This is a genomic window from Streptomyces erythrochromogenes, assembly GCF_036170895.1.
GTDB classification, from domain to species: domain Bacteria; phylum Actinomycetota; class Actinomycetes; order Streptomycetales; family Streptomycetaceae; genus Streptomyces; species Streptomyces erythrochromogenes.
The window spans coordinates 3749762-3807432 of sequence record NZ_CP108036.1 but is presented as its reverse complement, the minus strand read 5'-3'; the positions used below and the strand labels follow the sequence as shown (position 1 = coordinate 3807432).

Below are 57671 nucleotides of genomic sequence, written 5' to 3'. Positions count from 1 at the left end.
TACCTCCGTGCACGCCTCCGCCCTGTTCGCGGGGGCCGTGGCCCGGCTGCTGCGGTGGGTGGACGCGGAGCTCGGGCGGCCGCGCGAGCTCGACCTCGTCGACGTGGGGGCCGGCCGGGCGGAGCTGCTGTCGGGGGTGCTCGCCGCGCTGGACCCGGGAACGGCCGCGCGCGTGCGCCCGTACGCCGTGGAACGGGCCGGGCGGCCCGAGGGGCTCGACCCGCGGATCCGCTGGACCGGGGAGGTGCCCGAGGGGGTGACCGGGCTGCTCTTCGCCAACGAATGGCTGGACAACGTCCCCCTCGACGTCGCCGAGGACGGACACTACGTCCTGGTCGCGCCGGACGGTACGGAGAGCCGCGGCGGCCCGCTGGAGGACGCGGACCGGGCCTGGCTGGAGCGGTGGTGGCCGGGCGGCGGCCGCGCGGAGATCGGCCGCCCGCGCGACGAGGCCTGGGCGGCGGCCGCCGGGAGCCTGGAGCGGGGCCTGGCGGTGGCGGTGGACTACGCCCACACCCGGCAGGCCCGGCCCCCGTTCGGCACCCTGACGGGCTTCCGGGGCGGCCGGGAGGTTCCGGCCGTCCCGGACGGCAGCTGCGACGTCACCGCCCACGTGGCGCTGGACGCCTGCGCCGGGCCGGGATCGGTGCTGCTGACCCAGCGCGAGGCCCTGACCGCTCTCGGGGTCTCGGGTGAGCGGCCCCCGCTCGCCCTGGCCTCCTCGGATCCGGCGGCCTACGTACGGGCCCTGGCCTCGGCCGGCGAGGCGGCGGAGCTGACCTCCCGCTCCGGCCTGGGCGCCTTCGGCTGGCTGGTCCAGCCGGTGGGCGTGCCCCCCTGGCCGGGGCCGGGGCCGGGGCGGGGGCCGGGGCCGGAGTCCGAGCCGACGCGGGCCTGAGCTGCGCGGCCCGCGTCCGCAGGAGCAGCCGGCCGGTGGCGGACACGGGGGAGGGGCCGGACCCCGATCGGGATCCGGCCCCTCCTCATGACACCGCGCTGGCGCCGAAGGCTACTGCTTGACCTCGTCGTGGCCCGGGTGCAGACCGCCGCCACCGCCGCTGCCGCCGGGGGTCGGCGTCGAGACGACCGGCTTCGACAGCGGGGCGAGGTCGTAGGCGTAGTGGCCGACCGCGTCCGCGATGACGTCGACGTTGATGTCGAGCGCCTTCTGGTCGATGTTGGTGATGTCGTCACCCTTGCCGTGGTAGTTCACGTCGTAGGCGACACCGGCCTGGCCGCCGAACTTCGCGGCCTCTTCGGGCGTCTTGATGCCCTCGGCGCCGGTGAAGGTGCCGCCGGAGGGGATGCCGACCTCGATGAACGGGCCGTAGTCCGAGCGGCCGGAGAAGTCCGTGCCGGCGTGCGGGATCTTCTTGGAGTCGAGGAAGTCGGTGATCCCCTTCTCCAGCTGGGCGGAGCCCTCCGGGCCCGGGCCAGCGCCGACGCCGTCCGAGTCGTCGCCGTCGTACACGAAGTACGCGGCGTTCGGCGAGCCGATCATGTCGAAGTTGAGGTAGAGCTTGATCTGCTTCTTCTGGGCGTCGGTCAGACCGGCGACGTAGGCCTCGGAGCCGAGCAGGCCGAACTCCTCCGCCGACCACCAGGCGAACTTGACCTTGTTCTTGATCTTCTTCTGCTCGCTCGCGAGCCGCTGGGCGACCTGGAGGATGCCGGCGGAGCCGGATCCGTTGTCGTTGATGCCCGGCCCGGCCGCGACCGAGTCGAGGTGGGCGCCGAGGAAGACCGTGTTGTTCTCGTCGCCGCCCTTGGTCTCGGCGACGACGTTGAAGGTCTTGCGGTTCTCCCGCAGCTCGCGGATGTCGAGGGTGAGCTCGACCGGGCCGGCGGCGGCCTCGGCGGCCAGCTTCTCGCCGTCCTCCTGGGTGATGCCGCCCGTGGGGACCTTGCCCGCGGCCGGGTCGCCGATGGTGCCGTTCAGGGCGCCCGCGGTGTTGTTGTAGATGACCGCGCCGACCGCACCGGCGGCCGCCGCGTTCTGCTGCTTCACCGCGAAGGTGCAGCCGCCGCGCTTGACCAGGGCGATCTTGCCGGTGAAGGCGCCGGCGGCGAAGTCGCCGGGCTCGCAGCCGTTGGTCCCGTCCGCGTCGACCGGGGCGACGGCGACCGGGGCCGTCACACCGCCCTCGGGGGAGTTCGCCGTGTACGTCATCAGGTGGATCGGGACGTCGCGCCCGTTCGCACCGTTGACGGTGAGCTTCTCCTCGATGGTCTCGACGAAGACGAAGTCGAACTCGTTGCGGGTGACCTTGTAGCCGGCCGCCTTCATCACGGCCTCGACGTACTTGGCCGACTGCTCGTGGCCCTTGGAACCGGCCGCCCGGTTGCCGTTGTTGTAGTCGGCGATCGACTGCAGGACCTTGAGGTGGTTGAAGGCTCCCTTGCCGGTCGCGTCCTTGACCAGCTTCCGGGCCAGCGCGTCCGCCTTGGCGGCATCGCTCTGCGGGCTTCCGGTGGCACCGGCCGGTCCGGCGAGCAGCAGGGGAGAGACGAGGGCCGCGGCTGCCAGGGCGGCGGTTGCTGCGGCTATACGGCGTGAGGGCATGAAGGTCCTTCCACGACAGGCGAGCAGGGCAGGCGTAGCGGGGCACGACAGGGCGGAGCAGGCACAGCGCAGCGGAACGCGGCGGGCCGGTCCTGCGGACGCGGTGCGCGTTACGTGGGGGAACAGTGAGCGCACGTTAGACAGCAAGCGGCCATCATGGCCAGAGTTTTCGCTGATTTCGGTTTATGAATTCCGTATATCGGTGAGTCTGGGCCGGTCAAATCCGGCCATCCACCTGCCGGTTGGTCCCGTCGGAGGACCTACCGGAGGATGCCCTCGATGAAGTCGGACCCGATGCGGGCGACAGCACCCAGATCCAACTGGTGTTGGGCATAGCGGCCTTGCCTCCGCGTATGCATCAGACCGGCCCTTTTCAGGACGGCCAGGTGCCGCGACACCTCCGGCGCGGTGATCCCGTACACGTTCGCCAGTTCGCTCGTCGTGTACGGCGCCCGGGCCAGACTCCGGCACAGCATCATCCGCATCGGGTGCGCCAGTGCCTCCATCCGCCGCTGGAGCAGCTCCACCGAGCCCGGCCCGGAGGCCGGCCCGGGGGTGTCGAGCGGATAGTGGACCACCGGCCGCCACCGCGGTGCGTGCAGCACCAGCAGGTGCGGCCAGCCGAAGTCGGTCGGCACGAAGACGAGGCCGCTGCCTATTCGGGGATCGGTGGCCGTGGTGGTCCCGTGGACCATCTTGTCGGCGGTGACGGTCGTGAGGCCCTCGTCGACGCTCAGCGCCGTCGAGACGTCCTTCAGCGCGGCCGGCAGGCCCTTGCGGCGCAGCAGCTCGGCCTTGTGCCGGGCGTCGGCGCTCTGCCCGGGCTCAAGGCGCTTCCACGTCTCGGCGAAGAACGCCTCGTCGCAGTCCTCCAGGAGCCGCCTGAGCCACACCCGCACGGCCGCGGTGTCGTCCAGCAGCCGCACGGAGAAGGCCAGGGGGCCGGGGCCGCGGGCGGCGGCCGCCTCCAGCGCCCTGGCCCGGGCCGCCGCGTCCTTCAGCGGCGAGGGCCCGCCGCCCTCGTTGTAGAGCCCCAGCCAGCAGTGCTCCAGGGCGGCCCCCACGAACCGCTCGTCGTCCAGCCGGTCGACCACGTCGAGCTCCTCGGCGAGCGTCGCCGCCGGCCGTCCGGACCCACCGGGGACCCCGGCGAAGGCCATGAAGATGTCGGAGAAGGAACTGCGCCACATGAACTCGGCCTCCAGCAGGCGGTCCGCGAGACACGGATCGAGCGAGGCGGAGGTGGCGGTCGTCCAGGAGGCGAGCCGCGGGTGGTGCGACGGCTGCGAGAGAGCGTGCAGGGCCATGCAGAGCTCCGCGAGCGGGGAGGGCGCGAAGGTGATCCGCTCCTGGGGGAGCCCGGCGATGTCGATGGTGACGCTCATCGGGCCATTCTGTCCGTTCCCGCACGTCGGGGGCGTCCGGTCCGGGCACCCGGCGCCTGCCGTACGGGTGGCCGCGCGGGCCCCGGCGCGGCCGCCGGTCGAGTGATCACGACCGGCGTACGACCGCCCCCGCGGCCGCGCTGCCGACGGCCCCGCGGGCGCTTTCCGGCCGGACGGTTGACGGGGAACGTCAACCGTCGTGCGCGGCGGGGCCGACGGGGTGAGGGTGGAGTCATGACAGCGATCGAGCAGTACCTCATCGACACCTACCGCGCGTCCCAGCACGGGGACCCCATGCCCCCGCCGCCCGGGCGCGACGACGTGGCCGTCGTCCGCGCCGCCCGCTCCTACCAGCAGTTCCAGGCCGTCCTGGACGGCGGCGAGGCCCGCCGCCCCTGGCGTGCCGCCCTGCGCCGGATGCTGACCCGCCCGCACCCGTGCTGACGCACGGCCGGCCGCCCGCGGCGGGGTCCCGGTCCCGCCCCCGAAGGCAGGGACCGGGCCACCCGACTACTCGAAGTTCGGCACGTTGCGCTGGTACACCAGCCGCAGCCCGATCAGCGTCAGCCACGGCTCGTGGTCGTCGATCACCGACGACTCGCCGAGCACCATCGGGGCCAGACCGCCGGTCGCGATGACCCGGACGTCGTCCGGATCGCCGTTCGGCCCGGCCAGCTCCTTGGCCATCCGGGCCACGACCCCGTCGACCTGACCCGCGAAACCGTAGATCACGCCCGACTGCATCGCCTCGACCGTGGACTTGCCGATCACGTGGCGCGGCCGGGCCAGCTCGATCTTGCGCAGCTGGGCGCCCCGTACGCCGAGCGCGTCCATCGAGATCTCGATGCCCGGGGAGATCACCCCGCCCACGTACTCGCCCTTCGCGGACACCGCGTCGAAGGTGGTCGCCGTACCGAGGTCCACCACGATCGCCGGGCCCCCGTAGAGCTCGACCACCGCGACCGCGTTCACGATGCGGTCCGCGCCGACCTCCTTCGGGTTGTCCATCAGGATCGGCACGCCCGTCTTCGTGCCCGGCTCCACGATCACAGCGGGCACGTCGCCGTAGTAGCGGCGGGTCACCTCGCGGAGCTCGTGCAGGACCGACGGCACCGCCGAGCAGATCGCGATGCCGTGGATCCCGTCGCCCAGCTCGCTGCCGAGCATCGGGTGCATGCCCATCAGCCCCTGCATCAGCACGGCCATCTCGTCGGCCGTGCGCTGCGGGTCGGTCGAGATGCGCCAGTGCTCGACGATCTCGTCACCGTCGAACAGGCCCAGGACCGTGTGGGTGTTGCCTACGTCGATGGTGAGCAGCACGGGTTACACCGCCTCGCGCAGATCGAGACCGATGTCCAGGATCGGCGAGGAGTGGGTCAGCCCGCCGACCGCCAGGTAGTCCACCCCGGTGTCCGCGTACGCGCGGGCGGTGTCCAGCGTCAGCCGGCCCGAGGACTCCAGCACCGCGCGGCCGGCCACCAGCGTGACGGCCTCCTCGGTCTCCGGAACCGTGAAGTTGTCCAGCAGGATCAGGTCGGCGCCCGCGTCCAGGACCTCACGGACCTGGTGCATCGTGTCGACCTCGACCTCGATCGGGACGTCCGGGAACGCCTCGCGCACCGCGTTGAAGGCCTGCGCGACGCCGCCGGCGGCCACCACGTGGTTGTCCTTCACCAGCGCCGCGTCCGACAGGGACATGCGGTGGTTGACGCCGCCGCCGCAGCGGACCGCGTACTTCTCCAGCGAACGCAGGCCCGGCGTGGTCTTGCGGGTGTCGCGGACCCTGGCCTTCGTGCCCTCCAGGACGTCGGCCCAGCGGCGGGTGGCCGTCGCGATGCCGGAGAGCCGGCACAGGATGTTCAGCGCGCTGCGCTCGGCCGTCAGCAGGTCGCGGGTGCGGGCGCGGACCGACAGCAGCACCTCGCCGGCCTTGACGGTGTCGCCGTCCTCCGCGTGCCGCTCCACCTCGAAGGCCTCCGTGCACACCACGGAGAACACCGCCTCGGCGATGCGCAGGCCCGCCACGACACCGTCCTCGCGGGCGACGAAGTCGGCGACGGCCTCGGCGTCCTCGGGGACCGTGGCCACGGTGGTGACGTCCACGCCGCCGTCGAGGTCCTCGGAGAGCGCCATGTGGGCGATGTCCTCGACCTCGACGGGGTCCAGGCCCGCGTCCGCCAGCAGCTCGGCGAGCGCCGGGTCGAGGCCGCTCTCCTCGCCGTCGCCGCAGGCGCAGTCGTCGCCGCAGCCGCCGTCGTTCTGGTCGATGAGGGGAAGTTCGGGGGTGCTCACGGTCACTGCTCCAGGCTCGGGTTGCTCAGGGGGTGCACGGACGGGAAGTCCGCGGAGTCGGTGGGTACGACGACCAGGGCCCGCCTCTCGGTGGCCGAGAGCCGGACCACGAGGTGGCGGCGCCACCGGGCATCGTCCCGGTCCGGGTGGTCCTCGCGCCAGTGGCAGCCGCGGGTCTCCTCGCGCCGCCGCGCGGCGGCGACCAGGACCCGTGCCACGCACAGCAGGTTGGTGGCCTCCCAGGTGTCCACACCGGGTTCGGCGGTCTTGCCGTGTGCTTCGAGATCGTTCAGGGCGGTGGCGTACAGCCCTTCGAGGGCCTCGGCCGCCGCTTCCAGCGAACGGGCGGAACGGAGCACGCCCGCGCCGTCCGTCATGATCCGCTGGATCTCGTACCGGGCACCGGCGGGCTGCAGCGGGCCGGTCGAGGGGACCGGGACGCCGGGGCCGTTGCCGCCGTACTCCTGCGTGGTGATGTCCTCCGCGATCCGCTCGGCGAAGACCAGCCCCTCCAGCAGCGAGTTGGAGGCGAGCCGGTTCGCGCCGTGCACGCCCGTGCACGCGACCTCGCCGCAGGCGTACAGGCCGGGGACGGTCGTGCGCCCCTGCAGGTCGGTCCGTACGCCGCCGGAGGCGTAGTGCGCGGCGGGCGCCACCGGGATGGGCTCCGTCACCGGGTCGATGCCGTGCGCGCGGCAGGCGGCGAGGATGGTCGGGAAGCGCTGCTCCCACATCCGCGCGCCGAAGTGCCGGGCGTCCAGGTACATGTGCTGCGCGCCCTGCTCCTGCATGCGGCGCATGATGCCCTTGGCGACGATGTCGCGCGGGGCCAGCTCGGCGAGCTCGTGCTGGCCGACCATGAAGCGCACGCCGTCCCCGTCGACGAGGTGTGCGCCCTCGCCCCGCACCGCCTCCGACACCAGCGGCTGCTGCCCCTCGGCGTCCGGCCCGAGGAACAGCACCGTCGGGTGGAACTGCACGAACTCCAGGTCGGAGACCTCGGCCCCGGCGCGCAGCGCGAGCGCCACGCCGTCGCCGGTGGACACCGACGGGTTGGTCGTGGCGGAGAAGACCTGGCCCATGCCGCCGGTCGCGAGGATCACGGCCGGGGCGTGGACGGCGCCGACGCCGTCGTGCTGGCCCTCGCCCATGACGTGCAGGGTGACACCGGCCGTACGGCCCTGCGCGTCCTGCAGGAGGTCGAGGACGAGAGCGTTCTCCACGGTCTCGATGCCCGCGGCGTGCACGGCCTCGACCAGTGCCCGCGAGATCTCGGCGCCGGTGGCGTCGCCGCCCGCGTGCGCGATCCGCCGGCGGTGGTGCCCGCCCTCCCGGGTCAGCTCTATCTCCCCGGTCTCGGTGGAGGTGTCGAAGACCGCGCCGGTGTCGATCAGCCGCCGCACCGCGTCCGGGCCCTCGGTGACGAGCAGCCGTACGGCCTCCTCGTCGCACAGGCCGGCGCCCGCCACCAGGGTGTCGTCGAGGTGCTGCTCGGGGCTGTCGCCCTCGCCGAGCGCCGCGGCGATGCCGCCCTGCGCCCAGCGGGTGGAGCCGTCGTCGAGCCGGGCCTTGGTGACCACGACGGTACGGCGGCCCGCGGCCGCGCAGCGCAGAGCGGCGGTCAGACCCGCCACACCGGAGCCGACGACCACGACGTCGGCGTCGAGGGACCAGCCGGGCGCCGGCGCGTGCAGCCGTATGCCGGTGCTGCCGGCCGGGCCTCTGCCAGGGGTGCTCACGAGTGTGCTCCGAATTCCAATGGGATGTTGTCGATCAGCCGGGTCGTGCCCACCTTCGCGGCGACGGCCAGCACGGCCTGCCCGGTGAAGTCGGGACCGGCCTCGGTGAAGTCCTTCGGGTCCACCAGCGCCAGGTAGTCCAGCACGAGCGGCGGCTCCGAGCGGGCCGCGTCGTCCAGCACGTGGGCCGCCGCGGCCCGGACCGCGTCCGGCAGGCCCGCGCAGGCCGCCGAGACGGCGTGCGCGTCGGCCGAGGCGCGGATCTCGCCCAGCCTGGCCAGCGCGGTGGCCCGCTCGTCGGTGGCCGGGGCGGCCTCGGCGCGGGCCCGCAGCGCCGCCTGCGCGGCGAGCCGGTCGCGTCCGGCGAACAGGGCGCGGGACAGCGCCAGGGCGGTCTGCCGGTCCGCGGGGGAGAGGTAGCGGTTGCGGGACGACAGGGCCAGGCCGTCCTCCTCGCGGACGGTCGGCACGCCGACCACCTCCACGGGGAAGTTCAGGTCGGTCACCATCCTCCGGATCAGGGCCAGTTGCTGCGCGTCCTTCTGGCCGAAGAGGGCCAGGTCGGGGCGGGTCAGGTGGAGCAGCTTGGCGACGACGGTCAGCATCCCGTCGAAGTGGCCGGGACGGGTGGCCCCTTCGAGGCGCTCGCCCATCGGGCCGGCGCTGACGCGCACCTGCGGGTCCCCGCCCGGGTAGACCTCGTCGACGGCGGGGGCGAACACCGCGTCGGCGCCCGCCTCTTCGGCGATCGAGAGGTCCGCGTCGAGGGTGCGGGGGTAGCGGTCGAGGTCCTCACCCGCCCCGAACTGCAGCGGGTTGACGAAGACGGTGACGACGACCTGGCCCTCGGGCCCGGCCTGTTCGCGGGCGGTACGGATCAAGGTGGCGTGGCCCTCGTGGAGGGCGCCCATGGTCATCACCACGGCCCGCCGTCCGGTGCGCGGCAGCTTGTGCAGCTCATCGGCGGTGTGCAGCAGCAGCTCGGTCACTGATCGCCCCCGTCAGGGTCCGTGTCGGCGAGTACGCCGAGCAGGTCCTCGGCGAGTTCGGGCTTGAGCAGACCGTGCGCGAGGGCCCGGTCGGCGGTGGTGCGGGCCATGGCCAGGTACCCGGCGACAGCGCCCGGCGCGTGCCGGCGCAGCTCCGCGACGTGCGCGGCGACCGTCCCCGCGTCGCCGCGGGCCACCGGCCCGGTCAGGGCGGCGTCCCCGGAGCGCAGGGCGTTGTCGAGGGCCGCGCCGAGCAGCGGGCCGAGCATCCGGTCGGGGTGCGCGACCCCGGCCTTGCGCAGCAGCTCCAGCGACTGGGCGACCAGCGTGACCAGGTGGTTCGCACCCAGGGCGAGTGCCGCGTGGTAGAGCGCGCGGTTCTCCTCGGCGATCCACTCGGGCTCCCCGCCCATCTCGATGACCAGGGCCTCGGCGGCCAGCCGCAGCTCGTCGGGGGCGGTGACGCCGAAGGAGCAGCCGGCCAGCCGCTGCACGTCGACCTCGGTGCCGGTGAAGGTCATCGCGGGGTGCAGGGCCAGCGGCAGGGCGCCCGCCCGGCGCGCCGGGTCGAGCACGGCCGTCCCGTACCGGCCCGAGGTGTGCACGAGGAGCTGGCCGGGCCGGACCGCCCCGGTCTCCGCGAGCCCCTCCACGAGCGCCGGCAGGGCGTCGTCGGGGACGGTCAGCAGGACCAGGTCGGACAGTTCCAGCACCTGCGCGGGCGGCACCAGCGGCACGTTGGGCAGCATCCGCGCGGCGCGGCGCACGGAGGTGTCGGAGACGCCCGACACGGCGACGGGACGGTGGCCCGCCTGCTGGAGCGCACGGGCCAGCGCCGGGCCGACCCGGCCCGCCCCGACGACGCCGACGGCGAGCCGGGCAGGGCGTGGCTGCTGTGATGGATTCACGCGGGGAATGCCTTCCGTTCCAGTCCGCGGGGGTACCGGACGATACGCCGCCATGCTAGCCCGTGGGGCTCTTGGCCGGTCGGTGACGAGGGGCGAGGATCAGGGGTCATGAGCGACAGCGACGACGAAATGCAGCACACGGCCCGGCTCGTGGCGGCCTGGCGGGCGGCGGACAGGACCCTGACCCGCAGTCCGCGCGAAGCCACGGTGGGTGAAGCCCTGGCGGGGCTCGCCGAGGCCCCGTACGACTACGACATGGACGCGCCGGGCGACATCTACGGCGACGGGGTCGTCGCGGAGCTGGAGCGGCGGGTGGCGCAGCTGCTCGGGACGCAGGACGCCGCGTTCTTCCCGAGCGGCACGATGGCGCAGCAGGTCGCCCTGCGCTGCTGGGCCGGCCGGACCGGGAACCCGGTCGTGGCGCTGCACCCGATGAGCCACCCGGAGATGTGGGAGGGCGAGGCACTGTCGACGGTCTCCGGGCTGCGGGTCGTCCACCCGACGACCGGGGCGCACCAGATGACCGCGGAGGAGGTCGAGGCCGTCCGTGAGCCCTTCGGCACGCTGATGCTGGAGCTGCCGCTGCGCGAGGCCGGGTTCCTGCTGCCCACCTGGGAGGAGCTTCAGGCGCTGGTCGAGGCGGGCCGGGAGCGGGAGGCTGCGATCCACTTCGACGGCGCCCGGCTGTGGGAGTGCACCGTCCACTTCGGCCGCCCGCTGCCGGAGATCGCCGGGCTCGCCGACTCCGTTTACGTCTCGTTCTACAAGTCGCTCGGCGGCCTGAGCGGGGCGGCCCTGGCCGGGTCGCGGGAGTTCGTCGAGGAGACCAGGGTCTGGCGCCACCGCTACGGGGGCCAGATCTTCCGCCAGTTCCCGCAGGCCCTGGCCGCGCTGGCCGGGCTGGAGCGGGAGCTGCCGCGGCTGCCGTCGTACGTCGCCCAGGCGCGGAGGGTGGCCGGGGCGCTGCGCGAGGCCCTCGCGAAGTCCGGCGTCCCGTGGTCGCGCGTCCACCCCGAGGAGCCGCACACGCACCAGTTCCAGGTGTGGCTGCCGTACGACCCGGACCGGCTGACGGACGCGGGCCTGCGGCAGGCGGAGGAGACGGGCACGGTCCTCTTCCGCCGCTGGTCGGCCGGGGGGCCGCCGGGCCTCGCGGTGACCGAGGTGGACGTCACGCAGCCGGGCCTGTCCTGGACGGAGTCAGACGTCCACGAGGCGGTCTCGGCCTTCGTGGCCCGTATCTGACGCCGCCGGGCGGGGCCGGAATCGGCCCCGCCGCGGCCCGCCGGCCCGGCCGCGCCCGGACCCCGCCGAACAGCCGCCCGCCTGCACCGGCCCGGTCCGGTCCGGCCCGTACCACCCGCACCCCCGGAGGGAAGCGGCGAAACGCCGAATTGCGCGAAAGTCGCCGGTGGGGACCGGCCACGGAGTTACCGTCCTTTGACCGCAATTACCGGCCACCGTGCCCGGAGGAGACACCATGACCGCTCAGCCCGCGTGGCGGAAGTCCTCGTTCTGCGGCGACGGCGACGCCTGCGTCTACGTCGCCGTCACCCCCGGAGCCCTCGTGAAGGTCGCCGACCGCGTCGACCCCGCCCATCTGGTCCTCGCCACGACCCAGGCCGCCTGGGCGGACTTCCTGCGCGCGGTCAAGGAGACCGGCTGAGGCCGGAGCCGACGTCCGGCCGCGCCGCGCCGCAGCTGCCCCTCCTCAGGGGATTTTGTCCGATTAGCGCGTATCTTCGGCCCATGCCCACGCCCTACGGATCCCGCGGCGGCATGGCGTTCAGCGCTGCTGAGCTGCACGTGCTCAGGCGTTCGCTCGCCCACGCCCTTCAGTCCTCCTCGGCCCCCCTGGCGGCCGAGGAGGTCCAGGACTGCCTGCGCCTCGCGCAGTCGGTGGACGAAGCGGTCCGGGAGGCGGGCCGGCTCAGAGCCTTCGTCCTGGACGATCTGGCCCGCTACCGGGGCGCCCTGCCCGGCAGCCTCTCCGGCTATCTGGAACTGCTCCGGCAGGCCCTCGCCGCCGGCTACGAGCCGACCCCCGACGACCTTGCCGCCCTGCGCGCGCTGCGGGGCAATCCGGCTGCCGCCGCGCTGCTGGAGCGGGCCCGGGCCGTCGCGGAGCGCTCCGTACGGCGGCGCCTGAGCACCACCCCCGCGCCCCGCACCCGCCTGCTGACCCTGGCGGGCGGCCGGGAGGAGCCGCCGCGGCCGGCGCCCGCGCCCAAGGAGCGCCCGCGCCCCGAACGGCCGGTCCCGACCCCCGGCGAGGTCTTCCCGCCGCGCCGCAAGCCCACCCCGCCCCCGGCGTCCGGGCTCGCCGTCATGTGAGCGCGCCCGGCAGGTCCGGGTGACGGGGCGGGACGCACCCCTCACCCACCCGGACCGGCCCGGGCGCGTGTGGCTACGCTGGGGGCATGGACTACGTCTCCGCGCTCGTGCCCCCCTTCGTGATGGCCGCGTTCTTCATCGCCCTCGTCGTGACGATCGTGAAGAGCCAGGGCGGCTCCAACAAGTCCAAGGAGGACGCGGCGGTCGACGCCGTGATCGCCCGGGCCGAAGCCACCCGCCAGCAGCAGAACTAGAGCGCGGACCCCTCCGCGCGGGCGCCCGGCCGTACCGGCCGTGCGCCCGATTTTTGTTGCGCGTTGCCGAGTGAATAGTCGGGCAATTCCGCACAACCCGCACTATCGTGCTGTTGTGCCTCGCCCCTTGGGAGAACTCGAAGACGCCGTCATGACGCGGGTGTGGCAGTGGAACCGCCCGGTCACCGTTCGGGAAGTCCTGGAAGACCTCCAGCAGGAACGGTCCATCGCGTACACCACGGTCATGACCGTTATGGACAATCTCCATCAGAAGGGCTGGGTCCGCCGGGAAGCCGAAGGCCGCGCCTATCGATATACGGCGGTCTCCACCCGCGCCGCCTACTCGGCCGCACTGATGAACGAAGCCTGGTCGACGAGCGACAACCCCGCCGCCGCTCTCGTCGCCTTCTTCGGCATGATGTCCGCGGAACAGCGCGAAGCGCTCCGGGACGCCGTCCGCGTCGTCCAGTACGACGACGAGTCCGTCCCCGAGGCCCCGGCGGAACCCCGTGCGGAAGCCCCCGCCGAACCCTCCCCGGAACCCCCCGCGCCGCCGGAAGCCGAAGACGAGTCCGCCGAGCCCCCGAGGCCGCCGGGGCGATAGCGTCCGCAGCCATGGGAGAGTTTTCCTCTGCACATGCAGAAACAGTGACGATCCGCCGCGCCCGCACACGCGATGTTCCCGCGCTGCGCCGCCTCCTCGACCAGTACGTGCAGCAGCGGATCCTGCTCGACAAAGCACCGGTCGTCCTTTACGAGGACATCCAGGAGTTCTGGGTCGCGGAACGCGACTCCGATGCACAGGTGGTGGGCTGCGGTGCACTCCACGTGATGTGGGAAGACCTGGCCGAAGTGCGCACTCTCGCCGTGGACCGCGACTTGAAGGGTGCCGGCGTCGGCCATCAGGTGCTCCAGCAGTTGTTGAGCACCGCCCGCGCGCTCGGGGTGAGCCGCGTTTTCTGCCTGACCTTCGAAGTCGAGTTCTTCGCGAAGCACGGCTTCGTCGAGATCGGCGAGACCCCGGTCGAGACCGATGTCTACATGGAGCTCTTGCGTTCCTATGACGAGGGCGTCGCCGAGTTCCTCGGTCTCGAACGAGTGAAGCCGAACACCTTGGGCAACAGTCGGATGCTTCTGCACCTCTGATCGATGGCCTCAGCTTTTCCGGCGCTCGGCGCACCTGTGGCCTATGTCCGAATCGCGCACGTTTCCCGCCCCGTTGCGGTCCTGAACCTCTCCCGGGGGGTTTGTGTTTTCCAGGCAAAAGCGGTTTCCTTTCCGCGTACTGCTTTTCGATGAAAGGAAATCCCGGTGGCACAGAAGGTTCAGGTCCTTCTTGTCGACGACCTCGACGGTGGCGAGGCGGACGAGACGGTGACGTTCGCTCTGGATGGCAAGACCTACGAGATCGACCTCACCACCGCCAACGCTGAAAAGCTCCGCGGTCTGCTCGACCCGTACACCAAGGGCGGCCGCCGCACCGGTGGCCGTGCCTCCGCGGCCCGCGCCAAGGGCCGTGCCTCCGCGGCGACCGGCAACCCGGACACCGCCGAGATCCGCGCGTGGGCCAAGGAGAACGGCTACAACGTGAACGACCGCGGCCGCGTCCCGGCCGAGATCCGCGAGGCCTACGAGAAGGCCAAGGGCTGACGGACCCCGTTCGTACGCCGTCCCAGGCGCGCCCGGTGGCATTCCGTCGCCGCCGCCGCGACCAGGCGTACGAGATCGGGCCCGTGAGCGGGCCCTGGGGCCCGCCCGGGACCGGGCAGGGCCGGCAGCAGTGCCTCACACCCCTGCTCGGGGGGTCGCAGCCACACGGCGGCCCCCCGAGGGCTTTCTCCCGGGGGCGGCCCCGGAGGAGCCGGGGCGGTGATCCGCCCGCCCGCACCCAGGGCGGTCAGATCCAGGGCGACCCCGCCCCACTCCAGCCAGTCGAGCAGCCCGTCGAGCTCCTCTGCGCTCCCGGGGGCCACCAGGAACCGCATCCGGCGCCCCATCACGGCCACCGGACCCGTGGCGACCGGCCGGCGCAACAGCGCCGTCCCCGCGTCCGACGGCAGCTCCAGGACGTCGAAGCCGATGCCCGTCACGAGCTGCACCGGCGGCCCGCCCGTGACGGTCCAGCCGAGCACCCTCCCGTACCAGGCGGCGTACGCGTCCTCCTCGGGCGCGACGCGGGGCGGCGGGACGGTCGGCAGGACGGTTGCGGCCATGCCCGGAGCAACTGCAGAAACGCTTCGGGGTTACGGTAGAGGTGACGTTCCGCACTCGCAGATGTGCGGAACGTAAACGTCCGGGGTGGTGGAGTCCCACATTCGAGACGGAACTCTGTTCGCCCTCAGCGGAGGGAACCGGCGTCACCGGCATGGAGTGTCAGCCCTTACGGGTAAGACATTCCTAGTGGATCGGGGCGACACGCTGTTTTGACCGGCTTCCGTTCGCCGTCGGCGTACACGCATGACGGGTATCTGCCTGGCCTGCGGGAACATCGTCTCGCACCATCGAGTTGGAGCAGTTGTCGGCTCTTCAAGCCGGTTTTCCCGCTGATGCAGGGGTGAGCCGTGGACGGATGTCGGCAGTTGGAATGAGCTGTCCCGCCCCACGGGACTAGCATGCGGAAGGACAGGGCGGGGACCGACCCCGAACTGCCCGACCGCTCTGAGGAGCGATAAACGATGTTCGAGAGGTTCACCGACCGCGCGCGGCGGGTTGTCGTCCTGGCTCAGGAAGAAGCCCGGATGCTCAACCACAACTACATCGGCACCGAGCACATCCTCCTGGGCTTGATCCACGAGGGTGAGGGTGTCGCCGCTAAGGCCCTGGAGAGCCTCGGGATTTCGCTCGAGGCTGTTCGCCAGCAGGTTGAGGAGATCATCGGTCAGGGGCAGCAGGCCCCGTCCGGCCACATCCCCTTCACCCCGCGGGCGAAGAAGGTCCTGGAGCTTTCGCTCCGAGAGGCCCTCCAGCTCGGCCACAACTACATCGGCACCGAGCACATCCTGCTCGGCCTGATCCGCGAGGGCGAGGGCGTCGCAGCCCAGGTCCTCGTGAAGCTGGGCGCCGATCTCAACCGAGTCCGGCAGCAGGTCATCCAGCTGCTCTCCGGCTACACCGGCGGGGGCAAGGAGTCGGCCACGGCCGGCGGCCCGGCCGAGGGCACGCCCTCGACCTCGCTGGTCCTGGACCAGTTCGGCCGCAACCTCACCCAGGCTGCCCGCGAATCCAAGCTCGACCCGGTCATCGGGCGCGAGAAGGAGATCGAGCGGGTCATGCAGGTGCTGTCCCGCCGTACCAAGAACAACCCGGTCCTCATCGGCGAGCCCGGCGTCGGCAAGACCGCCGTCGTCGAGGGCCTGGCGCAGGCGATCGTCAAGGGCGAGGTCCCCGAGACCCTCAAGGACAAGCACCTCTACACGCTTGACCTCGGCGCCCTGGTCGCCGGTTCCCGCTACCGCGGTGACTTCGAGGAGCGCCTGAAGAAGGTGCTCAAGGAGATCCGCACCCGCGGCGACATCATCCTGTTCATCGACGAGCTCCACACCCTCGTGGGTGCGGGCGCCGCCGAGGGCGCGATCGACGCCGCCAGCATCCTCAAGCCCATGCTGGCCCGTGGTGAGCTCCAGACCATCGGTGCCACGACGCTCGACGAGTACCGCAAGCACCTCGAGAAGGACGCGGCCCTCGAGCGCCGCTTCCAGCCGATCCAGGTGGCGGAGCCTTCCCTCCCCCACACGATCGAGATCCTCAAGGGCCTGCGCGACCGCTACGAGGCCCACCACCGCGTCTCCATCACGGACGAGGCCCTCGTCCAGGCGGCGACGCTGGCGGACCGCTACATCTCGGACCGCTTCCTCCCGGACAAGGCGATCGACCTGATCGACGAGGCCGGCTCCCGGATGCGCATCCGCCGGATGACGGCGCCGCCGGACCTCCGCGAGTTCGACGAGAAGATCGCGGGCGTGCGCCGCGACAAGGAGTCGGCCATCGACTCCCAGGACTTCGAGAAGGCAGCCTCTCTCCGTGACAAGGAGAAGCAGCTGCTGGCGGCGAAGACCAAGCGCGAGAAGGAATGGAAGTCCGGCGACATGGACGTCGTCGCCGAGGTCGACGGCGAGCTCATCGCCGAGGTCCTCGCGACCGCGACCGGCATTCCCGTCTTCAAGCTCACCGAGGAGGAGTCCTCGCGACTGCTCCGCATGGAGGACGAGCTCCACCGTCGGGTCATCGGCCAGAAGGACGCCATCAAGGCGCTCTCGCAGGCGATCCGCCGTACCCGTGCGGGTCTGAAGGACCCGAAGCGCCCGGGTGGCTCGTTCATCTTCGCCGGCCCGTCCGGTGTCGGTAAGACCGAGCTCTCCAAGACGCTCGCCGAATTCCTCTTCGGCGACGAGGACGCGCTGATCTCCCTCGACATGTCGGAGTTCAGCGAGAAGCACACGGTTTCCCGCCTCTTCGGTTCGCCCCCCGGTTACGTGGGCTACGAAGAGGGTGGCCAGCTCACCGAGAAGGTGCGCCGGAAGCCGTTCTCCGTCGTCCTCTTCGACGAGGTCGAGAAGGCCCACCCGGATATCTTCAATTCCCTTCTCCAGATCCTGGAGGACGGTCGCCTGACCGACTCCCAGGGCCGGGTCGTGGACTTCAAGAACACGGTCATCATCATGACGACCAACCTGGGTACCCGGGACATCTCGAAGGGCTTCAACCTGGGCTTCGCGGCGCAGGGCGACACGAAGACCGGCTACGACCGGATGAAGGCGAAGGTCAACGAAGAGCTCAAGCAGCACTTCCGGCCCGAGTTCCTGAACCGTGTCGACGACACGGTCGTCTTCCACCAGCTCACCGAGGAAGACATCATCCAGATCGTCGACCTGATGATCGCGAAGGTCGACGAGCGCCTCAAGGACCGCGACATGGGCATCGAGCTGAGCGGCGACGCCAAGCTCCTGCTCGCCAAGCGCGGCTACGACCCGATCCTGGGTGCCCGGCCGCTGCGCCGGACCATCCAGCGCGAGATCGAGGACATCCTGTCGGAGAAGATCCTCTTCGGCGAGCTGCGTCCCGGTCACATCGTGGTCGTCGGCAAGGAGGGTGAGGGCGAGGAAGCCAAGTTCACCTTCCGCGGCGAGGAGAAGTCGGCCCTGCCCGACCTCCCCCCGATCGAGGCCACGGGCTCCGGCCCGGACCTGTCGAAGGGCGCGTAACGCGTAGGTGCGACTGAGCGCCACAAGGGGCGGCCCCGGAACCTCACGGTTCCGGGGCCGCCCCTTTTCCCGTGGGGGCTACTGCTCGTACACCGTGTAGAGGGAATCGATCTCGGCCTCGGGGAACCGTTCTGCCAGCCGCTCCTCCAGCCGGGGCGGCAGCTCCTCGTCCCCGTACAGCCGCAGGGTCCGCAGCGACGGCAGCCGGACGTGCTCGACGAGACCCTCCACTACGTCGTCCGGTACGGCGAGCTCCTCCAGCTGTTCGAGCCGCGACAGCTCCACCCAGTCCGTCGGCCCGGACGGCCGCCAGTGTTGTCCGAGGTTCAGGATGCGCAGCCCCGTGTGCCGGCCCAGACCGGTCACGTCGACCGTCGGAGCGTCCAGGAGCAGGCTCTCCAAGCCCGCCTCGGAAGACAGACCACTGGCCGACCAGGGGAACTTCGTGTACAACTCCAGCGAGCGCAGGCAGGTCCAGCTCGATATGACGTCGTGCAGGCTCGGGGCGGACACGTGGAGACAGGCCTCCTCCAGGGGCAATCCGCGCAAACCCGTCACATCGGTGAGCCCTGTGCACCTGACGATCTCCAGCTTCGCCAGTGAGGTCTGCCCGCGCAGGAAATCGAGGTCGCGGATGTCCGAGACGTTGAGGCTCAGGTACGACATCTGGACGCGGGAGCACAGCTCGGACAGGGCCCGGTAGGACACCCCCGGCGTGAAGTAGAGCCCGGGCCGCCGCTCGAACGCGTGCAGGGCGTCGGCTTCTTCGTCGCGGCCGATCCGCAGCGCCGCCGGAGCGGGGTCGAGGCGTTCGATGACCTCCCGGGCGTACTCCCGGGCGTCGAAGCGGATCCACAGCGACACGAGGGCCGCGCGGACCCGGTCCGATGCCGAGGCGCGAAAACCGGCCAGGTAGGGGATCGCCCGCTCCGAGAGCGTCTGGCCGGCCGCCGCGAGGGCCATCAGGGCCTCGTGCTCGTCCGCCGTCGCCGGGTCGGCCAGCAGTTCCAGTACCAGCGGTCCGGTCCGGCCCAGTTCCTCGGCCTCCTGCTCGCTGCGGGGCGGCAGCAGGTGCCGTACGGCCGCTTCGGCCTCGGCGCGCAGTGCGGGGTCGAGCTCCGCCGCGTACTGGAGGGAGGCGTAGGCGAGGAGCACGGCCCGGTTGGTGCCCCGGTCGAGCAGTGCCCGGATGATCTCGGTGCGTTCGCGCGGGCGGCCCTGGGCGACCGCCATGCGGATGACGTCCTCCCACTGGTCGTCGTCCGCGTGCAGGGCCAGCTCGTCGACCCCGCCCTCGTCCAGGGCGGCCCGCGCGCCCAGGAAGTCCTGGAAGGTGCGGTGCACGAACTCGACGGTGTCCACCGTCGGGGCTCGCAGCAGGCCGGTGCGCTCCAGGAAGTACGCGAACACGGCCCGCGCGTCACCGAGGACGCCGGCGGCCGGCACAGCGGGCAGTCCGTCCGCGATCAACGCCTCGGCACGGGACCGGTCCATCTCGGTACGGCCGTTGCGGACCAGCCAGTGGGCGAGCCGCTGGAGCAGCTGGAGCTGGGGTTCCTCCGCCAGGCAGGGCCGCCGCAGGCCCCGCTCGCGGTCGCGGCGGTGCAGCAGCATCGACAGGGCGGCCGCGTACAGCTCCTTGCGGCCGGTCGGCAGGAATCCCCGGCGCTCGCGGTGCAGGGCGCAGATCAGACCGCACAGCAGCGGATTGGTGGCGAGCCGGGCCAGGTCGGGTTTGGCGCGTACGGAGTCCTGCAGCAGGCCCGCGTACCCCTCGGGGACGGCTGCGGCGGTGTGCCAGCGCTCGATGAAGGCCCGTACGTTCGCAGGGCTCATCGGGTCCAGGGTGACCTCGGTGAAGGCCTCGCCCGAGAGCCAGTCCCGCCGGACCGCAGAGGGGCGGGAGGTCACCAGCCAGCGGTTGCCGGGGTAGGCGGTGATCAGGTCGGCGAGCCAGTCCCGGGCGCCTTCCCGTTCGTCCTCGGGGATTTCGTCGATGCCGTCGACCAGCAGCAGGGCCCGCCCGTCGCGCAGGACGCGGCTCTCCCATCCCTCGGGGGCCTCCCCGGCCAGCGGGGTCCCGGCGAGGAAGTCGCGGGGCGCGGGCAGCCGCTCGCCGTGCCGGGTCAGGGTGCGCAGGGGGAGAACGTACGGGATGAGCCTGCGGCCGGGACCCCCGGCCGTGGAGACGGCCAGCCACTGGATGAGCGTCGTCTTGCCCGATCCGGCATCACCGCGCAGCAGGACCCGGTCGTGTCCGGCGAAGAGCCGCTCGGCGGGCAGGAAGCGCGGCGCGGGGTTCTGCGTGCCCTCGTCCTCGTCCCTGGCGGCGGACCGGGCCGTGAGGCTCACGTACGCCGCGTCCAGCGGCCAGCGGGAGGATCCCGGTTCCAGGTCCAGGCCGAAGATGGTGAGCGAGGAGTGGCGGCGGGCCACATAGGCGAGGTAGCGCTCCTCGAAGGCCGTGTCCCGGCCGTCCTGCCGGGGCAGGCGCCTCAGCAGCTCGTCCACCTTCGCGATGGTCTCGGCGTGCAGCTTGCTCTGCTCGACCAGGGTCGCCGCCACGAAGGTGGAGCGCTGGGTGAAGAAGTCCAGGATGTGCAGGCAGGCCAGTTCGACGAGGCGGTCGTGGAACAGTTCCGCGTCCCGGGAGAGCCCGGGGTGCGGGGCGGCGGCCCGGAGCCGGCGGGCGAAGGCCCCGGGGCCGAGGCGGACGGCCTCCACGTCGGAGAGGGTGAGGTCGCCCAGGGCGTGGAGGGTCGCCGCGAGGGCCGCCGCCACCCCGGCCTCCTCGCCGGGCGGGAGCGGTCGCTCGCCGGGGGCCCGCAGGGCTTCGCGCACCAGGTGGTCGGCCAGCCTGCGCAGGTCCGCTGTGTCGAGGTCGCGTTTCTCGCGCCAGGAGACGTAGGAGGAGATGCGCCGGGGGCGGTCGACCAGGCCCGCGCCCGCGCCTTCGGTCCGTAAGAGCTTCTTGATCAGGGGCGCCACGACCGCCGAAGCCAGCCGGATCCCCGCTGCTGTTGCGTCCACGAGCCCGGAGCGTAGTGCCGGTCACATTCGCGGGGATCCGGACCGGGGAACCCGTGCCCCGGCCGGTGACAAGCCGCACAGGGCAAATCGGACATACTAGGGGGTTTCGTAGATCAAAGAGGGTCTGATCGAGGGGTTTAGTCCCTGGAAAATCCCGTCAACGGGACAAATCACCCTGACGCACCTACGAGCCCCGGTAGTAAAGGGGGACGTTTGGGGAACTCCGGACATCCGGGTTACCAAAGATGAGCCAACCCGGCACATGGCTGAGCGTGCCGGGTCACTTCATGCCCGAGACGGGCGTGATCGCCCATGTCCCCGGCCCCGGAGGTCTGCTCTATGTCCGCGAAGCGCGTCATCACCCGTTCTACCCGTATCACCGTCGGCGCAACCCTCGGTGCTGTGCTGGCTCTCGGGGCCGGGACGACCGCCGCCTTCGCCGACGCCCCGCAGACGGCTCCCGCCGCCGCCACCGCCGACGTCGCCGCAGCGGCGAAGAAGAAGGCCGGCCTGTGGGACAAGCCGCTGGAGAAGTACACGCTGTCCGCGACCTTCGGCAAGGGCGGCAGCATGTGGGCCCGCAAGCACTCCGGCCAGGACTTCGCCGTCCCGGTCGGCACCCCGGTCAACGCCGCCGCCGGCGGTGTGGTCGTCAAGGCCGGCCCGAACGGCGGCGGCGACGGCCCCGCCTACGGCAACGCCATCGTGATCAAGCACGCCAACAACACGTACTCGCAGTACGCGCACCTGTCGAAGATCCAGGTCAAGGTCGGCCAGAAGGTCTCCGTCAAGCAGCGCATCGCCCTGTCCGGCAACACCGGAAACTCCAGCGGCCCGCACCTGCACTTCGAGATCCGCACCACCCCGAACTACGGTTCGGCTCTCAACCCGGTGGCCTTCCTGCGCACCAACGGCGTCAGCATCTGACCCACGCAAGATCCTTTTCGTGACCACGCCGACCGGCCCTCGTGGCCGGTCGGCGTCGTCGTGTCCGATCAGGTCAGGTCAGTCAGGCAGGTCGGGTCAGGTGAGCAGCCAGGCGTGGGTCGGCTTCGGCGCCGGCGAGAGCTTGCCCTCCTTGTAGCCGGCGGCCTGCTCCTGCGTGAACGCCGAGTTGTAGACCTTGATGTTGTGCAGGGCGCCCTGCCACGGCCCGGTCCAGATGTTGTGGTGCTTGGACCGGCCGAGCTGCAGCGGCCCGGGGGCCTGCCAGATCGGCGGGACCGGCGTCTCGCCGGCCTTCTTGCCGTCCACGTAGAGGGCGATCGCCTTCTTCTCCGCGTCGTACGTGGCCATCAGCAGCGTCGGAGTCTTGAGGATGGTCAGCCCCTCCGCCGCCACGGTCCGCGTGGTCGCGGCCGCGCCCTTGTCGCCCGTCTGCACGCGGAAGATCCAGGCCTGCTTGCCGTTCACCTCGTTGACGCCCAGCTCGAAGGAGAACGACTCCCCGTCGCCCTGGCTCATGACGATCCGCGAGCCCTTGGCGGCTGAGCTGTAGGCGCGCGCCGTGATCGTGAAGCTCTTCGTCACGTCGACGACCGGCTCGGCCGACTGCCCCCACGAATTCCCGTTGCCCCTGCCGACGACCTGGAACCGCTTGCCCAGCGGGCCGACCTTGAGGTCGGTGCCAAGCCGGATCCCCATGCTGCCGTAGCTGTCGCGCAACAGGGTGTCGTCGCCCGCGACGGTGGCCGTGTAGACGCTCGGCGACTTCGAGTCCTCGGGCTCGGGCGCGGCCGAGGTCGACGGCTGCGCGTTCGCACCGTCCTCGCCGCCCTCGCCGCCCAGCAGGAAGAACGTTCCACCGCCGGCGAGGAGCGCCAGTACGGTCACCGTGCCGCCCAGCACCCACAGCTTTTTCTTCTTGCGCCGCTCGGCGTCGGACCGTTCGGCCATGGCCTCCCAGTCCGGCTGCTGCGACGCGCCGGGTATGTCCGGACCGGCCAGCCGCGTGAAGCCCGGCTGGGCCTGCGTGGCCGGCGGCCACTGACCGCCGTCCGCCTCCTGCTGGTACGGGTTCGGCTGCTGCTCGGACTGCGGGTAGCCGTAGCCACCGCCGCCGACCGGGTAGCCGTAGCCGTTCTGGGCGGGTGGTCCCGGCGGGAACCCGTAGCCGCTGCCGGGGGCGGGCTCGGGCTGCGGGCTGCTCGGGGGATTCGTGCCGTCGGTCATGGCACGGAGCCTAAGTCACGCCCCGGTGGGCGGGCACGGCCCGGTGCCCGTCCGTCAGTCCGGCGGCAGCTTGAGGACCGGGAAGCTGCCCGTCGCCGTCGGCGCGTGCTCCGGCAGCCACAGCACGGCGACCGCTCCGGCCGCCCCGCCGGCGGGCGTGCCCGCCGCCGTCGGCGAGCGGTCCAGGACACCCGGAGCCGCCACGTTGCGGAACGTCAACCGGGCGCCCAGCACCCGCGCCTGACCCTCCGCGATGGTCAGACCCAGCCCGTGCCCCACGCCCGCGCGGTCCGTCGACCCGGTACGGAACCGGCTCGGCCCCTCGCGCAGCAGCGCCTCGGGGAATCCCGGCCCGTGGTCGCGGACCCGTACGACCCGTCCCTCGACGTCGACCTGGATCGGCGGCTGCCCGTACCGGGCGGCGTTGGCTAGCAGGTTGCCCAGGATCCGCTCCAGCCGTCGTGGGTCGGTGCTGACGACTTCGTCCGCGACGATCCGTACGGTCGCCTCCGGCATCAGCGCCTTCACGCGCCGGCTCACGAACTCGCCGAGTGCCACGTCCTGGAGCTCCGCCCGCTCCGAGGCGCTGTCCAGCCGGGCCACCTCCAGCACGTCCTCGACCAGTGCCCGCAGTGCCTGCGCCCGGTCCCGGACCAGCTCCGTCGGCCGTCCCGGGGGCAGCAGTTCCGCAGCGGTGAGCAGGCCCGTCACCGGGGTCCGCAGCTCGTGCGCGATGTCCGCGGTCACCCGCTGCTCGGCCTCCAGCCGCTGTTGGAGCGCGTCCGCCATGGCGTCCACGGCCCGCGCGAGGTCGTCCGTCTCGTCGCGGACGACACCGCCGACCGCGTCCCGGACGCGTACGTCGGGATCACCGTGCGCCACTCGCTGCGAGGCGGCCGCGGCCTTGCGCAGCCGGCGCGAGATCTGCCCGCCGATGAGCACGCCGAGCGCCGAGCCGGCGACCACGGCGGACAGGCCGCCGATGACCAGGGCCCGGTCCAGGTCGGTGAGCAAAGTGGTGCTCTCCCGGAACGGCGTGTGCAGCGACAGCACCATCCCGTTTCCGAGCGGTACGGCGGCCCACACCTCGGGGAGCCCGTGCGGCCGCTCCTGGACGTAGGTGCCGCGCCGCCCCGACTGCGCCTTCTGCCGCAGCTCGACGGGCAGTTCGGGGTCGTTGAGCTTGGCCCCCATGGGGGGCTTGCGCCCGGCTTCGGCGTTGCGGGAGATGAACTGCACGCGTTCCAGCTGCACATCGCGCGCGCTCTCCAGCATCGAGACGCGGGCAGCGCTGTGCACCACCAGACTCAGCGCGATCGTGACGAGGGCGCCCACGGCGGCGATGGCGAGTGTGATCTTCCAGCGGATCCCCGTGCGGAGGGTGAACCGTCTCATGCCTTGAGTTTGTATCCGAAGCCCCGGACCGTTTCGATGCGGTCCTGTCCGATCTTGGTGCGCAGGCGCTGGACGTGGACGTCCACGACGCGGGTGTCGCCGCCCCAGTCGTAGTCCCAGACCCGCTCAAGGAGCCGGTCGCGCGACAGGACGGTGCCGGGCGCGGAGGAGAACTCCAGCAGCAGCCGCATCTCCGTCGGCGTCAGCGCCACGTGGGCGCCCGACCTGCGCACCTCCATGCCCTCGGTGTCCACTTCCAGATCGCCGAAGGAGAGCACCCCGCGCTCGGCGTCCGGGTCGTGGTCGGAGGCGCCCGCGGCGCCGTTCTGCGGGCCGCCGGAGTGGTCGAAGCGGCGCAGCACGGCGCGGATCCGGGCGACGAGCACGGATCCGTCGAACGGCTTGGTGACGTAGTCGTCGGCGCCCGCCTCCAGGCCCAGCACCACGTCGATGCTGTCGGCGCGCGCCGACAGCATGATGACGGGGACGGTGGACTCGTCGCGGATGCGGCGGCACAGGCTCACGCCGTCCATGCCCGGCACCATCACGTCCAGCAGGGCGATGTCGGGCCGGCGCGCGCGGAAGGACTCCAGGCCTGACAGGCCGTCGGGCATGGCCGTGACCACGAACCCGTCGCGCTCCAGCGCCAGGGTCGTGGCCTCACGGATGACGTCGTCGTCCTCCACGAACAGGACATGGGTCTCGGCCATGCGCAAGCCTCGCCTCAGTTCTTCTTGCTCAGTTCTTATGACTCGTGGCCGGCGCCGGCTGGACGCCGCCGTCGACCACGTTGCTGTACTCCGAGTGCACCCGGTCCTGCTCGGTGAACCTCTCCCCGTTCCAGCGGTACGTGATCACGTCCTCGCCCGACGGATAGGCGAGCGTGTCGCTCTTTCCGTAGACCTGCTTCGTGACCACCAGGTCGCCCCGGTCGATCTCCGCGTAGACGGGTGGCTGTTCGTCCGAGAACACATTCTCGTACGTGCCGCCGTCCGCCCGGTACACGTAGGAGCCGCGGCCCAGGGCGTCGGCGCAGGACAGGACGTTCACGACGATGTCCGTGACCGGACCGCCGGTGACCTTCCCGTAGCTCACGTCCACCGGGTACTCCTTGCCCGTGCAGGGCTTGAGGTCCCGCTTGACCTCGGAGCTGACCTTGGGGTCCGCCATGAGCAGTGCGACCGGGTCCACCTTCTTCAGGGGTGCGCCGGACCCGGAGGCCGAGGCCGGAGCGGTGTCGGTGGGCGCGGTCTTGGAGACGGGGTCGGTGCGTGCGGGGCCGCCGTCGCGCAGGCCGGTGCCTCCGGTGGCGCAACCGACCGCGAACACGGCTGTGCCGACGAGGACGATGGTCCCCGCCGACATCAGCACCAGACTGCCTCTTCCCCTGAATGCGGGGGGAGAGCTCCTGCCGTTCAGATCTTGGCCGTTCAGGCCGCGCACCGCTCACGCCCCTCGTACCGCATGGTGTGGTCACCGCGCTCCAGCGCACGCATGTCCAGGTCCCGGCTCTCCAGCTCCTGCCGGAGCCGGGCCAGGGCACGGTGCAGAGTGCTCTTCACGGTTCCCGCCGACATTCCGAGCGCCGCGGCCGTCTCCTCGGTGCTCATCTGCTCCCAGTGTCGCAGGACGACCACACTGCGCTGCTTGGGCGCGAGCACCTTGAGGATGTCCATCAGCAGGGCGCGGTCGGCGCGCTGGTCGGACCCGTCCTCGACGGACGCGTCGGGGAGCTGCTCGGTGGGGACCTCTTCGAGCTTGCGGGCGCGCCACCACTCCGTACGAGTGTTGATCATGACGCGGCGGAGGTAGGCGTCGGCCAGGGACTTGTCGGCGATGCCGTCCCAGCGGCCGTAGGTGCGCACCAGGGCCGTCTGCAGGAGGTCCTGGGCGTCGGTGGGGTCCGGAACCAGACGCCGGGCACTGCGCAGCAGGGCGTCCTGCCGAGTGCGTACGTACTCTTCGAACCCGAGTACCTCGCCATGCGCCTGCGCCATTTCAGACCGCCTCCGTTCCGTCCGACCGCTCCACCGCTGTCTTACGGGGACGACGGTACGGAGGGGTTGTCACGGGCCTGTGCGGGCCAGCCTTCGGTGGGAGCACGGACACCCATAGGTTGTGTAACAGCGCCTGTGAGCTGGGGTTTCCCGGCAACAAGCGGAATTGCTGACTCAGCTTCAGCGGCGGCTACGGGCGGTGGCGGACCGGTGCACGGTCCGTTCCCGAACCGCCTCCCGTCCGCCGCCGACCGCCTCGCCGGTCCCGCCGGTCACGCCTGCGGCTGTGTCTGCGGCCGTGCCTGCGGAAGCCGGTAGAGGCCGCCGTCGAGGGGCTCCACCAGTCCGTCGGAGACCAGCCCGTCGAGTGCACGGGCCCGCTGCACCGGCTCGTTCCAGACGGTGTCGAGCACGGCCTGCGGGACGGGGCCCACGGCCTCCCGCAGGACGGCCAGGAGTTTGCCGCGCACCTGCCGGTCGGTCCCGGCGTACGTCTGCCCGCGCCGCGGCGGCCCGTCGTGCGCCGGCTTCCCGGCCAGGCGCCACGCGCACAGCCCCGCCACCGGGCAGCGAACGCAGTCCGGGCTCTTCGCGGTGCACACGAGCGCGCCGAGCTCCATCGAGGCCGCCGCCCAGCGGGCCGCGGTGGCCTCGTCCCCGGGCAGCAGCTCGCGGGCCAGGCGCCGCTCGGCGGCCGTGGTCGCGTTCGGCGGGTACTCGACCCCGGTGGCGGCGCGCGCGAAGACCCGCCGGACGTTGGTGTCGAGGACGGCGTGCCGCTGCCCGTACGCGAAGGAGGCCACCGCGGCGGCGGTGTACTCGCCCACCCCGGGCAGCGCGAGGAGCTGCGCGTGCTCCCGCGGTACTTCACCCCCGTGCCGCTCCGTTATCGCGGCGGCCGCGCCGTGCAGCCGCAGGGCCCGGCGCGGGTAGCCGAGCCGCCCCCAGGCCCGCACGGCCTCACCGGGGGCCTCGGCGGCCAGGTCTGCGGGGCGGGGCCAGCGGGCGAGCCACTGCTCGTAGACCGGCAGCACCCGGCTGACCGGGGTCTGCTGGAGCATGAACTCGCTGACCATGACGCCCCAGGGGCCGGCCTCGGGGCGGCGCCAGGGCAGGTCGCGGGCGTGCTCCTCGAACCACGAGATGACGGGGGAGTGCAGCACGTGGGAGGAGCCGGCGGGCACGTCATGGGAGCCGTCGGGGGAGCCGTCGCGGGACACGTCCGGCGACACGTCGGGGGAGGAAGAGGGGGATGCAGTCATGGCATACGGCATCCTGACACGTTTCGGACCTCGGGGAAGGACTCGCCGCCCGGGCCCGGCCCGGTCAGCCGGATGCCCGCCCGGATACCGCCCGCCCGGAGGCCGCCCGCCCGGATCCCGCTCGCCCGGATGCCGCCCGCCCGCACCGCGCGGACGCCCGAGGCCACCGGCCCGGTGAGCGCCAGGACGACGAGCACGGCGACCGAACCGCCCAGCAGCAGGCCCAGCGCCACGTCGTGCGGGTAGTGGACGCCGACGAAGACGCGGGAGAAGGCCATCAGCAGCGCGAGCGGCACCACCAGCGGCGCGAGCCGGCGTACGGCCATGGCCAGCGCGACGGCCGCGGCGCCCGCGATGGCCGCGTGGTTGCTGGGGAACGACCAGTCGCCGGGCGGCGGGCACCCGACCAGCGGGGCCGCGGCGCCGGCGACGGTGCGGCACGGACGCTCCTCCTCCACGGTGGACTTCACGGCCTCCGAGACGACGTACGCGACGGCGGTGGCCGCCGGCGCGAGGAGGGCGAGCGCCACCGCCCGGGCGTCGCCCCGGCTGCGCGCCCGCCACCAGACGGCGGCGAGGAGCACCCCGAAGAGCCAGAGCCCGTATCCCGTCCAGAGCTCGAACGTCCGCTGCACCCACACTGGTGCGGAATCGGCGAAGCCGGTGACGGTGCGGTAGGGGCCGGAGGTGTCCATGGTCACCGAACGTACACAAACCGGATTAATGTCCATGTCAGCCCATTGGCCGGTTCCCGCCGCTTCCGCTTGGGCCCGCAGGATGATCATCGGCAAATCAAGTCCGCTGCGCGGCATGTGGGGCACTGATCGGGCCGCGAACCTTTGTAAGGTTCCGTTCGTGGGATCTCTGCGCAATCCGGTCGGGCCGCTCCCCTCCTCCATCTACTGGCGACGGAGGGCTGTGCTGGCGTCAGTCGTCGCGCTCCTCGCGCTGCTCGCCGTATGGACCGTCAGTTCCGGCGGGGGGAGGACGAGTACGAACGGAAAGGGCGAGGGCCGCCCCGATCCCGTCACCTCGATCACCCCCGGCCCGGGCGGCACGGGCCCGGCCATCAGCGCCGCCCCCGGCGGCCGCCCCGAGTCCGGAGGCGGTGGCACCACCGGCTCCGAGGGCGGCTCGGGCGGTGGCGCGGGCAAGAACGGCGAACCGGGCAACGGCACCGGCACGAGCGGCGGTTCGGGCTCCGCCGGCGGTGGCGCGGGCGGCCCGGCGGCGGTTCCGGCGGACTCCCCGCTCCCCACGTGCGCGACGTCCGCGCTCCAGTGGGAGGTCAAGAGCGCGAAGAACGAGTACGAGGCGAACGAGAAGCCCCGCCTCGAACTGGTCGCCCGCAACACCTCCGGGACGACCTGCAAGGTCGATCTCGGCCCGAAGCAGGCCGTCCTGACCATCCTTCAGGCGAGCAGCAACAAGGCGGTCTGGTCCTCGGCGGACTGCCCGACCGGCGCCGGCAACGCCTTCTTCCGCCTCCCCGCGCAGGGCGAGACCAAGCACGCGCTGGACTGGGACCGCAGGTTCAGCGCGGCCGACCAGTGCCAGTCGCCCCCGGCGGGGTCCGCGGCTCCGGACACCTACGTGGTCGAGGTCAAGTCCCCCGGCATGCCGGTGGCCCGCACCTCGTTCGTCCTCAAGCAGGACTGACGACCGGCCGGGCGGCGCCGCAGGCCGGTGCTGTGACGGGAAGGTCCACCGGGTGACGACGCCCGGCAAACCTTCCCGGCCACAGCACTAGACGTAGCGCTCCAGGATGGACGACTCGGCCAGACGGGACAGGCCCTCGCGGACGCTCCGCGCGCGGGCCTCGCCCACGCCGTCCACCGTCTGCAGGTCGTCGACGCTCGCGGCGAGCAGCTTCTGCAGACCGCCGAAGTGCTCCACCAGCCGCTCGATGATCGCGCCCGGCAGCCTCGGCACCTTCGCCAGCAGCCGGTAGCCGCGGGGCGACACCGCCGAGTCCAGGGTTTCGGGTGAGCCCGTGTACCCCAGCGCCCGCGCCACGATGGGCAGTTCCAGGAGTTCCGGGTGGGTCAGCGCGTCCAGCTCCGCCAGCGCCTCGTCCACCGTGCGGGAACGCTTCGCCGTCGGCTCGGGCACGTAGTCCCGGATGACCAGCTCGCGCTCCTGCTCGATACCCACCGTCAGCTCGTCCAGCTGGAGGGACAGCAGTCGCCCGTCCGTGCCCAGTTCGACCACGTACTCGGCGATCTCGGTCGCGATCCGGCGGACCATTTCCAGCCGCTGCGCGACCGCCGTCACGTCGCGCACCGTGACCAGGTCCTCGATCTCCAGCGCCGACAGCGTGCCCGCGACCTCGTCCAGGCGCAGCTTGTACCGCTCCAGCGTGGCCAGCGCCTGGTTCGCCCGCGACAGGATCGCCCCGGACTCCTCCAGGACCCGCCGCTCCCCGTCGACGTACAGCGCGATCAGCCGCATCGACTGCGACACCGACACCACCGGGAACCCGCACTGCTTCGAGACGCGGTCGGCCGTGCGGTGGCGCGTGCCCGTCTCCTCCGTGGGGATGGACGCGTCCGGTACGAGCTGTACGCCGGCCCGCAGGATCTTGGTGAGGTCCTTGTCGAGGATCAGGGCGCCGTCGAGCTTGCACAGCTCGCGCAGCCGGGTCGCGGTGAACTCCACGTCCAGGACGAAGCCGCCCGTGCACATCGCGTCGACGGCCTTGTCCATGCCGAGGACGATGAGGCCGCCGGTGTTGCCCCGGACGATCCGCTCAAGGCCGTCGCGCAGTGGCTGACCGGGTGCGACCGCGCTCAGCGAGGCGCGCATGAGCGCGTCGTGCTTGGAGCTCGCGCCGGACTTCCCGGGTGCTGATGCCCCGTCCTTGGCTGCCACTGCACTCCTCCGGTCGCGGGTTGCGCCGCCCAGCGCGGGGGCACGAGGACGTGCGTACGGCCGGGCGGACCAGCACAAAGTCTACCGGCGCGCGCTGCGGCCCCGCCGTGGCTTGGCCAGGTAGGGCCCGGCGGGGGCCGCTACGGACCCCCTGACCAGGGCGGCGACCGGTCGGTCGGCCGGGTCGATCATGACGGTCCGCCCGGTTCGATCATGACCGCCGGGCCGAGACCTGCTCCGCGGGCCGGGACCTGCTCCGCGGGCCGGGACCTGCTCTGCGGTCGTGGCCCGCTTCCTGACCGTGGCCTACTCCCGCGGCCGTGGCCTACTCCGCGGCCGCGGGACGCTCCTTGGCCTCCCTGGCCGGCGTACGGGAGCGCCCGCGCGGCAGCACCCGCAGCGCGTCGCCCATGTCGGCCACCTCGGTGACCTTCATCCCGGGCGGCACCTTGCCCGGATCCGCCGGCACCAGCGCGTGCGTGAAGCCCAGCCGGTGCGCCTCCGCCAGCCGCCGCTGCACGCCCGTCACCCGCCGCACCTCGCCGGCCAGGCCGACCTCGCCGATGGCCACCAGGTTCTTCGGGAGCGGCACGTCGCTGGCGGCGGACGCCAGCGCGAGCGCGATCGCGAGGTCGGCGGCCGGCTCGGTGAGCTTCACCCCGCCCACGGTGGCGCTGTAGATGTCGCGCTTGCCGAGCGCGGTGATCCGGCCGCGCTGCTCCAGCACCGCCAGCATCATCGAGACGCGCGAGGTCTCCAGACCCGAGGTGGTCCGCCGGGGGGAGGGGATCTGCGAGTCCACGGTCAGCGCCTGCACCTCGGCGACCAGCGGCCGCTTCCCCTCCAGGGTCACGGTCAGGCAGGTCCCCGGAACGGCCTCGGCGCGCCGGGTCAGGAACAGCCCGCTCGGGTCGGCGAGCCCGGTGATCCCCTCGTCGTGCAGCTCGAAGCAGCCGACCTCGTCAGTGGCGCCGTAGCGGTTCTTCACGCCGCGCACGAGCCGCAGCCGTGCGTGCCGGTCGCCCTCGAAGCTCAGCACCACGTCGACGAGGTGCTCCAGCAGGCGCGGACCGGCGATGGCGCCGTCCTTGGTGACGTGGCCGACGAGGAGGGTGGCCATGCCCCGCTCCTTGGAGGCCCGGATCAGCGCGCCCGCCACCTCGCGCACCTGGGCCATGCCGCCGGGCGCGCCGTCGATCTCGGGCGAGGCGACGGTCTGTACGGAGTCCAGGACGAGGAGGGACGGCTTCACGGCGTCGAGGTGGCCGAGCACCGCCGACAGGTCGGTCTCGGCGGCGAGGTACAGGTGGTCGCTCAGCGCCTTGATGCGGTCGGCCCGCAGCCGCACCTGGCTCGCCGACTCCTCACCCGTGACGTACAGCGTGCGGTGCGTGTCGCTGGAGGCCTTCGCCGCGACGTCCAGCAGCAGCGTCGACTTGCCCACGCCGGGCTCGCCGGCCAGCAGCACGACGGCGCCGGGCACGAGCCCGCCGCCCAGGACGCGGTCCAGCTCGTCCACACCGGTGCTGCGCGCGGTCGCCGTCCGCCCGTCGACCTGGGCGATCGGCAGCGCGGCGGTCGACACCCGGCCGGCCGCGGTGGTCCGCACGGCGGGCGCCCCCATCTCCTCGACGGTGCCCCAGGCCTGGCACTCCGGACACCTGCCGAGCCACTTGGCCGTCGTCCAGCCGCACTCGGTGCAGCGGTACGACGGTCGGTCCTTGGCGGATGAACGAGCAGTGCGGGCAGCCATGCCGCTCACGGTAGCCGCCCGCACCGACAGCCCGGCCCGCGGTGCCGGCCGGGGCGCCCGGACCGGCACCGCCGCCCACGTCACGGTCGTCGTCGGGCGGTCGTCGGGGCGGTCGTCGGGCCGGTCGTCGGGCCGGTCGTCAGGGCGGCCGTCAGTCCGCCACCGATCTGTTCACCCATAAGGGCTAAAACTGGGGAAGGCTTCCAAGGCGCCCCCGGCGCGCCGCCTACGGTCGCCAGGTGAACAGCAGCAACCAGGCACACCCCTCGCCGCGCACCGGCGCACACCGGGCGCACGGGCGCACGCCTCAAGAAGAGGAGCCGCCGCGCCCCTTCCGGCACGAGCCGTATCTCGACGGCCTGTTCACCTACTGCCTGTCGGTCCTGTGCGATCACGACACGGCGACCGACGTGCTCGGAGACGTCCTCGCCGTCGCCGAGCGGCATCCCGGCCGCTGCCCCGACGAGGGCGACCGGCGGGCCTGGCTCTACGCGCTCGCCCGCTGGGGCTGCCTGTGCCGGCTGGCGGAGCAGCGGCGCGTCCGACAGGGAGCGCATTCCGCCCGGCGTGCGCCGGAGCACACCGGGCGCGACCGTGCGCCGGGGGGCGCAGCCACCGACGGCTCTGCGGCGGACGCCCACCGGCAGCTTGACGTGAGCGCCTACCGCCGTACCGAGCTGGCCCGTCTCGCCTGGCCGGAGGCCGCGGGGACCACACCCGCGCAGCGCGAGGCACTCGAACTCGCCGTCCGCCACCGCCTCGCCGTCCCCGAACTCGCCGCGGTCCTCGGCACGCCCCCCGCCGCCGCCCGGGAGCTGCTGACCGGCGCCGCCTGCGAGGTGGAGCGCACCCGCGCAGCCCTCGCCGTCGTCGAGACCGGCAGCTGTCCCAGCGTCTCCCAGCTCACCGGCGCCGACGCGGACGGCAACGGCGGCAACGGCGACGTGCTGCTGTCCAGCACCCTGCGCGCCGAACTCGTCCGGCACGTCGACGACTGCCCCCGGTGCCGGCGCGTCGCCGAACGGGTGGGCGCCGCCGCCCCCTGGCCCGGCTCCGGCGGCGTCAACACCGCCGCACTGCCGCTCGTACCCGCCCCGCGCACCGCGGTCCACGCGGCGATGCTCCGCTCCGGCCGGGGCCGCGGCCGCAGCCCCGGCCCGCGCTTCGACCGCACCGGCTTCCCGATGGACCCCAAGGACCGCGCGGCCCGCCGCGACCGGCTGCGGGCCCGGGCGGTGACCACCACCGTCGTGGCCACCGTCGTCGCCGCCCCGGTCCTGGCGCTGTGGGCCTCGTACCGCGGCGAGCACGGCACCGGCGAACCCGTCGGCAACGGCTCCCCCCGTATCTCCGCCAGTGAGAGCGAGCTCCCGACGGCCCGGATCGGCGGCCGCCCGCTGACCGCCTACGAGAACGCGGGGAACGCGGCCACCACCATCGGCGGCCCCGGCTTCGCCGAGAGCAGCGACTCCTCCGACGTCTCCGTCGAGGTGATCAGCTCGGGCCCGCCGGCCACCCCCGACCACGCCGGAGCCCCCGGCCGGCTCTCCGTGGCCGCGTCCTCGCGGGGCGCCCTCACCGTGCTCACCCTCACCGCCTCGGGCGGAGCCCCGGTGGACTGGCGGCTCTGGTCCGATGCGCCGTGGCTGCGCGCGAGCCGCACCGCGGGCACCCTCGCGCCCGGAGAATCGGTCACCCTGCACATCGCCGTCGACCCCGAGGCGCAGCCCGTCGGCGCCTGGACCGCCCGGGTCGGGGTCGACCCGACCGGTGCGGTGGTCTCCATCCGGGGCCGCGGCCGGCCCGCGTCGACACCGACCCCGCAGCCCGAACCGACGCACCCCGCGAGCCACTCGCCGACGCCGGACCAGACCCAGGGGCCCACGCCGACGCCGACCCCGACGGAACCGACGATCCCGCCGCCGTCCCCGACACCCGCGCCGACCCCGACGGACGGCGCAGGCGGAACGGTTTCCCCCGCGCCCGACCCGGCACCGTCCGGACCGGCGGGGGGCTGACGGCGGACCGGGTCGACGCTCCGCCTACGGAGCCGGGTCCGCGGGGTGCGGAGCCATCGGCAGCAGCGAGGCCAGCCGGGCCTCGCACAGCTGCACGAGCGCCTCGTACCCCTCCTTGCCCATCAGCTCCGTCAGCTCGGCGCGGTACGACACGTACACCGGGTCCCCGGCGCCGTGCGCGGACGTCGCCGACGTGCACCACCAGTGCAGGTCGTGGCCGCCCGGGCCCCAGCCCCGGCGGTCGTACTCGCCGATCGACACCTGCAGCACCCGGGTGTCGTCGGGCCGCTCGATCCAGTCGTACGTCCGGCGGATCGGCAGCTGCCAGCAGACGTCCGGCTTGGTCTCCAGCGGCTCCCGGCCCTCCTTCAGCGCGAGGATGTGGAGCGAGCAGCCGGCCCCGGCGGGGAACCCCGGCCGGTTCAGGAAGATGCACGCACCGTCCCAGCGGCGGGTCTGCTTCTCCCCGTCGTCGTCGGCCTGCGTCCACCCGCTCTCGCTGCCGACGTCGTGGAACTGCCACAGCTCGGGCGTCAGCCGGGCCACGTGCTCCGCGACGCGCTTCTCGTCGTCCTCGTCGGAGAAGTGCGCGCCGAGCGTGCAGCAGCCGTCCGAGGCCCGGCCCGCCTGGATGCCCTGGCAGCCGCTGCCGAAGATGCAGGTCCAGCGGGAGGTCAGCCAGGTCAGGTCGCAGCGGAAGACCTGCTCGTCGTCGGCGGGGTCGGGGAACTCCACCCAGGCCCGAGGGAAGTCGAGCCCCTTCTCGTCGGCCACGGCCTTGGCCTTTCCGGGCTTCAGGGGCTTCAGTGGCTTGCCGTTCTTGGCGCGCTTGGTGCTTGCGCCCTGGTCGTCCTTGCCCGTGTCCTTCTCCGACCGGGTCTTGTTGGCCTTCTTCGTATTTGGCACAAACCCAAGCCTAAGCGCCCCTTACACAACCCCCGAGCGTTCCTCGCAGTAGCGTTTCCCCCTATGAGACTCGGTGTCCTTGATGTGGGTTCGAATACGGTCCATCTGCTGGTGGTGGACGCGCACCCCGGCGCGCGCCCGCAGCCGGCGCACTCGCACAAGGTGGAAATAAGGCTGGCGGAGCTCCTCGACGAGGCCGGCGCCGTCACACCAGCGGGCGTCGAGCGTCTCCTCTCCGTCATCAACGAAGCGGTACAGGCCGCCGAGGACAAGGGCTGCGAGGACGTCCTCCCCTTCGCGACCAGTGCCGTGCGCGAGGCCACCAACGCCGACGAGGTGCTGGCCCGGGTCAAGGCCGAGACCGGCGTCGACCTGCCGGTGCTCAGCGGTGAGGACGAGGCACGGCTCACCTTCCTCGCCGCGCGCCGCTGGTTCGGCTGGTCCGCCGGGAAGCTGCTGGTCCTGGACATCGGCGGCGGCTCCCTGGAGATCGCGTACGGCATCGACGAGGACCCGGACGCCGCCGTCTCCCTCCCCCTGGGCGCGGGCCGCCTCACCTCGGGCTGGCTCCCCGGCGACCCGCCGGACGCCCTGGACATCCGGGCGCTGCGGCGGCACGTGCGGGCGGAGATCGCGCGGACGGTCAGAGAGTTCAGCCGCTTCGGTGCCCCGGACCACGTGGTGGCGACGTCGAAGACCTTCAAGCAGCTGGCCCGCATCGCGGGCGCGGCCCGCTCGGCGGAAGGCCTGTACGTGCAGCGCGACCTCAGCCGCAAGTCCCTGGAGGAATGGGTCCCGCGCCTGGCCGCGATGACGACGGCCCAGCGCTCGGCCCTCCCGGGCGTCTCGGAAGGGCGGGCGAACCAGCTGCTGGCAGGTGCGCTGGTCGCCGAGGGCGCCATGGACCTCTTCGGCGTCGACGAGCTGGAGATCTGCCCGTGGGCCCTGCGCGAGGGCGTCATCCTGCGCCGACTGGACCACCTCCCGACCCCGGGCGCGGCGCCGGCGTAGGGGATAGGGGGGACCTTCGCGCGGGCTGGCGGACGTACGGGTGCACGCGCACTCGGCGCCCTCACCCCGCGGCCCCCGCGCCCCGGGCCGGTGGCTGCCCACCCACCCCCTGCGTCGGGGTGGTGTGGGGGGAGCGGTGTCCGCTGGGGCGGGAGTCGGTGACGTGCTGGGGGTTTCCCGTCAGTCCCATCGTCTCTCCGTGTCGTGCCGGTCCCTCAAGGGCGCTCGTTCCTCGCGTCGCTGCGCGATGGCCTTCGGCCACCCTTGACCGACCGTCCCGCCCCGGAAATCCGAAAGACTGCCGGGAAGCCCCCAAGGGAACGGGCCGGGGGAGAGAAGACCATCGGGGCGTCGGCGCTGCCCGGGCGGAGCCCGGCGCGCATCCAATCGCTACGCGCTGCTGTCTGGTGGCGTCTGCCAGCCCCTGGGGCTGGTCATAAGCCGCCATCGATCGCTACGCGCTTCTCGATCACGCGTCCGCAGACCGTCTGTGTCGGGCGCAGAGGCCCTCGTGACCTGCTGATGTCGGTCAAGGACAGCTCCCTGCTTTTGGCGGATGACGAACACTTCGAGGTCATGAGCCTCCGGCTCCGGTCCTACAGCGGCGTTCGGGCGGTACGGGACCTGCGCGAGCGGGCTCGGCTCGTCGGCGCGCAGAAGGGCTGACGTTGGGTGAGGGATTCGGACAGTCTTGGCTTGATGACGTCGGGTGGACCTTGGGCCTAAGGTGTGCCGGTGATCTTCAAGTGGAAGCGGAAGGCCTCGGGCCTCGCCGCCGTTGTGTCCGAGCTGGAAGAGTCGGTTGCCGCTCGCGATGGGGACCGTACCGAGCGTGCCTTCGCCGCCATGATGGCCGGGGTGCAGTCGGCTTCGGAGGCTGAGCATGTTCTGGCAGGGCCCCGGCTGGCGGCGCTGATTCCCGCATTCCCGGCCACCGGGCCGCGGCCGATGCTGGCGATGGCGGCCGGCTACTGCGTCGAGCGCGGGGCGGATCCGGTGGCCTGCGCCGAGCCGATCCTCGACGGCGTCCACCGGGACCTGCTCGACGCCCTCGAGTTCGCCCGCCGCTGGACCGCGACCGGGGAGGACGGACTGCCGGAGCCGGACGAGAAGATCATCGATGATGCTCTGCTGGCACGCCTGGGCGGTGAGGTGCACGAGGCCCTGCAGCTGGTACTGGCCTGGTGCGCGGTCGAGGAGTGGCAGCCGCCCGCGCTGGCCGTGCTGTGCCGCAGCGCCGAGGTGCGCCGCCGGGACTCGTCCGCGCTCCTCTCGGCCTGCCGTGACCTGGCGGCCCTGGAACGGCACGACCTCAAATGCCTGGCGCACGCGCTGGCGGTGCTGGACGACGAGCCCCTCGTGGTGCTGCACAGGCCCACCGGGACCGGGTTCGAGATACGCATCGGCGGCATCGGGGACAACTTCCAGTTGCACACACTGCTCGCCCACGTCCTCGTCGGCGGCGGCCACGTTCCCGGTACCGGGCCTTCGGCGGAGAGCGTCCGCCTGGCCACGGACCCCGAGCCCGCCCGGGGACGTACCCAGGCCGTCGCGACCGGGGCCTTCGAACTCCTCGCCCCGGACGGCGAGCGGATCTGGAACGAGGGGCTGCCGGACGACATCCCCGTGGTGGAGGGGCGCCGCCTGCTCGTGCTCGACGAGCCGGCGTACCAGCGCAGCTGGAACGCCGACCGGTTCTTCCCGCACCTCCCGGGAACGGCCGAGCTGACTCGCGTCCTGACCGCGGACGAGACGCGGACCTGGCTCGCCCGAACGTCCTGACGCGGCGGGCCGGGCCCGTCACCGCTCCGGGGCGCCGGCCTCCGGGTCCGGGGCCGGGGGAAAGCCCAGGTGGTCCAGGAGGGTGTCGAAGAGTTCTTCCGCGAAGGGCTCGTGGGAGCGCAGGACCGCCTCGATGACGGCCGGAACCCCGCCCGCGTGGCGGCCGTCACGTACCGGGCGGGCGCGGGCCCCGTACCCTGTCCCCGTGGCAGAACCCGTCCGCATCCCGACCGCGAAAGTCGCCCTGTCCACCGCCTCCGTCTATCCGGAGTCCACGGCGACCGCCTTCGAGATCGCCGCGCGCCTCGGATACGACGGCGTCGAGGTGATGGTGTGGACGGATCCGGTCAGCCAGGACATCGACGCGCTGCGCCGCCTGTCGGACCAGCACCAGGTGCCGATCCTGGCCGTTCACGCGCCCTGTCTGCTCATCACCCAGCGGGTGTGGTCCACCGATCCGTGGGTCAAGCTGCAGCGCGCCCGGTCGGCGGCCGAGAAGCTCGGTGCGTCCACCGTCGTCGTGCATCCGCCGTTCCGGTGGCAGCGCCAGTACGCGCGGGACTTCGTCTCCGGCATCTGGCGGATGGCCGAGGAGACCGACGTGCGGTTCGCCGTGGAGAACATGTATCCGTGGCGGTACCGCGACCGCGAGATGCTCGCCTACGCGCCCGAGTGGGACGTGACGAAGGACGACTACCGGCACTTCACCGTCGACCTGTCGCACACCGCGACCGCCCGTACGGACGCGACCGCGATGATCGACCGGATGGGGGAGCGGCTGGCGCACGTGCACCTCGCCGACGGCAACGGGTCGGCGAAGGACGAGCACCTGGTGCCGGGCCGGGGTACGCAGCCCTGCGCCGAGCTGCTGGAACGTCTCGCCCGGAGCTCCTTCGACGGCCACGTGGTGATCGAGGTCAACACGCGGCGGGCGATGTCCTCCGCCGAGCGCGAGGCCGATCTCGCCGAGGCGCTGGCCTTCACCCGCCTGCACCTGGCCGCCGCCGGTCACGACCGGGCCCGCCGGCCGTGACCGGGGAGAGCAAGCCGCGCCGCCGGGGGCCGGGCCGGCCCCGCCAGGACGAGGTCGAGGAGGGCCCGGGCACCCAGGAGCGCATCCGGCTCGCCGCCCGCGAGGTGTTCGCGGAGCGCGGCTACGACAAGACGTCCGTGCGCGGCATCGCGAAGGTCGCCGGCGTGGACCCGGCCCTGGTGCACCACTACTTCGGCAGCAAGGACGACCTCTTCGCCGCGGCCATCGAGATCAGCATGGAGCCGGCCATGGTGGTCCCCGCCGTCATCGGGGAGGGGCCGGAGGGCATCGGCGAGCGGCTGGCGCGCTACTTCCTCGGCGTCTGGGAGAACCCGGTCACCCGGGCCCCGCTGCTCGCGGTGATCCGGTCCGCGCTCACGCACGAGGCCGCCGCGAAGGTGCTGCGCGGGCTCGTGCTGCGCAGGCTCCTGGAGCGGGTCGCCGCCGATCTGGACGTGCCCGACCCGACCTTCCGCGCCGAGCTCGCCGCCTCCCACATGGTCGGCATCGCGATCCTGCGCTACGTGCTGCAGGTCGAGCCCCTCGCGTCCGCGGACCCGGAGGACATCGTGGCGCTCGTGGCCCCTACGCTTCAGCGGTACCTGACCGAGGACTGAGCCTCCCGTCCCGTCATGCGGACACGCCGTCCGGATCCCGGGCAGTGGGCGTAGCCTCGTATCTGAGCCATATCCGCAGTCGCGGCTGACCGTACAGCCGCACTCATGGGGAGTGAACCGCATGCCCGAGTTGAGGTCCCGCACCGTCACCCACGGCCGCAACATGGCGGGCGCCCGCGCCCTTATGCGCGCGTCGGGCGTAGCGAGCGAGGACATCGGCAAGCCGATCATCGCGGTCGCCAACTCCTTCACCGAGTTCGTCCCCGGTCACACGCACCTGGCGCCCGTCGGCCGCATCGTCTCCGACGCCATCCGCGCGGCCGGCGCGATCCCCCGCGAGTTCAACACGATCGCCGTCGACGACGGCATCGCGATGGGCCACGGCGGCATGCTGTACTCCCTGCCGTCGCGCGACCTGATCGCGGACAGCGTGGAGTACATGGTCGAGGCGCACTGCGCCGACGCCCTGATCTGCATCTCCAACTGCGACAAGATCACCCCGGGCATGCTGATGGCCGCCATGCGCCTCAACATCCCGGCCGTGTTCGTCTCCGGCGGCCCGATGGAGGCCGGCCAGGCCATCCTCGTCGACGGCACCGTCCGCAAGCTGGACCTGATCGACGCCATGGTGGACGCCTCCAACGAGAACGTCTCCGACGAGGACGTGCTCCGCATCGAGGAGAACGCCTGTCCCACCTGCGGCTCGTGTTCCGGCATGTTCACCGCCAACTCGATGAACTGCCTCGCCGAGGCCATCGGCCTGGCCCTCCCGGGCAACGGCTCGGTCCTCGCGACCCACACCGCCCGCCGCGCCCTGTACGAGGACGCCGGCCGCACGGTCGTGGAGATCACCAAGCGGTACTACCAGGACGACGACGAGTCCGTCCTGCCCCGCAACATCGCCACCCGCGAGGCCTTCGAGAACGCCATGGCCCTCGACATCGCCATGGGCGGCTCGACCAACACGATCCTGCACCTGCTGGCCGCCGCGCAGGAGGCGGGTCTGGAGTACGACCTCAAGGACATCGACGCCGTCTCGCGCCGCGTCCCGTGCCTCGCCAAGGTCGCCCCGAACGTGGCGCCCGGCGGCACGTACTACATGGAGGACGTGCACCGGGCCGGCGGCATCCCCGCCATCCTCGGCGAACTGCACCGCGGCGGGCTCCTCAACAAGGAGGTGACGACCGTCCACTCCGCGGGCCTGGAGGACTGGCTGGCGAAGTGGGACGCCCGCTCCGGCACGGCGTCCGACACGGCCATGGAGCTGTGGCACGCGGCCCCCGGCTGCGTCCGCTCCGCCACCGCCTTCTCCCAGTCCGAGCGCTGGGACACCCTCGACCTCGACGCCGAGGGCGGCTGCATCCGCTCCGTGCAGCACGCGTACTCCAAGGACGGCGGCCTCGCCGTCCTGCGCGGCAACATCGCCGTCGACGGCTGCGTCGTGAAGACGGCCGGTGTCGACGAGTCGATCTGGACCTTCAAGGGCCCGGCGGTCGTCTGCGAGTCGCAGGACGAGGCCGTCGACAAGATCCTGCGCAAGGAGGTCAAGGCGGGCGACGTCGTCGTCATCCGCTACGAGGGTCCGCGCGGCGGCCCCGGCATGCAGGAGATGCTCTACCCGACGTCCTTCCTCAAGGGCCGCGGCCTCGGCAAGGTCTGCGCGCTGGTGACGGACGGCCGCTTCTCCGGCGGCACCTCCGGCCTGTCCATCGGCCACGCCTCCCCGGAGGCGGCGTCCGGCGGCGACATCGCCGTCGTCGAGAACGGCGACCTGATCCGCATCGACATCCCCAACCGGTCCATCGAGATCCTCGTCGACGACGCCACCCTGGCGGCCCGCCACGAGGCCCTCGGCGGCGTCTACGCGCCGAAGAACCGCGAGCGCAAGGTCTCCGCTGCCCTGCGCGCCTACGCCGCGATGGCCACCAGCGCCGACAAGGGCGCGGTCCGCGACGTCACCCGGCTGGGCTGACCCGGCCGGCCCCTGCAGCGACGCCCCCGCACCGCTCCGGTGCGGGGGCGCCCGCGTCTCACCGCGGCGGGGTCGCGCCCGCGTTCACCACCGGGCGGGATCGCCCGCGTCCACCGCGAACAGCGACCCGTCGGGCGCGCCCGCGAACACCCGCCCGCCGCCGGCCACCGGTGCCGGCAGCGTCGACGCGTACGTGGCCCTGCCGTCCGCCATCCGCGGCCTGGTCTGGCCCGCCGGCCTGCCGTCGGCCGCGTCGACGGCGAGCAGCCGCCCGTCCGGCGCCGTCAGGTGGACCCGGCCGTCGGCGACCACCGGACGGGAGGCCACCGTCACGCCCGTCTCCAGTCGCCACCGCTCCTTGTCGGCCCCGACGGCGACCAGCGCGCCGGAGGTCCCGACCAGGTAGGTGGTCCCGTCCCGGTCCACCGTCGCCTCCGCGTCGTACAGCGGCGCGGTGAGCCGCACCCGCTGTGCGGTGCGCGCCGTCAGATCGGCGCGCACGACGGCGGTGGTCCTGGCGGACGCGTCGACCTCCATCAGGTACAGGCCGCCGTGCGCGGCGCCGACCGGCCGCAGCCGCCCCGTCGTGCGGAACTGCCGGGTCACCGTCCCGTTCGCCGGATCGACCGCGGCGAGCTGGGTGGAACCGCTGCCGTCAGGCGTCGCCACGTACAGTTCCGGCGCCGCGCCGCCCTCGGGCCCGCCGCCGGTCCACCACACGGAGCCGAGCCCGCCGATCTGCTGGGTCCAGCGCGTCGTGCCGGTGGCCGCGTCCAGTGCGGTGACGCTGCCGTTCGTACCGACCAGCAGCACCTGCCCGCCCGCGGGCACCGCCTGCGAGCCGGCGGGGAGCCCCAGCCGCCAGCGTTCCGCACCCGTGGCCGGGTCCAGTGCCTGCAGCGTCTCGCTTCCGGGCGCCACGACGAGGACCCGTCCGCCGGCGTGCAGGGGTGCGCCGGCGGTCGGCGTCCCCTTGGCCGGGGAGGCCGCGGGCGCCTCCAGGCTCCACACCGTCGAACCGTCCGCGGGGTCGAGCCGGGCCGCGGCGAGCCCCGGTCCGGCGCAGTACAGGGCCTCCGCCTGCCAGGAGCAGGCCCCGATCCGGCTGCCCGTCCCGGGCTTGCCCAGGGGGACCGACCAGGGGGCGAAGGTCTTCGCGGGCGCCGGATCAGCCTTCCCGGCGATCTGGGCGGGCGAGGATCCGGCGGCGCCGCCGTAGCGCAGGTACCCGCCGACGGCGCCGCCCACCAGCAGCAGCCCGATCCCGGCCCCGACGGCGATCCGGGCCCGCCGCCTGCGCGGAGGGCGCGGCTCCGCCGCGGCGGGGATCCGCTCCCGGCGGTGGGTGAGCAGCTCGGCCCCGTCGGGCTCCCGCGGCCGCGGTATGAAGGCCTGGGTGTCCTCGGCGGTCGGGTAGGCGACCGCCCGCATCTCGGCGATCAGCTCCTCGGCGGTGGGCCGCTCCTGCGGGTCCTTGGCCAGGCACCGCTCGACGAGGGGGACGAGCTGCCGCGGCAGCCCGGTCAGGTCGGGCTCGCTGTGCACCACCTGGTACGCCACCAGGTAGTGGCTGTCGGAGTCGAAGGGCCCGCGGCCCGTCGCCGCGTGCACGAGCACCGCGCCGAGGGCGAAGACGTCCGCGGCCGTCCCCACCTCGCGGGGCCGCTGGAACTGCTCGGGCGCCATGAACGGCGGGGTCCCGATCAGCTTTCCGGTCTCGGTCCGCAGGTCGCTGTCGGCCGGCCGGGAGATCCCGAAGTCGATGACGCGTACGCCGTCGGGTGCCATGAGCACGTTGCTGGGCTTGAGGTCCCGGTGGACCACGCCCGCCCGGTGGATGTCGCGCAGCGCCTCCGCCAGGCCGGCGGCGAGCCGGGCCAGTTCGGTGCGGTCCAGCACCTGCTTGCGCACGCGCTCGGCGAGCGTCGGCGCGTCGATGAACAGGGTGGCCATCCAGGGCCGTTCGGCGTCGGGGTCGGCGTCCACGACGGGCGCGGTGAAAGCACCGCTCACCCGGCGCGCGGCCGTGACCTCCTGCCGGAACCGGGCCCGGAACTCCGGGTCCACGGCATGCTCGGCATGCACGATCTTGACGGCGAGTTTCAGCCCCGAGCCGGACGTGGCGAGGTGGACGACGCCCATGCCTCCGGAGCCGAGCACCGATTCGAGCCGGTACTGCCCGGCGTACTCCGGAAAGCCCGCGTAGTCCGCGCGCAGCGAATGCACCGCTCACCACCCCCGTCGGAGCCTAGTCGATGACCCGTACGCATCTCCAAGGTCCTGCTACCCTGCGCGAGTTGCGCACGGCAACGCCCATGGGGGGAGATTTCGCATGTCGGTGGAGAACGATTCGAGCCAAGTCCAGAGCCTGGCCGCAGGTTCCGGCTACCCGTCCTATCCGGTCGCTCCCGGCTACCGGCTGAACGTCCGCAGCGGTCCCGGGACCAACTACTCGGTGATCGACGTGCTGCCGCTCGGCGCGACCGTCACGCTGCGCTGCCAGACCGAGGGCACCACCGTCTCGGGCCCGTACGGCACGACGGACATCTGGGACTGTGTCGGGAACGGCCGCTTCGTCTCCGACGCGTACGTCAGGACCGGCAGCGACGGCTTCGTCGTCACGCACTGCGGCTGACCCGTCTGACCCGTCTGACCCGTCTGACACGTGAGACACACCCGGCCCGACCGGTCCGGCGGGGGATAATCGCTGCTGTGAGCGACGACCAGCGAGACCAGACCCCCGCCGAGCCGGCTGCCGCGGACCGGGCCGCCGCCACGGCCGCGTCCGAGCCGGCGGTCCCGGCCGGCCCGCAGCCCGAGCCGCTCCGGTTCTTCGGCACCACCTGGGTGGACCACGAGGGCGGCTACGGCCTGCGCCGCGCGGCCCTCGCCGTCGGCTCCCTGGTCACGGCCACCGCCGCCGCCGTGCTGCTCCGCCTCTCCTACGAGGGCCTGGAGATCGGCAACGTCGGCCCCTTCCTCAGCATCTCCGTCGTCGTCCTCTTCGCGATCGCCAGCGCCATCGCCTTCGTCAAGACGTGGGACTCCTTCCGCCGGCGCCCGGCCCCGTCCTCCGACGAGGCCGCCCTCAAGGGCCTGAAGACGATCGGCTTCATCGGCTCGCTCATCGCCTACTCCCTGCGCTGCCTGACCGAGGCCCCGGGCGAGAAGCTCCACCGCGCCGAGTACGAGCGGGCCCAGGCCGAGTACGCCCGCCGCCGCAGCACCCGTACGGGCAACCCGGCCGCCCGGCGCCCCAAGCGCAAGAAGTAGCCCGCCCGCCCTCCCGGCGGTCTCGCACGTTCCCGGTCATTGACGCCCGGGCACCGCCAGGAGCATTATTCATCACATGATGAATAAGCAGGCCGATGGAGACCCGGCCGCCGTGCACGCCCACGGCCTGACCGTCCGCCGCGGCACCGGCCGCACCCCGCGCACCGTCATCGCCGACATCGCCTTCGACGTCCCCCGTGGCCGCATCACCGGCCTCCTCGGCCCCTCCGGCTGCGGCAAATCCACCCTCCTGCGCGCCGTCGTCGGCACCCAGGCCCACGTCACCGGCACCCTCGACGTCCTCGGCCGCCCCGCCGGCCACCCCGAACTGCGCTCCCGCATCGGCTACGTCACCCAGGCACCCTCCGTCTACGACGACCTCACCGTCCGCCAGAACCTCGACTACTTCGCCGCGATCCTCGACCCCGGCCGGGCCGCCGCGGCCCGCCGCGCCGACGCCGTGGACCGCGCCATCACCGACGTCGACCTCACCACCCGCGCCGGCGCCCTCGCCGGCAACCTCTCCGGCGGCCAGCGCAGCCGCGTCTCCCTCGCCGTCGCCCTGCTCGGCGCCCCCGAACTCCTGGTCCTCGACGAACCCACCGTCGGACTCGACCCCGTCCTGCGCCGCGACCTGTGGAACCTCTTCCACGACATCGCCGCCACCCGCGGCGCCACGATCCTCGTCTCCTCCCACGTCATGGACGAGGCCGAGCGCTGCCACGACCTGCTCCTCATGCGCGAAGGCCGCATCCTCGCCCAGGACACCCCCGAGGCCCTGCGCGCCCGCACCCACTCCGCCACCGTCGAGGAGGGCTTCCTCCGCCTCGTCGACGAGGCCAACACCCTCGCCGCCCGGGAGCAGACCCGATGAACGCCGCCCGCACCACCGCCACCGCCGCCCGCGTCCTGCGCCAGCTCCGCCACGACCCGCGCTCCATCGCCCTGATGGTCCTGGTGCCCGTCCTGATGCTCACCCTGCTGCGGTTCGTCTTCGACGGCAGCCCCCGCACCTTCGACAGCATCGGCGCGTCACTCCTCGGGATCTTCCCCCTCATCACCATGTTCCTGGTGACCTCGATCGCCACCCTGCGCGAACGCACCTCCGGAACCCTCGAACGCCTCCTCGCCATGCCGCTCGGCAAGGGCGACCTCATCGCCGGCTACGCCCTCGCCTTCGGCGCCGTCGCCGCCGTCCAGTCCCTCCTCGCCACCGGCCTCGCCCTCTGGGCCCTCGGCCTCGACGTCGTCGGCTCCCCCTGGCTGCTCCTGCTCGTCGCCCTCCTCGACGCCCTCCTCGGCACCGCCCTCGGCCTCTTCGTCTCCGCCTTCGCGGCCTCCGAATTCCAGGCCGTCCAGTTCATGCCGGCGGTGATCTTCCCCCAGCTGCTCCTCTGCGGCCTCTTCGCCGCCCGCGACACCATGCACCCCGTCCTCGAAGGCATCTCCGACGTCCTGCCCATGTCCTACGCCGTCGACGGCATGACCCAGGTCCTCACCCACACCGACATGACCGCAGACTTCGTCCGCGACGCCGTGATCGTCGCCGCCTGTGCCGTCCTCGTACTCGCCCTCGGCGCGGCCACCCTCCGCCGCCGCACCCCCTGACCGCACTGCGGACACCGCAGCCCCGCCCGCCGCCCGGGTGCAAGGATGAGGACACGCACGCGTACGCCTGCGCAGCCCAGGCGGAAGAACAGTTCGAACAGTTCGGCGAGGTGGATCGGGCATGACCCAGACAGTCGCAGTCCTCGGTACCGGCAAGATCGGCGAGGCCCTGCTCAGCGGAATGATCCGCGGCGGCTGGCCCGCCTCCAAGCTCCTCGTCACCGCGCGCCGCAGCGACCGGGCCGAGGAACTCCGCACCCGCTACGGCGTCGAGGCGGTCTCCAACGCCGAGGCCGCCAAGCGCGCCGACACCCTCATCCTCACCGTCAAGCCCCAGGACATGGCCAAGCTCCTCGACGAGCTCGCCCCGCACGTCCCCGTCGACCGGCTGGTCATCAGCGGCGCCGCCGGCATCCCCACCTCCTTCTTCGAGGAGCGCCTCAGCCCCGGCACGCCCGTCGTGCGCGTCATGACCAACACCCCCGCCCTCGTCGACGAGGCCATGTCCGTCATCTCCGCCGGCAGCCACGCCACCGCCGAGCACCTCGCCCACACCGAGGAGATCTTCGGCGGCGTCGGCAAGACCCTGCGCGTCCCCGAGTCCCAGCAGGACGCGGCCACCGCCCTCTCCGGCTCCGGACCCGCGTACTTCTACTTCCTCGTCGAGGCCATGACCGACGCCGGCATCCTCCTCGGCCTGCCCCGCGCCCAGGCCCACGACCTCATCGTCCAGGCCGCCATCGGCGCCGCCGTGATGCTCCGCGACAGCGGGGAACACCCCGTCAAGCTCCGCGAGGCCGTCACCTCCCCGGCCGGCACCACCATCAACGCGATCGTCGAGCTGGAGCGGCACGGCGTACGCGCCGCCCTGATCGCCGCCCTCGAAGCCGCCCGCGACCGCAGCCGCGAGCTCGCCTCCGGCAACAGCTGAACCACGGGTACGGGCCCCCGCCCCGCCGGGGGCCCGCAACCCGCCCTCCCGCTACGGCGCGAGCAGCCCGATCGCCTCGTACGCCCGGTCCACCACGGGCCGCGCCAGCTCCCTGGCCCGCCCCGCGCCCTCCCGCAGCGCCTTGTCCACCTGCGCGGGATCGGCCGCCAGCTCCGCGTGCCGCTCCTGCAACGGCCGCAGCAGCTCGACCACCGCGTCTGCGACGTCCCGCTTCAGCGCCCCGTACCCGCTGTACCCGTCGGCGAGTGCCGCCGGGTCGCCGCCGGTGCACGCCCCCAGGATGTCCAGCAGGTTCGCCACCCCCGGCCGCGCCTCCCGGTCGTAGACCACCCCGTCGTCCCCGCTGTCGGTCACGGCCCGCATCACCTTCTTGCGCACCACCCCGGGCTCGTCGAGCAGGTAGACGATCCCCGACCCGTTCTCGTGGGACTTCCCCATCTTCGACGCAGGGTCCTGCAGGTCCATGACCCGAGCAGCCACCGCCGGATGGGTGGCCTTGGGAACGGTGAAGGTGTGCCCGTAGCGCTGGTTGAAACGCACCGCCAGATCCCGGGTCAGCTCCACGTGCTGGCGCTGGTCCTCCCCGACCGGCACCTCCCCGGCCCCGTACGCCAGGATGTCCGCGGCCATCAGCACCGGATAGGTGAGCAGGGACAGCCGTACGCCGTCACCGGCGGCCTGCGCCTTCGCCGCCTTCTCCTTGTACTGGATCATCCGGCGCAGCTCCCCGTCGGTCGCCGTGCACTCCAGCAGGTAGGCCAGCCGCGTGTGCTCGTCGACGTGGCTCTGCACGAAGAGGGTGCAGCGCTGGGGCTCCAGCCCGGCGGCGAGCAGCAGCGTCGCGGCCTGCCGGCTCAGCCTGCGTACGCGCGCCGGCTCGTGCTCGACGGTCAGCGCGTGCAGGTCGACGACGCAGAACAGCGCGTCGTCCGGGGTCCGGTCGGCAGCGACCCACTGCCGCACAGCGCCCAGGTAGTTCCCCAGGGTCATGTGACCGGTCGGCTTGATCCCGCTGAAGATCCTCGTCATGTCCTGCTCTCCCTGTGACTGCGTGAGTGGTGTCGGACCGTCGCGCCGGGCGACCGAGCCACTCCCGGGAGGGAGAAACAGAACGGCCGCCGAGGCGGCGGCCGTGAGCGCATGCGTGCTCGCGTGGAAGGTCGGCCGCCGTCAGGCGGCCCACCAGCGAAGGCTGAGCATGGGCGCATGCGTAGTCATGGGAGCCAGGGTAGACCGCGGGACATGAGGACGCCGTGAGTTTCGGCCGAACCGCGCGGCGGCGGTCAGCGGGGGTTGACACACATGTGCCCGGTCCGTAAGGTTCTTCGAGTTGTCCGACGTGAGCGCCGACCCCGGTCGGTCCCCGGACAGCCATTCCGCACCACACATTCGAACGAACGACGCACTTTGTCGTCTCGTTTTCATGCGTATTTGCGAATGAGGAATCCGTGTCCGAGGACGCAGTCGCCGATTAGGTTCGGCGGCGAGGAATCCGCTACTGTCTCACTCGCCGCAAGGGCCCAACAGCCCAAGCAGCACAACCCGCTGACCGGGAATCAGGCCCGAAAGGATCTGATAGAGTCGGAGCCGCTGGAAAGGGAAACGCGAAAGCGAAAACCTGGAAAGCGCCGAGGAAGTCGGACACGAAAGAGTCTGATAGAGTCGGAAACGCAAGACAGCAGAACGAAAGCCCGGAGGAAAGCCCGCGAGGGTGAGTACAAAGGAAGCGTCCGTTCCTTGAGAACTCAACAGCGTGCCAAAAATCAACGCCAGAAGTTGATACCCCGTCCACTTCGGTGGATGAGGTTCCTTTGAAAAAGACCTGTCGGGCCTTCGGGCACTGGCAGGCAACCAAACACAGCGAGGACGTTGTGGTCAGTCGGTCTTATTCCGACCAAGACTGGCCCGCTCTTTCGTGCGTGTGCACCCGATTACGGGTAAACATTCATGGAGAGTTTGATCCTGGCTCAGGACGAACGCTGGCGGCGTGCTTAACACATGCAAGTCGAACGATGAAGCCCTTCGGGGTGGATTAGTGGCGAACGGGTGAGTAACACGTGGGCAATCTGCCCTTCACTCTGGGACAAGCCCTGGAAACGGGGTCTAATACCGGATACGACTGCGGAAGGCATCTTCTGCGGTGGAAAGCTCCGGCGGTGAAGGATGAGCCCGCGGCCTATCAGCTTGTTGGTGGGGTAATGGCCTACCAAGGCGACGACGGGTAGCCGGCCTGAGAGGGCGACCGGCCACACTGGGACTGAGACACGGCCCAGACTCCTACGGGAGGCAGCAGTGGGGAATATTGCACAATGGGCGAAAGCCTGATGCAGCGACGCCGCGTGAGGGATGACGGCCTTCGGGTTGTAAACCTCTTTCAGCAGGGAAGAAGCGAAAGTGACGGTACCTGCAGAAGAAGCGCCGGCTAACTACGTGCCAGCAGCCGCGGTAATACGTAGGGCGCAAGCGTTGTCCGGAATTATTGGGCGTAAAGAGCTCGTAGGCGGCTTGTCACGTCGGATGTGAAAGCCCGAGGCTTAACCTCGGGTCTGCATTCGATACGGGCTAGCTAGAGTGTGGTAGGGGAGATCGGAATTCCTGGTGTAGCGGTGAAATGCGCAGATATCAGGAGGAACACCGGTGGCGAAGGCGGATCTCTGGGCCATTACTGACGCTGAGGAGCGAAAGCGTGGGGAGCGAACAGGATTAGATACCCTGGTAGTCCACGCCGTAAACGTTGGGAACTAGGTGTTGGCGACATTCCACGTCGTCGGTGCCGCAGCTAACGCATTAAGTTCCCCGCCTGGGGAGTACGGCCGCAAGGCTAAAACTCAAAGGAATTGACGGGGGCCCGCACAAGCGGCGGAGCATGTGGCTTAATTCGACGCAACGCGAAGAACCTTACCAAGGCTTGACATATACCGGAAAGCATTAGAGATAGTGCCCCCCTTGTGGTCGGTATACAGGTGGTGCATGGCTGTCGTCAGCTCGTGTCGTGAGATGTTGGGTTAAGTCCCGCAACGAGCGCAACCCTTGTCCTGTGTTGCCAGCATGCCCTTCGGGGTGATGGGGACTCACAGGAGACCGCCGGGGTCAACTCGGAGGAAGGTGGGGACGACGTCAAGTCATCATGCCCCTTATGTCTTGGGCTGCACACGTGCTACAATGGCCGGTACAATGAGCTGCGATACCGTGAGGTGGAGCGAATCTCAAAAAGCCGGTCTCAGTTCGGATTGGGGTCTGCAACTCGACCCCATGAAGTCGGAGTCGCTAGTAATCGCAGATCAGCATTGCTGCGGTGAATACGTTCCCGGGCCTTGTACACACCGCCCGTCACGTCACGAAAGTCGGTAACACCCGAAGCCGGTGGCCCAACCCTTGTGGAGGGAGCTGTCGAAGGTGGGACTGGCGATTGGGACGAAGTCGTAACAAGGTAGCCGTACCGGAAGGTGCGGCTGGATCACCTCCTTTCTAAGGAGCACAGTACCGATTGCAGACAAACGTTCTGCACGGTCAGCTCATGGGTGGAACGTTGATTAGTTGGCATCTTCGGATCTGATGGTTCTCGAGTACTGCTTCGGCGTGGAAAGAGAAGACGGATGAACGAGGATGCTTGGCACGTTGTTGGGTCCTGAAGGTACGGCCGTATGGTCATGTCTTCAGTGCCGGCCCCAGTGAACTCACTAGCTTGTCTGGTGGGGTGATGGGTGGCTGGTCGTTGTTTGAGAACTACACAGTGGACGCGAGCATCTGTGGCCAAGTTTTTAAGGGCGCACGGTGGATGCCTTGGCACCAGGAACCGATGAAGGACGTGAGAGGCCGCGATAGGCCCCGGGGAGCTGCCAACTGAGCTTTGATCCGGGGGTGTCCGAATGGGGAAACCCGGCAGTCGTCATGGGCTGTCACCCACTGCTGAACACATAGGCAGTGTGGAGGGAACGAGGGGAAGTGAAACATCTCAGTACCCTCAGGAAGAGAAAACAACCGTGATTCCGGGAGTAGTGGCGAGCGAAACCGGATGAGGCCAAACCGTATGCGTGTGATACCCGGCAGGGGTTGCGCATGCGGGGTTGTGGGAATGAGCTTGATCGGTCTGCCGGCCGGTCGGCGAGTCAGAAACCGTTGATGTAGTCGAAGGACATGCGAAAGGTCCGGCGTAGAGGGTAAGACCCCCGTAGACGAAACATCAGCGGCTTGCTTGCTCATCTCCCAAGTAGCACGGGGCCCGAGAAATCCCGTGTGAATCTGGCGGGACCACCCGCTAAGCCTAAATATTCCCTGGTGACCGATAGCGGATAGTACCGTGAGGGAATGGTGAAAAGTACCGCGGGAGCGGAGTGAAATAGTACCTGAAACCGTGTGCCTACAAGCCGTGGGAGCGTCGCTCGTTGGGTCTTACGCAATAGCGGTCGTGACTGCGTGCCTTTTGAAGAATGAGCCTGCGAGTTAGCGGTGTGTAGCGAGGTTAACCCGTGTGGGGAAGCCGTAGCGAAAGCGAGTCCGAATAGGGCGATTGAGTTGCACGCTCTAGACCCGAAGCGGAGTGATCTAGCCATGGGCAGGTTGAAGCGGAGGTAAGACTTCGTGGAGGACCGAACCCACCAGGGTTGAAAACCTGGGGGATGACCTGTGGTTAGGGGTGAAAGGCCAATCAAACTCCGTGATAGCTGGTTCTCCCCGAAATGCATTTAGGTGCAGCGTCGTGTGTTTCTTGCCGGAGGTAGAGCACTGGATAGGCGATGGGCCCTACCGGGTTACTGACCTTAGCCAAACTCCGAATGCCGGTAAGTGAGAGCACGGCAGTGAGACTGTGGGGGATAAGCTCCATGGTCGAGAGGGAAACAGCCCAGAGCATCGACTAAGGCCCCTAAGCGTACGCTAAGTGGGAAAGGATGTGGAGTCGCAGAGACAACCAGGAGGTTGGCTTAGAAGCAGCCACCCTTGAAAGAGTGCGTAATAGCTCACTGGTCAAGTGATTCCGCGCCGACAATGTAGCGGGGCTCAAGCGTACCGCCGAAGTCGTGTCATTGCAGCAATAGGGCCAACGCCCGCTGTGATGGGTAGGGGAGCGTCGTGTGCCGGGTGAAGCAGCAGCGGAAGCTAGTTGTGGACGGTTCACGAGTGAGAATGCAGGCATGAGTAGCGATACACACGTGAGAAACGTGTGCGCCGATTGACTAAGGGTTCCTGGGTCAAGCTGATCTGCCCAGGGTAAGTCGGGACCTAAGGCGAGGCCGACAGGCGTAGTCGATGGACAACCGGTTGATATTCCGGTACCCGCTTTGAAACGCCCAATATCGAATCAGGCGATGCTAAGTCCGTGAAGCCGTTCCGGACCCTTCGGGGAAAGGAAAGTGGTGGAGCCGACGAACCAGACTTGTAGTAGGTAAGCGATGGGGTGACGCAGGAAGGTAGTCCAGCCCGGGCGGTGGTTGTCCCGGGGTAAGGGTGTAGGCCGAGGGGTAGGCAAATCCGTCCCTCGTTAAGGCTGAGACCTGATGCCGAGCCGATTGTGGTGAAGTGGATGATCCTATGCTGTCGAGAAAAGCCTCTAGCGAGTTTCATGGCGGCCCGTACCCTAAACCGACTCAGGTGGTCAGGTAGAGAATACCGAGGCGTTCGGGTGAACTATGGTTAAGGAACTCGGCAAAATGCCCCCGTAACTTCGGGAGAAGGGGGGCCATCACTGGTGATCGGATTTACTCCGTGAGCTGGGGGTGGCCGCAGAGACCAGCGAGAAGCGACTGTTTACTAAAAACACAGGTCCGTGCGAAGCCGTAAGGCGATGTATACGGACTGACGCCTGCCCGGTGCTGGAACGTTAAGGGGACCGGTTAGTGCACTTTCGGGTGTGCGAAGCTGAGAACTTAAGCGCCAGTAAACGGCGGTGGTAACTATAACCATCCTAAGGTAGCGAAATTCCTTGTCGGGTAAGTTCCGACCTGCACGAATGGCGTAACGACTTCTCGACTGTCTCAACCATAGGCCCGGTGAAATTGCACTACGAGTAAAGATGCTCGTTTCGCGCAGCAGGACGGAAAGACCCCGGGACCTTTACTACAGTTTGATATTGGTGTTCGGTTCGGCTTGTGTAGGATAGGTGGGAGACTTTGAAGCATCAACGCCAGTTGGTGTGGAGTCGCCGTTGAAATACCACTCTGGTCGTGCTGGATGTCTAACCTCGGTCCGTGATCCGGATCAGGGACAGTGTCTGATGGGTAGTTTAACTGGGGCGGTTGCCTCCCAAAGGGTAACGGAGGCGCCCAAAGGTTCCCTCAGCCTGGTTGGCAATCAGGTGTTGAGTGTAAGTGCACAAGGGAGCTTGACTGTGAGACCGACGGGTCGAGCAGGGACGAAAGTCGGGACTAGTGATCCGGCGGTGGCTTGTGGAAGCGCCGTCGCTCAACGGATAAAAGGTACCCCGGGGATAACAGGCTGATCTTCCCCAAGAGTCCATATCGACGGGATGGTTTGGCACCTCGATGTCGGCTCGTCGCATCCTGGGGCTGGAGTCGGTCCCAAGGGTTGGGCTGTTCGCCCATTAAAGCGGTACGCGAGCTGGGTTTAGAACGTCGTGAGACAGTTCGGTCCCTATCCGCTGTGCGCGTAGGAATATTGAGAAGGGCTGTCCCTAGTACGAGAGGACCGGGACGGACGAACCTCTGGTGTGCCAGTTGTCCTGCCAAGGGCATGGCTGGTTGGCTACGTTCGGGAGGGATAACCGCTGAAAGCATCTAAGCGGGAAGCCTGCTTCAAGATGAGTATTCCCACCTCCTTGAGAGGGTAAGGCTCCCAGTAGACGACTGGGTTGATAGGCCAGATGTGGAAGCCCGGTAACGGGTGAAGCTGACTGGTACTAATAGGCCGAGGGCTTGTCCTCAGTTGCTCGCGTCCACTGTGTTAGTTCTGAAATAACGAACAGCTGTGATTATGCCAGCGTTCAAATTTCATAGTGTTTCGGTGGTCATAGCGTTAGGGAAACGCCCGGTTACATTCCGAACCCGGAAGCTAAGCCTTTCAGCGCCGATGGTACTGCAGGGGGGACCCTGTGGGAGAGTAGGACGCCGCCGAACAATCATTGTGGGAAAGCCCCGCACCCTCTGGGTGCGGGGCTTTTCTGCGTTTACGGGCCGGTCGGGTGACCCGCTGCCGGGGTGGGCACGGCGGAACCGCGACCGCATCCCTTTGCTCCTTAATGTGGGGCTATGGGCTACGACCTCGTCATCTTCGACAACGACGGCGTGCTGGTGGACAGCGAGCCGCTCGCCAACAACGTCCTCGCCGGGTACCTGACGGAGCTGGGGCATCCGACCACCTACGAGGAGTCGGTCCGCGACTACATGGGGGCCGCCGTGCACCGGGTGCACGAGCTCGTCCTCGAGCGGACCGGGCAGCGGCTGCCGGCGGACTTCGACGAGACGCTGCACGCGCGGACCTGCGCCGCGTTCGAGCAGGAGCTCAAGCCCGTCCCCGGAGTCGAGGAGGTCCTCGGGGCGCTGACCGCCCACGGGATCGGGTACTGCCTGGCCTCCTCCGGCAGTCACGAGCGGATCCGGGTCGGGCACCGCGTGGCCGGCCTCGACGGGTGGTTCGAAGAGGAGTGGATCTTCAGCGCGGACGACGTGGGCCGGGGCAAGCCCGAGCCCGACCTCTACCTGCACGCCGCCGGGCAGATGGGCGTCGAGCCGGCGCGGTGCGTCGTCATCGAGGACAGCCTCCGCGGGATCCAGGCCGCCACGGCCGCCGGGATGGACGTGTACGGGTACACGGCGCTGCTGCCGGCGGACCAGCTCCCCGGAGCCACCGGGTACTTCGGCGACATGATGCAGCTCCCGCTGCTCCTCCAACTCCCCGTGTGATCTCTCTACCCACGGGTAGCCCGGGGGCCTACGCTGACCCGCCATGACGGATGATGTGCGGCTGCGCCGTGGCCGCGGCGCCCTGGGGTTCAGCTTCTTCGTGCAGGGCGTCACCTTCGCCCTGCTCGTCACCCGGATCCCGGCCATCCAGGACCGGTACGGGATATCCGACGGGCTGCTGCCCGTCTTCCTCGCCGCCGTCCCCGTCCTCGCGGGCGTGGCCAGCGTCGGCACCGAGCACCTGGTCAAGCGGGTCGCGCCCAGCGTCGTACTGCGGTGGGCCCAGCCGCTGGTCCTGCTGTCGCTGCTCGGGGTGGGCGCCGGCGAGCGCCTGTGGCACGTGGCGGTGGCCCTGGGGGCGTTCGGGCTGTCGGTGGGTGCGCTCGACGCCTCGATGAACATGCTCGGGGTCAGCCTGCAGCGGGCGTACGGGCGCAGCATCATGCTGGGCTTCCACGCCGCGTACAGCCTGGGCGGGATCCTGGGGGCGTCCGCGGCCTGGTACGGGGCGCACGCGCACCTGGGGCTGTTCGTCAGCTATCTGCCGGCGGTGGCCGTGCTGTTGCCGCTCGTGCTGCTGGGGAGCCGGTACTACGTCGACCGGGGGGACCGCTCCGGGCCGGTGGGCGGGACGGAGAAGGGGCTGGGCAGCGGGGGGTTCCGGCTCCTGCTGCCGCTCTGCCTGGTGATGGCGTGCGCGTACATCGGGGACTCGACGGTCGCGAACTGGAGTGCCAAGTACCTCCAGGACGTGCTCGGGAGCTCGGAGCAGACGGCGACCGTCCCGTACAACGTCTACATGGTGACGACCCTGGTGGGGCGGGCCGTGGGCGACCTGGGTGTGCGGCGCTTCGGCGCCGTGGCGGTGGTGCGCGCGGGGACGCTGCTCGCGGCCTGCGGGTTCGCGGTCGTGGCGGCCGCACCGGGGGTGTGGGTGGGGATGCTCGGCTTCACACTGCTGGGGATCGGGCTGTGCGTGATCGTGCCGCAGACCTTCGCGGCGGCCGGGAGGCTGTTCCCCGGGGCCTCCGACACGGCGGTCGCGCGGCTGAACATCTTCAACTACGTCGGATTCCTGATCGGGTCGCCGCTCGTCGGGGCGATCGGCGACGCCTGGAGCTACCGGGGCGCGATGCTGGTGCCGATGGTCCTCGTCCTGATCACGCTGTTCCATGCCCGCTCGTTCGGGCCGCGGGAGGCCCGATACGGTGTCGCCCATGAGCGGCGAGCCGGTGACCGGGCTGTTGATGTGGGACGAGGCGGTAACGGGGTATGACTTCGGACCGAGCCATCCGATGGACCCGGTGCGCCTGGCGCTGACCATGGGCCTGGTGCGTGCCTTCGGGCTGGACCGGGCGATGGAGGTACGGGCGGCCCCCGCGGCCGGGGACTCGACGCTGAGGCTCGTCCACCGGGAGGACTACGTCGCCGCGGTGCGCGAGGTGTCGGAGGACCCGGGAGCCGCCGACGGGTCGTACGGGCTGGGCACGACGGACGATCCGGCGTTCCTCGGGATGCACGAGGCGTCCGCACTGATCGCCGGGCAGTCCGTGGCGGGCGCCGAGGCGATCTGGCGCGGCGAGGCCGAGCACGCCGTGAACTTCGCCGGCGGGCTGCACCACGCCATGCCGGGCGGGGCGGCCGGTTTCTGCGTGTACAACGACGCGTCGCTGGCCATCGCCCGGCTGCTGGAGCTGGGGGCGGAGCGCGTCGCTTACGTGGACGTGGACGTCCATCACGGGGACGGCGTGCAGGCGGCCTTCTGGAACGACCCGCGGGTGCTGACCGTCTCGCTGCACGAGCATCCGCGGACGCTGTTCCCGCAGACCGGCTGGCCGGAGGAGACCGGCGGTCCGGCGGCGGAGGGGTCGGTGGTGAACGTGGCGCTGGAGGCCGGCACCGGGGACGAGGGGTGGCTGCGGGCCTTCCACGCGACGGTGCCGGAGCTGCTGGCGGACTTCCGGCCGCAGGTGCTGGTGACCCAGCACGGGGCCGACACCCACTTCGAGGACCCCCTCGCCCACCTGGCGGTGTCCCTGGACGCCCAGCGGGCCGTGCAGGAGGCCTGTCACGGGCTGGCGCACGAGCACGCGGACGGGCGGTGGCTGGCGCTGGGCGGCGGCGGGTACGCGGTGGTGGACGTCGTGCCGCGGTCGTGGACGCACCTGGTGGCGATCGCCGCGCACCGGCCGCTGGACCCGGAGACCGCGGTCCCGGCGTCGTGGCGCGACGAGGTGTACGCGCGGACGCGGCAGTTGGCGCCGGGGCGGATGACCGACGGGCGGAGCCCTTCGTGGCGGGAATGGGACGCCGGCTACGACCCGGCGGACCGGACGGATCAGGCCGTTCTCGCCACCCGGCGGGCGGTGTTCCCGCTGCGCGGCATGCTGACCTGACCGGCTGTGCGGATCATGCTGCATCGTTACGCCAACTGTGGGGCTGTTTGCCGGAATTGATGACCCGACAGATGCGTTGGGGGAGCATCGGAGGGTGTTGAG

49 protein-coding genes and 3 rRNA genes (2 of these 52 running past the window's edge) are annotated in these 57671 nt (G+C 71.1%); 30 read left to right on the top strand and 22 right to left on the bottom strand.

Translation table 11 applies throughout. From position 1 onward, the window contains the following. Positions 1-898: the 3' portion of an SAM-dependent methyltransferase gene (locus tag OHA91_RS17175; RefSeq protein ID WP_328739574.1), read on the top strand. The gene continues 122 nt to the left of window position 1, outside the view; the window shows 898 of its 1020 coding nt (coding positions 123-1020); the start codon falls outside the window, past its left edge; it ends in the stop codon at positions 896-898. A gap of 111 nt (positions 899-1009) precedes the next feature. Here the strand turns inward: OHA91_RS17175 and OHA91_RS17170 are convergent, their stop codons facing one another. Together OHA91_RS17170 and OHA91_RS17165 are read right to left on the bottom strand one after the other, a co-directional pair. Continuing rightward, positions 1010-2563 carry a M28 family metallopeptidase gene (locus OHA91_RS17170; protein ID WP_031147789.1) on the bottom strand — a complete coding sequence of 518 codons (1554 nt, stop codon included), beginning with the start codon at positions 2561-2563 and terminating at the stop codon, positions 1010-1012. Between the two features lie 260 nt (positions 2564-2823). Next, positions 2824-3948: a DUF5937 family protein gene (locus tag OHA91_RS17165; protein ID WP_328739573.1), complete on the bottom strand. Its 1125-nt coding sequence runs from the start codon at positions 3946-3948 to the stop codon at positions 2824-2826. Positions 3949-4182: 234 nt separating this feature from the next. On the opposite strand from OHA91_RS17165, the gene OHA91_RS17160 reads away from it, so the two are divergent. Then, positions 4183-4392, top strand: a complete 210-nt coding sequence (locus OHA91_RS17160) for a hypothetical protein (RefSeq protein ID WP_031147793.1) — start codon at positions 4183-4185, stop codon at positions 4390-4392. A gap of 66 nt (positions 4393-4458) precedes the next feature. Here OHA91_RS17160 and OHA91_RS17155 read toward each other — a convergent pair whose 3' ends face one another. Genes OHA91_RS17155 through OHA91_RS17135 form a run of 5 tightly spaced genes read right to left on the bottom strand, consistent with a single transcriptional unit; the run spans position 4459 to position 9930 of the window. Continuing rightward, the gene (locus OHA91_RS17155; RefSeq protein ID WP_031147794.1) at positions 4459-5268 is read right to left on the bottom strand and encodes a type III pantothenate kinase; all 810 of its coding nucleotides are present in this window, start codon (positions 5266-5268) and stop codon (positions 4459-4461) included. A gap of 3 nt (positions 5269-5271) precedes the next feature. Next, positions 5272-6240 carry a carboxylating nicotinate-nucleotide diphosphorylase gene (gene nadC / locus OHA91_RS17150; RefSeq protein ID WP_031147796.1) on the bottom strand — a complete coding sequence of 323 codons (969 nt, stop codon included), beginning with the start codon at positions 6238-6240 and terminating at the stop codon, positions 5272-5274. A 2-nt stretch (positions 6241-6242) separates the two neighbouring features. Continuing rightward, on the bottom strand, positions 6243-7979 hold the full coding sequence (locus OHA91_RS17145; protein ID WP_031147797.1) for an L-aspartate oxidase: 1737 nt from the start codon (positions 7977-7979) through the stop codon (positions 6243-6245). Beyond that, positions 7976-8968, bottom strand: a complete 993-nt coding sequence (panC, locus tag OHA91_RS17140) for a pantoate--beta-alanine ligase (protein WP_031147798.1) — start codon at positions 8966-8968, stop codon at positions 7976-7978. Before panC ends, OHA91_RS17145 begins: the two co-directional genes overlap by 4 nt. After that, complete coding sequence (locus OHA91_RS17135) at positions 8965-9930, bottom strand: Rossmann-like and DUF2520 domain-containing protein (RefSeq protein WP_381624060.1); 966 nt, start codon at positions 9928-9930, stop codon at positions 8965-8967. The genes panC and OHA91_RS17135 overlap by 4 nt, the downstream gene beginning before the upstream one ends. A 54-nt stretch (positions 9931-9984) precedes the next feature. On the opposite strand from OHA91_RS17135, the gene OHA91_RS17130 reads away from it, so the two are divergent. The 7 genes from OHA91_RS17130 (at position 9985) to OHA91_RS17100 (ending at position 14114) form a co-directional block, all read left to right on the top strand. Beyond that, on the top strand, positions 9985-11121 hold the full coding sequence (locus tag OHA91_RS17130; protein WP_328739571.1) for a threonine aldolase family protein: 1137 nt from the start codon (positions 9985-9987) through the stop codon (positions 11119-11121). Positions 11122-11356: 235 nt separating this feature from the next. Then, on the top strand, positions 11357-11542 hold the full coding sequence (locus OHA91_RS17125) for a DUF397 domain-containing protein (RefSeq protein WP_030817586.1): 186 nt from the start codon (positions 11357-11359) through the stop codon (positions 11540-11542). An 83-nt stretch (positions 11543-11625) separates the two neighbouring features. After that, a complete protein-coding gene (locus tag OHA91_RS17120) occupies positions 11626-12210 on the top strand; it encodes a hypothetical protein (protein WP_266498824.1) in 585 nt (194 codons plus the stop codon). An 86-nt stretch (positions 12211-12296) separates the two neighbouring features. Further along, positions 12297-12464 (top strand): hypothetical protein, encoded by a 168-nt coding sequence (locus OHA91_RS17115; RefSeq protein ID WP_030961778.1) that lies wholly within the window; start codon positions 12297-12299, stop codon positions 12462-12464. 115 nt (positions 12465-12579) lie between these two features. Then, a complete protein-coding gene (locus OHA91_RS17110; protein WP_031147805.1) occupies positions 12580-13068 on the top strand; it encodes a BlaI/MecI/CopY family transcriptional regulator in 489 nt (162 codons plus the stop codon). A gap of 11 nt (positions 13069-13079) precedes the next feature. Then, positions 13080-13610 carry an amino-acid N-acetyltransferase gene (locus OHA91_RS17105; RefSeq protein WP_031147806.1) on the top strand — a complete coding sequence of 177 codons (531 nt, stop codon included), beginning with the start codon at positions 13080-13082 and terminating at the stop codon, positions 13608-13610. A 165-nt stretch (positions 13611-13775) separates the two neighbouring features. Continuing rightward, positions 13776-14114, top strand: a complete 339-nt coding sequence (locus tag OHA91_RS17100) for a histone-like nucleoid-structuring protein Lsr2 (protein WP_031147808.1) — start codon at positions 13776-13778, stop codon at positions 14112-14114. On the opposite strand, the gene OHA91_RS17095 is transcribed toward OHA91_RS17100, so the two are convergent. Continuing rightward, on the bottom strand, positions 14093-14677 hold the full coding sequence (locus OHA91_RS17095) for an SCO3374 family protein (protein WP_328739570.1): 585 nt from the start codon (positions 14675-14677) through the stop codon (positions 14093-14095). The genes OHA91_RS17100 and OHA91_RS17095 overlap by 22 nt on opposite strands. Positions 14678-15139: 462 nt before the next feature. On the opposite strand from OHA91_RS17095, the gene OHA91_RS17090 reads away from it, so the two are divergent. Then, the gene (locus OHA91_RS17090) at positions 15140-17665 is read left to right on the top strand and encodes an ATP-dependent Clp protease ATP-binding subunit (RefSeq protein WP_031147810.1); all 2526 of its coding nucleotides are present in this window, start codon (positions 15140-15142) and stop codon (positions 17663-17665) included. A 78-nt stretch (positions 17666-17743) separates the two neighbouring features. Here the strand turns inward: OHA91_RS17090 and OHA91_RS17085 are convergent, their stop codons facing one another. Next, positions 17744-20695 (bottom strand): NACHT domain-containing protein, encoded by a 2952-nt coding sequence (locus OHA91_RS17085; protein ID WP_328739569.1) that lies wholly within the window; start codon positions 20693-20695, stop codon positions 17744-17746. A 339-nt stretch (positions 20696-21034) separates the two neighbouring features. Here OHA91_RS17085 and OHA91_RS17080 point away from each other — a divergent pair, with 339 nt between their 5' ends. Next, complete coding sequence (locus tag OHA91_RS17080; protein WP_266498813.1) at positions 21035-21622, top strand: M23 family metallopeptidase; 588 nt, start codon at positions 21035-21037, stop codon at positions 21620-21622. Between the two features lie 96 nt (positions 21623-21718). Here OHA91_RS17080 and OHA91_RS17075 read toward each other — a convergent pair whose 3' ends face one another. The 7 genes from OHA91_RS17075 to OHA91_RS17045 all read right to left on the bottom strand — a co-directional run bounded on the left by OHA91_RS17075 (position 21719) and on the right by OHA91_RS17045 (position 28216). Continuing rightward, positions 21719-22867, bottom strand: coding sequence for a LamG-like jellyroll fold domain-containing protein (locus tag OHA91_RS17075; RefSeq protein ID WP_328739568.1), 1149 nt, complete (start codon positions 22865-22867; stop codon positions 21719-21721). A 54-nt stretch (positions 22868-22921) separates the two neighbouring features. Beyond that, a complete protein-coding gene (gene cseC / locus OHA91_RS17070) occupies positions 22922-24262 on the bottom strand; it encodes a two-component system sensor histidine kinase CseC (protein WP_031147815.1) in 1341 nt (446 codons plus the stop codon). Next, on the bottom strand, positions 24259-24972 hold the full coding sequence (gene cseB / locus OHA91_RS17065; protein ID WP_328739567.1) for a two-component system response regulator CseB: 714 nt from the start codon (positions 24970-24972) through the stop codon (positions 24259-24261). The genes cseC and cseB overlap by 4 nt, the downstream gene beginning before the upstream one ends. A 28-nt stretch (positions 24973-25000) precedes the next feature. Then, positions 25001-25627: a hypothetical protein gene (locus tag OHA91_RS17060; protein ID WP_031147817.1), complete on the bottom strand. Its 627-nt coding sequence runs from the start codon at positions 25625-25627 to the stop codon at positions 25001-25003. A gap of 65 nt (positions 25628-25692) precedes the next feature. Next, positions 25693-26259, bottom strand: a complete 567-nt coding sequence (locus tag OHA91_RS17055; protein WP_030763752.1) for a SigE family RNA polymerase sigma factor — start codon at positions 26257-26259, stop codon at positions 25693-25695. A 272-nt stretch (positions 26260-26531) separates the two neighbouring features. After that, a complete protein-coding gene (locus OHA91_RS17050) occupies positions 26532-27521 on the bottom strand; it encodes an HhH-GPD family protein (protein WP_328739566.1) in 990 nt (329 codons plus the stop codon). Next, positions 27518-28216 carry a phosphatase PAP2 family protein gene (locus OHA91_RS17045; protein WP_328739565.1) on the bottom strand — a complete coding sequence of 233 codons (699 nt, stop codon included), beginning with the start codon at positions 28214-28216 and terminating at the stop codon, positions 27518-27520. The genes OHA91_RS17050 and OHA91_RS17045 overlap by 4 nt, the downstream gene beginning before the upstream one ends. 160 nt (positions 28217-28376) lie before the next feature. On the opposite strand from OHA91_RS17045, the gene OHA91_RS17040 reads away from it, so the two are divergent. Then, positions 28377-29180, top strand: coding sequence for a hypothetical protein (locus OHA91_RS17040; RefSeq protein WP_031147822.1), 804 nt, complete (start codon positions 28377-28379; stop codon positions 29178-29180). Between the two features lie 87 nt (positions 29181-29267). Here the strand turns inward: OHA91_RS17040 and disA are convergent, their stop codons facing one another. Further along, on the bottom strand, positions 29268-30392 hold the full coding sequence (gene disA / locus OHA91_RS17035) for a DNA integrity scanning diadenylate cyclase DisA (RefSeq protein ID WP_031147823.1): 1125 nt from the start codon (positions 30390-30392) through the stop codon (positions 29268-29270). Between the two features lie 325 nt (positions 30393-30717). Beyond that, entirely contained in the window at positions 30718-32145 is a 1428-nt protein-coding gene (radA, locus tag OHA91_RS17030; RefSeq protein WP_031147825.1) for a DNA repair protein RadA, read from the bottom strand. Between the two features lie 239 nt (positions 32146-32384). Between radA and OHA91_RS17025 the strand changes: the two genes are divergently transcribed. Beyond that, on the top strand, positions 32385-34163 hold the full coding sequence (locus OHA91_RS17025) for a BACON domain-containing protein (protein ID WP_328739564.1): 1779 nt from the start codon (positions 32385-32387) through the stop codon (positions 34161-34163). 24 nt (positions 34164-34187) lie between these two features. Here the strand turns inward: OHA91_RS17025 and OHA91_RS17020 are convergent, their stop codons facing one another. Further along, on the bottom strand, positions 34188-34970 hold the full coding sequence (locus OHA91_RS17020) for a hypothetical protein (protein ID WP_276566340.1): 783 nt from the start codon (positions 34968-34970) through the stop codon (positions 34188-34190). 162 nt (positions 34971-35132) lie between these two features. On the opposite strand from OHA91_RS17020, the gene OHA91_RS17015 reads away from it, so the two are divergent. Continuing rightward, positions 35133-36080: a Ppx/GppA phosphatase family protein gene (locus OHA91_RS17015; RefSeq protein WP_031147828.1), complete on the top strand. Its 948-nt coding sequence runs from the start codon at positions 35133-35135 to the stop codon at positions 36078-36080. Between the two features lie 735 nt (positions 36081-36815). Beyond that, positions 36816-37862 (top strand): hypothetical protein, encoded by a 1047-nt coding sequence (locus OHA91_RS17010; protein WP_245240040.1) that lies wholly within the window; start codon positions 36816-36818, stop codon positions 37860-37862. Positions 37863-37880: 18 nt separating this feature from the next. Here the strand turns inward: OHA91_RS17010 and OHA91_RS17005 are convergent, their stop codons facing one another. Continuing rightward, positions 37881-38087 (bottom strand): hypothetical protein, encoded by a 207-nt coding sequence (locus tag OHA91_RS17005; RefSeq protein WP_031147830.1) that lies wholly within the window; start codon positions 38085-38087, stop codon positions 37881-37883. Here OHA91_RS17005 and OHA91_RS17000 point away from each other — a divergent pair. From OHA91_RS17000 to ilvD, 3 genes are all read left to right on the top strand, one after another. Continuing rightward, positions 38068-38895 carry a sugar phosphate isomerase/epimerase family protein gene (locus OHA91_RS17000; RefSeq protein ID WP_031147831.1) on the top strand — a complete coding sequence of 276 codons (828 nt, stop codon included), beginning with the start codon at positions 38068-38070 and terminating at the stop codon, positions 38893-38895. The two genes, OHA91_RS17005 and OHA91_RS17000, sit on opposite strands and share 20 nt — an antisense overlap. Then, a complete protein-coding gene (locus OHA91_RS16995) occupies positions 38892-39512 on the top strand; it encodes a TetR/AcrR family transcriptional regulator (RefSeq protein ID WP_031147833.1) in 621 nt (206 codons plus the stop codon). The genes OHA91_RS17000 and OHA91_RS16995 overlap by 4 nt, the downstream gene beginning before the upstream one ends. Positions 39513-39633: 121 nt before the next feature. Further along, entirely contained in the window at positions 39634-41484 is a 1851-nt protein-coding gene (gene ilvD, locus OHA91_RS16990; RefSeq protein WP_328739563.1) for a dihydroxy-acid dehydratase, read from the top strand. Between the two features lie 84 nt (positions 41485-41568). Here the strand turns inward: ilvD and OHA91_RS16985 are convergent, their stop codons facing one another. Then, positions 41569-43710, bottom strand: coding sequence for a serine/threonine-protein kinase (locus OHA91_RS16985; protein ID WP_328739562.1), 2142 nt, complete (start codon positions 43708-43710; stop codon positions 41569-41571). 106 nt (positions 43711-43816) lie between these two features. Between OHA91_RS16985 and OHA91_RS16980 the strand changes: the two genes are divergently transcribed. The 5 genes from OHA91_RS16980 to proC all read left to right on the top strand — a co-directional run bounded on the left by OHA91_RS16980 (position 43817) and on the right by proC (position 47296). After that, a complete protein-coding gene (locus OHA91_RS16980; RefSeq protein WP_031147837.1) occupies positions 43817-44119 on the top strand; it encodes an SH3 domain-containing protein in 303 nt (100 codons plus the stop codon). Between the two features lie 77 nt (positions 44120-44196). Then, positions 44197-44757, top strand: a complete 561-nt coding sequence (locus OHA91_RS16975; RefSeq protein WP_031147838.1) for a hypothetical protein — start codon at positions 44197-44199, stop codon at positions 44755-44757. 76 nt (positions 44758-44833) lie between these two features. Then, positions 44834-45631 (top strand): ABC transporter ATP-binding protein, encoded by a 798-nt coding sequence (locus OHA91_RS16970; RefSeq protein ID WP_031147839.1) that lies wholly within the window; start codon positions 44834-44836, stop codon positions 45629-45631. Beyond that, positions 45628-46365 (top strand): ABC transporter permease, encoded by a 738-nt coding sequence (locus tag OHA91_RS16965; protein ID WP_328739561.1) that lies wholly within the window; start codon positions 45628-45630, stop codon positions 46363-46365. The genes OHA91_RS16970 and OHA91_RS16965 overlap by 4 nt, the downstream gene beginning before the upstream one ends. Positions 46366-46486: 121 nt before the next feature. Next, entirely contained in the window at positions 46487-47296 is an 810-nt protein-coding gene (gene proC, locus OHA91_RS16960; RefSeq protein WP_031147841.1) for a pyrroline-5-carboxylate reductase, read from the top strand. A gap of 51 nt (positions 47297-47347) precedes the next feature. Here the strand turns inward: proC and trpS are convergent, their stop codons facing one another. Next, positions 47348-48346 carry a tryptophan--tRNA ligase gene (gene trpS / locus OHA91_RS16955; protein ID WP_031147842.1) on the bottom strand — a complete coding sequence of 333 codons (999 nt, stop codon included), beginning with the start codon at positions 48344-48346 and terminating at the stop codon, positions 47348-47350. A 915-nt stretch (positions 48347-49261) separates the two neighbouring features. Between trpS and OHA91_RS16950 the strand changes: the two genes are divergently transcribed. The 7 genes from OHA91_RS16950 to OHA91_RS16920 all read left to right on the top strand — a co-directional run. Beyond that, positions 49262-50785, top strand: a 16S ribosomal RNA gene (locus OHA91_RS16950). 283 nt (positions 50786-51068) lie between these two features. Further along, positions 51069-54194, top strand: a 23S ribosomal RNA gene (locus OHA91_RS16945). Between the two features lie 76 nt (positions 54195-54270). Next, a 5S ribosomal RNA gene (gene rrf / locus OHA91_RS16940) occupies positions 54271-54387 on the top strand. The 16S, 23S and 5S rRNA genes sit together here, the layout of an rRNA operon. 132 nt (positions 54388-54519) lie before the next feature. After that, entirely contained in the window at positions 54520-55173 is a 654-nt protein-coding gene (locus OHA91_RS16935) for an HAD family hydrolase (protein WP_328739560.1), read from the top strand. A gap of 43 nt (positions 55174-55216) precedes the next feature. Continuing rightward, on the top strand, positions 55217-56449 hold the full coding sequence (locus OHA91_RS16930) for an MFS transporter (protein ID WP_266498772.1): 1233 nt from the start codon (positions 55217-55219) through the stop codon (positions 56447-56449). After that, positions 56421-57569, top strand: coding sequence for an acetoin utilization protein AcuC (locus tag OHA91_RS16925; RefSeq protein WP_328741144.1), 1149 nt, complete (start codon positions 56421-56423; stop codon positions 57567-57569). The genes OHA91_RS16930 and OHA91_RS16925 overlap by 29 nt, the downstream gene beginning before the upstream one ends. A gap of 94 nt (positions 57570-57663) precedes the next feature. After that, positions 57664-57671, top strand: the 5' portion of a protein-coding gene (locus tag OHA91_RS16920) for a phosphatase (protein WP_031155310.1). Its footprint extends 823 nt past the window's final position; the window shows 8 of its 831 coding nt (coding positions 1-8); it begins with the start codon at positions 57664-57666; its stop codon lies beyond the right edge, outside the window.

Bases quoted from the DNA above. Each gene is read 5' to 3' on its own strand.
- OHA91_RS17060 (WP_031147817.1), bottom strand. From the start codon at position 25,627: ATGTCGGCGGGGACCATCGTCCTCGTCGGCACAGCCGTGTTCGCGGTC.
- OHA91_RS16970 (WP_031147839.1), top strand. From the start codon at position 44,834: ATGATGAATAAGCAGGCCGATGGAGACCCGGCCGCCGTGCACGCCCAC.
- OHA91_RS17160 (WP_031147793.1), top strand. From the start codon at position 4,183: ATGACAGCGATCGAGCAGTACCTCATCGACACCTACCGCGCGTCCCAG.
- cseB (WP_328739567.1), bottom strand. From the start codon at position 24,972: ATGGCCGAGACCCATGTCCTGTTCGTGGAGGACGACGACGTCATCCGT.
- OHA91_RS17130 (WP_328739571.1), top strand. From the start codon at position 9,985: ATGAGCGACAGCGACGACGAAATGCAGCACACGGCCCGGCTCGTGGCG.
- OHA91_RS17170 (WP_031147789.1), bottom strand. From the start codon at position 2,563: ATGCCCTCACGCCGTATAGCCGCAGCAACCGCCGCCCTGGCAGCCGCG.
- OHA91_RS17165 (WP_328739573.1), bottom strand. From the start codon at position 3,948: ATGAGCGTCACCATCGACATCGCCGGGCTCCCCCAGGAGCGGATCACC.
- OHA91_RS17135 (WP_381624060.1), bottom strand. From the start codon at position 9,930: ATGGCGGCGTATCGTCCGGTACCCCCGCGGACTGGAACGGAAGGCATT.
- OHA91_RS17125 (WP_030817586.1), top strand. From the start codon at position 11,357: ATGACCGCTCAGCCCGCGTGGCGGAAGTCCTCGTTCTGCGGCGACGGC.
- radA (WP_031147825.1), bottom strand. From the start codon at position 32,145: ATGGCTGCCCGCACTGCTCGTTCATCCGCCAAGGACCGACCGTCGTAC.
- OHA91_RS17095 (WP_328739570.1), bottom strand. From the start codon at position 14,677: ATGGCCGCAACCGTCCTGCCGACCGTCCCGCCGCCCCGCGTCGCGCCC.
- OHA91_RS17045 (WP_328739565.1), bottom strand. From the start codon at position 28,216: ATGGACACCTCCGGCCCCTACCGCACCGTCACCGGCTTCGCCGATTCC.
- OHA91_RS17105 (WP_031147806.1), top strand. From the start codon at position 13,080: ATGGGAGAGTTTTCCTCTGCACATGCAGAAACAGTGACGATCCGCCGC.
- OHA91_RS17050 (WP_328739566.1), bottom strand. From the start codon at position 27,521: ATGACTGCATCCCCCTCTTCCTCCCCCGACGTGTCGCCGGACGTGTCC.
- OHA91_RS17090 (WP_031147810.1), top strand. From the start codon at position 15,140: ATGTTCGAGAGGTTCACCGACCGCGCGCGGCGGGTTGTCGTCCTGGCT.
- cseC (WP_031147815.1), bottom strand. From the start codon at position 24,262: ATGAGACGGTTCACCCTCCGCACGGGGATCCGCTGGAAGATCACACTC.
- OHA91_RS17080 (WP_266498813.1), top strand. From the start codon at position 21,035: ATGTCCGCGAAGCGCGTCATCACCCGTTCTACCCGTATCACCGTCGGC.
- OHA91_RS17120 (WP_266498824.1), top strand. From the start codon at position 11,626: ATGCCCACGCCCTACGGATCCCGCGGCGGCATGGCGTTCAGCGCTGCT.
- OHA91_RS16930 (WP_266498772.1), top strand. From the start codon at position 55,217: ATGACGGATGATGTGCGGCTGCGCCGTGGCCGCGGCGCCCTGGGGTTC.
- ilvD (WP_328739563.1), top strand. From the start codon at position 39,634: ATGCCCGAGTTGAGGTCCCGCACCGTCACCCACGGCCGCAACATGGCG.
- OHA91_RS16980 (WP_031147837.1), top strand. From the start codon at position 43,817: ATGTCGGTGGAGAACGATTCGAGCCAAGTCCAGAGCCTGGCCGCAGGT.
- OHA91_RS17075 (WP_328739568.1), bottom strand. From the start codon at position 22,867: ATGACCGACGGCACGAATCCCCCGAGCAGCCCGCAGCCCGAGCCCGCC.
- proC (WP_031147841.1), top strand. From the start codon at position 46,487: ATGACCCAGACAGTCGCAGTCCTCGGTACCGGCAAGATCGGCGAGGCC.
- OHA91_RS16965 (WP_328739561.1), top strand. From the start codon at position 45,628: ATGAACGCCGCCCGCACCACCGCCACCGCCGCCCGCGTCCTGCGCCAG.
- OHA91_RS17005 (WP_031147830.1), bottom strand. From the start codon at position 38,087: ATGCGGACGGGTTCTGCCACGGGGACAGGGTACGGGGCCCGCGCCCGC.
- trpS (WP_031147842.1), bottom strand. From the start codon at position 48,346: ATGACGAGGATCTTCAGCGGGATCAAGCCGACCGGTCACATGACCCTG.
- OHA91_RS17015 (WP_031147828.1), top strand. From the start codon at position 35,133: ATGAGACTCGGTGTCCTTGATGTGGGTTCGAATACGGTCCATCTGCTG.
- OHA91_RS16925 (WP_328741144.1), top strand. From the start codon at position 56,421: ATGTGGGACGAGGCGGTAACGGGGTATGACTTCGGACCGAGCCATCCG.
- OHA91_RS17115 (WP_030961778.1), top strand. From the start codon at position 12,297: ATGGACTACGTCTCCGCGCTCGTGCCCCCCTTCGTGATGGCCGCGTTC.
- OHA91_RS16935 (WP_328739560.1), top strand. From the start codon at position 54,520: ATGGGCTACGACCTCGTCATCTTCGACAACGACGGCGTGCTGGTGGAC.
- OHA91_RS17055 (WP_030763752.1), bottom strand. From the start codon at position 26,259: ATGGCGCAGGCGCATGGCGAGGTACTCGGGTTCGAAGAGTACGTACGC.